Consider the following 55,771-nt stretch of genomic DNA (forward strand, 5'->3'; position numbering starts at 1 on the left):
AGAGCTAAAGGAAGACATAAATTGACTGTTTCTTGCGAACCAAGACACAAAAAATAATGTTTCTATAAACATAAATAAGGCGTTACTTTTTTTAGTATCGCCTTTTTTTATACCTATTCGTTAAAAAAAGTTAAAGATTTACAGGTAAAAGGTTTGAGTTCAGTAACTTTAATCTTTTGATAATAACAACTACACAACACAATACTACTATAAAATGCCAAAAGATACATCTATAAAATCAGTTTTAATAATAGGCTCAGGTCCTATTGTTATTGGTCAAGCGTGCGAATTTGATTATGCGGGATCACAATCTGCCCGTTCTATTCGTGAAGAAGGAATTGAAGTTATTCTGATAAATTCGAATCCGGCAACAATTATGACGGATCCTTCTATGGCCGATCATATTTATCTGAAACCTTTGACGACCAAATCGATTATCGAAATCCTAAAAGCGCATCCCCAAATTGATGCTGTTTTACCTACAATGGGAGGACAAACCGCTTTAAACTTGTGTCTGGAAGCCGATGAAAAAGGTATTTGGGCTGATTTTGGAGTGAAATTAATTGGGGTTGATGTAAACGCCATCAATATTACCGAAGACAGAGAGCAGTTCAAACAATTGCTTAAAAAAATAGGTGTTCCATCTGCTCCTGCTGAAATATGTACGTCTTACCTTAGAGGTAAAGAAATTGCCCAAGAATTTGGTTTTCCGTTAGTAATCCGTCCTTCATTTACTTTAGGGGGAACCGGAGCTGCTATTGTTTATAAAAAAGAAGATTTCAACGAGCTTTTGACTCGTGGACTAGAGGCTTCACCCATTCACGAAGTCCTAATTGATAAGGCCTTAATGGGTTGGAAAGAATATGAATTGGAACTTTTGAGAGATAAAAATGACAATGTTGTTATTATTTGTTCGATCGAAAATATGGATCCAATGGGAATTCACACCGGAGATTCCATTACGGTTGCACCAGCAATGACTTTGTCTGATACGACTTTCCAAAAAATGCGTGATTACGCTATCTTGATGATGAGAAGCATCGGAAACTTTGCCGGAGGTTGTAATGTTCAGTTTGCCGTTTCACCTGACGATAAAGAAGACATTGTAGCCATTGAAATCAATCCTCGTGTATCTCGTTCTTCAGCTTTGGCATCAAAAGCAACGGGGTATCCTATTGCAAAAATTGCTTCTAAACTGGCTTTGGGGTACAACTTAGATGAATTGCAAAATCAAATTACCAAATCGACTTCGGCATTATTCGAACCGACTTTGGATTACGTGATTGTGAAAATACCACGTTGGAACTTCGATAAATTCGAAGGCGCTGACAGAACTTTGGGACTTCAAATGAAATCAGTAGGTGAAGTGATGGGAATTGGACGCTCGTTCCAAGAAGCCCTGCATAAAGCAACTCAATCATTGGAAATCAAAAGAAATGGTCTGGGTGCTGACGGAAAAGGATATACTAACTACGAACAAATTATCGAGAAACTGACTTTTGCGAGTTGGGATCGTGTATTTGTGATTTATGATGCAATCGCAATGGGAATTCCATTGAGTCGTATTCATGAAATCACTAAAATTGATATGTGGTTTTTGAAACAATACGAGGAATTGTATAGTTTGGAGAAGGAAATATCCAAATTTAATTTGGAAACTTTGCCAAGAGAATTGCTCTTAGAAGCCAAGCAAAAAGGTTTTGCTGACAGACAAATTGCCCACATGTTAGGTTGTTTGGAAAGCCAAATCCACAATTTGCGTTCCGAAAAGAACATCAATCGCGTGTTCAAATTGGTTGATACGTGCGCTGCTGAATTCAAGGCAATGACTCCCTTTTATTACTCGACTTTTGAGGCAGAAATCGAAAAAGCAAACGGAGAACGCTACGTTCACAACGAAAGTATTGTAACCGATAAAAAGAAAATAATTGTTCTTGGGTCAGGCCCAAATAGAATTGGACAGGGAATAGAGTTTGATTATTCATGTGTTCACGGTGTTTTGGCTGCTAAAGAATGTGGCTACGAAACCATCATGATCAACTGTAATCCGGAAACGGTTTCGACTGATTTTGACACAGCCGATAAATTGTATTTCGAACCGGTTTTCTGGGAACATATTTACGACATTATCCAACACGAAAAACCAGAAGGCGTAATTGTCCAATTAGGCGGACAAACGGCTTTGAAAATAGCTGAAAAGCTCGCTAAATACGGAATAAAAATTATTGGAACCAGCTTTGATGCTTTGGATTTAGCCGAAGATAGAGGACGTTTCTCAGAACTTTTAACCGATTTGAAAATTCCTTTTCCACAATTTGGAATTGCAGAAACGGCTGACGAAGCATCGGCTTTAGCGGATGTTTTAGATTTTCCGTTATTGATTCGTCCTTCATATGTGCTGGGTGGTCAGGGAATGAAAATTGTAATTAACAAACAAGAACTGGAAGAACACGTGATCAATTTATTGAAAACGATTCCAGGAAATAAATTGCTTTTAGACCATTATTTAGATGGTGCGATAGAAGCAGAAGCTGATGCGATTTGTGACGGAGAAAATGTGTACATCATAGGAATTATGGAGCACATCGAACCTTGCGGAGTGCATTCAGGCGATAGTAACGCCACTTTGCCACCGTTTAACTTAGGCGAATTTGTAATGCAACAGATTAAAGATCATACCAAAAATATTGCGTTGGCTTTGAGAACAGTTGGTTTAATCAACATTCAGTTTGCGATAAAAGATGATATTGTTTACATCATTGAAGCGAATCCTAGAGCGTCTCGTACCGTTCCATTTATTGCAAAAGCATACGGAGAACCATATGTGAACTATGCGACTAAAGTTATGTTAGGACACAATAAAGTTACCGATTTCACTTTCAACCCACAGTTGAAAGGATTTGCGATCAAGCAACCCGTTTTCTCTTTCAGCAAATTCCATAATGTGAACAAAGCATTAGGACCGGAAATGAAATCAACAGGAGAAAGCATCTTGTTTATTGATGATTTGAAAGACGATCAGTTCTACGAATTGTACTCCAGAAGAAAAATGTATTTGAGTAAATAAAAACTTGAATTTTTATATTGAAAAAGCCCCATTTTGAACATGCCCCAAATAGTGTCTAACTTTTTGGGGCATGTTCAAAGGGACTTTATAAATATCAAAACACTAAACTTATCTCTACTTTAATTTCTCCTTGAAAAAATCAATCGTTCGTGTCCAAGATAAAGTCGCGGCTTTTTCATCGTATCTGGGCGTAGTATTGTTATGAAAACCATGATTCACGCCTTCATAGAAGTAAGCAATATGTTCTACTTTGTTCTTTTTGAGTATAGCTTCAAAAGCGGGCCAGCCTTCATTTACTCGGGTGTCTAAACTGGCATAATGCGCCATGATTGGCGTTTTAATTTTGTCGGCCTCTTCAGCAGTGGGCTGTCCTCCATAATACGGGACCGCGGCACATAATTTTGGGATTTTGACCGCCATCATATTGGCAATCCAACCGCCAAAACAAAATCCTACCACACCAATATGACCATTGCAATCTTTGTGCGATTTTAGGTATTTGTAAGCTGCAATAAAGTCTTCTAGCATTTCTTCACGGGTACGTTTTTTTTGTAATTCCCTTCCCGCATCATCATTTCCGGGATAACCGCCCAAGGGAGATAAGGCATCGGGTGCCAATGTGATGAATCCTTCCACAGCGGCTCTTCGTCCTACATCTTCAATATATGGATTTAGTCCGCGGTTTTCATGTACCACTATGATTCCCGGCAGTTTCTTTTTGGCTACTGTTGGTTGTGATAAAAGTCCTTTGATTGTTCCGCCGCCTTTTGGAGAATCGTAGGTTATAAATTCTGATTTTAACCTTGGATCACCGGGTTTTATCAAAATGGAATCCACGTAATTAGGAGTCATAAAACTCAAAAGTGACGGCAGCGTGAGCGTTCCTACCGCAAATAACGATAGTTTTTCTACGAATCGTCTTCTGTCAATTTTGTTGTGGGCGTAATCATCGTATAAGTCAAATACTTCCTGACTGATATCTTCTTTGGTTAGTTGTTTCATAGCATTTTTTTTGATGCAACTAATTTAGGAAAAAAAGCCAGTTCTAATTTTAATTTGCTTCAAATTATTCCTCTTTTAAAAATTCAAATAATTCATCATCCTGAAGAATAGTTACTTTACTGCAGTGGGAAAGATGCGAAAAGAAATATGGCCTTTTAGAATTGAAGCAACCAATGTTCACTACTCGGAATTTTCCGGTACACTCTTGGCTACCTTCTGATGAATATCGGTTTATCAGATATCCTTGATTCATTGGTTGCAACCAAAACCAACTTCCTGCCACTTCACCACTTAACCATTGGCTGTCTTGCGGGATATTTTCCGGTCTTGTTGGTGCCGGCAGCGTGTTTTTTACGTTTTCTTTGGAATATGAAGTAGAATGATACTGCTGTTTTTCTGTACTATTAGTTACACTATTTTTGGGGATGGTGATTTTACCCGAAAGAAAGTCAACATTAGTTATCGGCATTGGTTTTAAAGGCCATAAATAGCGAAGTTTAAAACGGTATTTTAGTGCTGGTGTTCCCGCTAAAATTCCGTTTCTCACAAACCGGCAACAATTAATACCATTAAGGACAAATGGACCAAAAGGTATTGCGTCTTTGCTTTGCAGTTGTTTTATTTTGGATCTGGAAGAATCAATATTTACAGCACAATAAGAAGCATACAAGGGCCCTGCACCATAAGTGGTTTTGTTATTCTGTACTTCGTTCAATATTTCTTTAATATTCGCTATTTTATTATCGGCGAAATTTGCCTTTGTACGAATTTCAAGATTTGAATCGGTGGCAACGTCCCGAATCCGACCATGCTGAAAAGGAGCATGATATCTTCCACAATCAAAATAGGAGCAGTGTCCGGAAACAGCATCGACCAAAATCAATGAAGCATGGCCCACTTTGTATTGGAAGTTTTTATTATGACCTATCCATCGCATCGGTGTGTCATACCATGATCCAGGCTGTTTCCCGTTAAATTCAGGCCAGGCAATAGCAATTGCCATTCCGTTGAAGTTGCTCATTTTGAAAGATTTATTAAGGTTGTTTATTCCTTCTGGGACTTGGCATTGTCCTGAAAACAATATCCCAAATCGGCGTTGTAACACCAAAGGCCTGGTTGTCATTCTTATGATGGTGGACATGGTGATGTTTCCATAAATACCGGAATACATTCCTCGGAGGACGTCTGGTATGAATTAAATAATGTACCAAAAGATAGGAAGCATATCCAAACAAAAAACCGGGAAAAAAAAAGAAAGAATATTGTCCCATTACAATCCAATATATGAAAAAAAAGAAACCCGATAGTACTACAGCCAATGGCAGCGGTAACGCCAAACGCTCTTTATCTTGCGGTGTTGCGTGATGAATTCCGTGAATCTTGAATTGCCATTTTTCTGTGTTGGTGTATTCTCCTGAATGAAAAACGAATCGATGAATGAGATATTCTGCAAGGGTGAAAAATAGAAATCCTAAAATGAATATAATTAGTTCATTCATGATATTTAAGGGCACTTTGATCGAACTCACTGTAAACAATACTAACGCTGTAAAAGCTAATATGGCGATCACAATCAGTGCATTCGTGCGAGAGTATTTTTCTAATAAAGGATTATGAAAAAGCGGAATAGTTTTGTTTTTAGGTATCATATTTCTTTGTTTTTTTTGCTTCTAACACTGCAAATTAAGAATAGGGAATGTTTTGATTTTTGCTGACCACTGTTCTACAAAAGAATTTTTAATTCACTTGTTTTTCTTCAAAGTTCACCATCCAGTTCACCCCAAATTTATCAGTAAATGTGCCAAAATAGGCACCCCAAAATGTGTCTTCCATTGGCATTTCTACTTTTCCACCGGCAGAAAGCGCATGGAATAATTTATCGGCTTCCTCTTTGTTATCAGGATTCACCAGCAGCGAAAAATTATTTCCGAAAATAGTTTTTGTTCCAAATGATTCGAAGCTGTCACTTCCCATTATGGCTGTTTCTTTACTTATGGGAAGGGAAACATGCATTATTTTTTCTGCATCAGCAGGAGGACAGGTTTTGCCTTCCTGCATTGGCATTGCCTTGAATCTTTCAAAATAAGAAAATTGACCGCCAAAAACTGATTTGTAGAATAGAAATGCTTCTTCACAGTTCCCATTATAAGTGATATACGAATTTACTGTTACCATAACAATTGTATTTAAATAATTGTTTCCTTTATTTTTTCAAAATTTAGAATCGGAGTTATTCATTTTTTGTTATCAAATACCTTTTGTACCAGTCAATTGCCAAATCCGCGACTTCGATCAATTTCCCGGGCTCTTCAAATAGATGCGTGGCTCCCGAAACTATTTTCATCTCTTTTACAGATTCTAAACGTTCTAAAGCCATTTTATTCATTCCAATTACCGGGACATCGAGACCACCCACGATCAGAAGGGTAGGAGCGGTTACTTGCTGCAATTCGTTCATTGCTAAATCTGGGCGTCCGCCGCGGGAAACTACAGCTTTTATTTTTTCTTTAAAATGTGCAGCGGCCCGCAATGCCGATGCGGCGCCCGTACTTGCTCCGAAATAACCAATAGGAAGATCTTTACTGCTTTCGTATTCCGTGAGCCACTGCGTGGTTTCTATCAATCGTTCGCTCAGTAGATCAATACTGAATCTGTTCTCGTAGATTTCATCTTCCGCTTCAGTGAGTAGGTCAAGCAGAAGAGTTCCAATGTTTTTTTTCTGAATCATTTCCGCAACCATTCTGTTTCGCGAGCTAAATCTGCTACTGCCGCTTCCGTGCGAAAAAACAACTATTCCGGCAGCATTTTCCGGGATTACTAAATCTCCTTTCAGCGTAACTGCCGATAAAGCAATATCCATATCTAATTTTTCCATTATTTTTTATTTTTAAAAGTCATTTAAATTTTTCATTCGGTTATGGTTGGAACCGTTAATAACTCGATTACCTCTTCATCTTCCACTTGATTAAAATCCTCATAGAATCCTCCGACTCCGCTAAAATATTTAGAGGCAATCAGGTAAATAAATTCATCTGCTTTTTTTTCAAATACTGATACCGTTTCAAAAGGTAAAACAGGAACGGCAACGATTATTTTTACAGGATTTCTTTTTCTTAACATCTCTATACTGGCCAAAAGGGTATTTCCGGTTGCAATGCCGTCATCTACCAAGATTACATTTTTCCCCTTAATATCCACTGGCTTCTTATGGCCCATATACAATGCATACTTATCCTGCATCAATTTTCGCAACCGCACAGTTTCAGCTTTAATATATTCTGTAGGTATATTAGGATGCTCATCCAGTATCATCGAATCCATTGATAAGGCACCGATAGCAAATTCCTTATTATAAGGATGTCCAATTTTTTTGGAGATTGCAATATCTAATGGGAGATGTAAACTTTTTGCTATTACAAATCCAACAGGCACTCCACCGCGTGGAACAGCAAGAACGACACTGTTGCTGTCCTGATATTTTTTTAATTTTTCTGAAAGTAACAGACCGGCTTCAATTCTATCTTTTAGCATCTTGTTGTACATACCGTTTTGATTATAGAATATATAAAAATACAACATAAAGATACTGATTTTCAGTTAGTTTGCGTTTTAATAATTTTATTTTCTTTCTTTTTTAATTGAAGATTTGGCATTGAAAGTTCTTCGGTTTAATTAATAAAAATGCTTACTTGGATTATCGGTTTATCCACAATTTTAATCGATCTGATGAAATTGGCTTTGTGGCCAAGATGATTAGAAACTGCCCTTTATAGAAAATTAGTGTAGCGACTCTAAAGCGTAAAGCATGTTAGCAAGTGTGATCAGCTGAAAATAGTACGATTACAATAATTTATTGGACAATGTTGATGGTAAATTAAATGGATCTGGCAGCGTCAATTTAAAATAATACTGTAGTTTTTCAAATTATTTTTTATAATGTTAAATTAAAATTTTACATTTGTTTATTAAATTAGAGTAAATGATAAACAATGTCAAAAGTGTATTCAGTATAAAAGATCTGGAAAACATTTCAGGAATAAAAGCGCATACCATACGGATTTGGGAGAAAAGATACGATATACTTCAACCTATGCGTACCGAAACTAATATCAGGTTATACGATTTGGCAAGTTTGCAAAAACTGCTGAATATTACTTTGTTACATGACTACGGGTATAAAATTTCTAAAATTGCAACCTATCCTCAAGAAAAAATACCTGCACTTGTCAGAGAAATAATTTCCAATAAAACTGCTAAAAGCCATGCTATTAGCGAGTTTAAGATGGCGATGATGAACTTTGACCAAGAATTATTTTTCAATACTTATAATTGGTTAATTGCTGAAAAATCATTTAAAGAAGTGTTTCACGAGGTCTTCCTGCCGCTGCTGAATGAAATTGGATTATTATGGCAAGCGGAAACCATAACACCGGCGCATGAACATTTTATCAGTTATTTAATCAAACAAAAATTACTTACAAATACAGAAAAACTGCAGGTTTTAAAGCAAACGAAAACCGATAAAGTTTTTGTGCTTTCTCTTCCAATGAACGAAATCCACGAGTTGGGTCTAATGTATTTGCATTATGAAATTTTACTGAATGGTTACAAGGGAATCTATTTGGGCGAAAGCATGCCCATTGAAAATTTGAAGGATTTAAAAAATCATTTTGATTCCATTACTTATGTTACCTATCTTACAGTTCAACCGGAACGGTCAGTCATCAACGAATATGTTGAGAAAATGGCTCTGGAGCTGCTTGATGAAAATACCGAATTATGGTATTTAGGCAGATTAACAGAATTTATTAATACAGACGTTCTGTCGGATAAAGTTTCTATTTTTAATTCTATTGCAGAATTAGTAGATAAATTATAGGTTTCGTTTAAACATTTTGTATATTTGCTAAACAAATGAAAAAGAAAATTACAGTTATAGGTTCAGGTTTCTCCTCTTTGGCCGCCGCATGTTATTTGGCGAAAAGTGGCCATCAGGTCGAAGTTTATGAAAAAAATGCAACAATAGGCGGAAGAGCTCGACAATTAAAAAAAGACGGCTTCGTCTTTGATATGGGACCAAGCTGGTATTGGATGCCAGACGTCTTTGATCGTTTTTTTGCTGATTTTGATAAGAAAACAACCGATTATTACGAGCTCATTAAATTATCACCAGCCTATCGGGTGTATTACGGAATCGATGATTTCATAACAATTGCAGACAATTTACCTGATATTATATTCGCTTTTGAAGCTATCGAAAAGGGAAGCGGTAAAATTCTGAATGATTTTATGGCTGAGGCCAAAAGTAATTACGATATTGCCATCAAAGATTTGGTTTACCGTCCGGGAGTTTCTCCACTCGAATTGATAACTGTGGAAACAGCCATGAAAGTTGGACAATTTTTTAGCAATATCAGTAAAGATGTTCGCAAAAAATTTAAAAATGAAAGGCTAATCCAAATATTGGAATTTCCAGTATTGTTTCTTGGCGCAAAGCCATCAGACACGCCTTCGTTTTATAGTTTTATGAACTATGCTGATTTTGGTCTTGGAACCTGGCATCCTAAAACAGGAATGTTTGATGTGGTTCGTGGAATGGAAAGTTTAGCGCGAGAGCTGGGAGTGAAATTTCAAACTAATTCAAACATCGAGAAAATAATCGTCGAAAATAAAACTGCGGTAGCCCTCCAGGTCAACGGCGAAATTATTGCTTCAGATTTAATTTTGAGTGGTGCTGATTACCATCACACTGAAACTTTGTTGGATCAGGAACATAGAGCGTATTCAGAAAAATACTGGGACAGCAGAGTTTTTGCACCATCATCATTATTGTTTTATGTAGGTTTCAATAAAAAAATAGAAAATATTTCGCATCATGCATTATTTTTTGATGTCGATTTTTATCAGCATGCAAAAGATATTTACGATGAACCGCAATGGCCGAAAGAACCATTGTTTTACGCTAATTTTCCATCGTTAACTGACAAAACAGCCGCTCCGGAAGGAATGGAATCTGGCTTTTTCCTTGTGCCTTTAGCGCCAGGAATAAATGATACTGAAGCGCTGCGAGAAGAATATTTTGATAAAATAATGGATCGTTTTGAAACATTAACAAAGCAAAGTGTAAAAAATAATATTATATTTAAGCAATCATTCTGTAAAAATGATTTTGTGTCGGAGTACAATTCATACAAAGGCAATGCGTACGGTATGGCAAATACGTTGTTGCAAACAGCATTTTTGAGACCAAAGTTAAAAAGTAAAAAAGTTAAGAATTTATATTTCACCGGTCAATTGACTGTTCCGGGACCAGGAGTTCCGCCAGCATTAATTTCTGGAAAATTAGTGTCGGAATTAATTAATAAGCAATTTTCAGAACAATAGTATGAAGCAATTATTTGATGATGTATCTTTTAAATGTAGCAAGTTAGTTACAAAAAATTATAGCACCTCTTTCTCGCTGGCGGTTTACATGCTGTCGCCAAGTATAAGAGATGCCATATATAGTATTTATGGTTTTGTCCGTTTTGCAGATGAAATTGTAGATTCCTTTCATGGTTATGACAAGGAAAGTTTAATCGCTGAATTCGAGGATGACTACTATAAAGCGATTGACAGAGGAATAAGTTTAAATCCTATCCTGAATTCATTCCAGCAAATTGTCAAGGAATACAATATATCGGATGACCTCATTCAGGCGTTCTTAAGAAGCATGAAATTAGACCTAATCAAGTCCGATTATCATAGTAAAGCTGAATATGATGCGTATATCTATGGTTCTGCTGATGTGGTGGGATTGATGTGTCTCAAGGTTTTTGTTGCCGGAGATAACAAGAGATACGAGCAACTCAAAGACGAGGCCATGCGTTTAGGCTCTGCGTTTCAAAAAGTCAATTTCCTTCGTGATTTGAAGGATGATAATCTGGTCTTGAACCGTAATTATTTCCCTGGAGTCGATTTAAATTCCTTTGATGAAAATGCTAAAACGGCTATCATCAGTGAAATCGAAGAGGATTTCAAAATTGCTTATCAAGGGATTCTTAAACTGCCTATTGAAGCAAAATTTGGAGTTTACACAGCATTCGTGTACTATAAAAAGCTATTGAAAAAGCTTGAAAATACACCTTGCCATGAAATTGGAAATGCACGAATTCGGGTTTCCAATTATACAAAAGCGGGACTTTTGGCGCAATCTTTTGTGACTTATAAATTAAAACTGGTGTAAAACAGCAGCTATTTTAAAAGTATATTTAAATTTAATATAAAAAATAATGATTTTCTTTTTAATCTTTTTAGGTGTTTTCCTTTTAATGGAATGTGTGACCTGGCTTACACACAAGTATGTAATGCACGGGTCGATGTGGTATTTTCACGCCGATCATCACCAACCAAAATATGCGAACGTTTTCGAACGAAATGATATCTTTTTTGTCATTTTTGCGATCCCAAGCATTGTACTTTTTTATTTTGGTGTCGAAGGCGGTTTGAACTACAAATTCTTCATCGGACTTGGAATTATGTTTTACGGTCTTTGTTATTTCATGATCCACGATGTCCTGATTCACCAGCGATTTAAGTGGTTCAAACACACTAATAATAAGTATTTAGTAGGTTTGCGTAAAGCTCATAAAATACATCACAAACATTTGGGTAAGGAGCACGGAGAGTGTTTCGGAATGTTATTTGTGCCGTTCAAATACTACAAAATGTAAAGTTTAATTGGGGCGTGACCACGCTTTCACTAGCGTTACAGCGGGGTCGGGCTATCCGTTCCCGCTTTTTTTTGACTACCCTGTCAGGGTTCAAAACCCTGACAGGGTAGTCAAAAAAAGAGCTCCACTTTTATCCCTCACGCGAACCCAGTGTTCCATGACGGTATTTATCTTTAAAATACAAACATGAAAATTTACAAACAAGAAACCGTTCAACACGTAAATGCAACTGTTGAAGAATGTTGGGCTTTTTTTTCCAATCCGAAAAATCTTCAGAAAATCACACCAGAAGGAATGGGTTTTCAAATCACGGATTTCGATAATAAGTCCATGTATCCCGGGCAAATTATTCAATATAAGGTGACGCCACTTTTCGGGATTACTTTGTCCTGGATGACTGTAATTACTCAGGTAAAGGAAAATAGTTACTTCATAGACGAACAGCGTTTTGGTCCTTACAGTTTTTGGCACCACAAACATTTCTTTGAAGCGACACCAAACGGTACCAAAATGACGGATGTGGTTCACTACGGATTGCCGCTTGGCTTTTTGGGCCAGATCATGAATACACTCGTTGTTAAAAATAAATTGAAATCCATTTTCGAATATCGTGTTACTAAAGTGGACGAAATGTTTAATTCAAAGTAATGAGTAAACAAGAAGTTTCTGTTTTTTGGTTCCGACGCGACTTGCGTCTCGAAGATAATACTGGTTTATTTTGCGCTTTACAGTCTAAATATTCGGTAATACCATTGTTTATTTTTGATGATTCTATTTTAGACAGTTTACCAAAAAATGACGCCCGAGTAGGTTTCATTCATGAATCACTTTCGAAAATAAATACGGAACTTCAAGAAATAGGAAGTTCACTTTTAATCAAAAAAGGAAAAACTTCAGATGTTTGGCAATCTCTTTTACAAGAATTTGACGTTAAAGAAGTTTTCTTCAACAAAGATTACGAACCGTACGCGTTACAACGCGACACAACCCTTTGTGAAATTTTAGAAACAAATAAAACCCTTTCTTATTCTTTCAAAGACCAAGTTATTTTTGAAGAAAGAGAAATTACAAAAGCGGATGGATTGCCGTATACGGTTTATACTCCTTTTAAGAATAAATGGTTAGAAAAATACAAGTCATTGGCTCCGGTTCAGGAGTACGATACCGAATCACATTTTTCTAATTTCTATAAAAACAGTTTCGATTTTCCTACTTTAGAACAAATTGGTTTCGAAGAAAGTCCTATAAAAGTAAAGCCGCACAACTTAAAATTCATTGCAAATTATCAGGATATAAGAGATTTTCCAGCTATGGACAAAACTTCTTATCTGTCGCCTCATTTGCGTTTCGGAACCGTAAGCGTTCGGAAATTAGTCAATTGGGCATTTCATAAAAACGATGTCTTTTTGAGTGAATTGATCTGGAGAGAGTTCTTTATGCAAATCTTATTCAGTTTTCCAAAAGTAGTTACCCAAAACTTCAAATCGGCCTATGATGGGATCCAGTGGCGCAATAATGAAGAAGATTTCAAGCGTTGGTGTTCTGGTACAACCGGATACCCCATGGTTGATGCGGGAATGCGTCAACTCAATGAAACTGGCTATATGCACAATAGGGTTCGCATGGTGGTTGCCAGTTTTCTAATTAAACATTTAATGATTCAGTGGCAATGGGGTGAAGCCTATTTTGCTGAAAAATTATTAGACTATGATATGTCTGCCAATGTTGGCAACTGGCAGTGGGCAGCGGGAACCGGTTGTGATGCCGCACCTTATTTCCGTGTTTTCAATCCGGAAATACAGCAAAAGAAATTTGACGAAAAAGGAATTTACATTCGAAAATGGATCAAAGAATTTGATTTGGGATACGGTAAACCTATTGTAGATCATGCCATGGCGAGAGACAGGGCAATTGCGACTTACAAAGCCGGAATTTTGAAATGATTTATTTTAACATATAAGTCATTTAAGTTTTTATGTAGTTTAAAGAAAGACTTATATGACTTATATGTTTGTAAAATATTATTTTATCAGTTTTTTCAGCATTCCATTAAAGATAAATCCATGAAACGGCAAAACAGAATACCAGTATAATTTCCCCCAAATTCCTCTGGGTCTGAAAGTAGCTGCTTGATATAACGTATTTCCTATAATTTTGAATTCGAGCCAAGCTTCTCCTGGTAATTTCATTTCAGCAAATAAAATCAATTTCCCTTCTTCTTTATTGGCATACAAAACGCGCCAAAAATCTAAAGCATCGCCGGAATGAATGTCGTGACGGTTTGTCCTTCCTCTTCGGGAACCTACACCGCCATACAATTTGTCAATAAACCCCCGTAAACCCCACAGCCAATCGCCATAATACCAACCCGTATCACCACCGATGGACCAAATCCTGTTGACTGTATAATCACGGTCGATGATTTCCATTTTTCTGCGATCAATGAAGCAATCTTTTTTTGGAACCTTTAAATAGTCCGACATGTTGCTGCTAAAACGTCCGCTGATTAGAGAATCTTTCCAGCTCGAAGCTACTTTGTCTTCGTCTACTTTTATCAAAGCACGAGATAATGCTTGTTTGTAGGTCATTGGCGTTACATGCAATAAATCATTAATTCTGTTATCACTGCAAACGACTTCAACTTTCATACTGCTGACCAGTGCTGACGCGAGCCTGTAGGATGTTGAGGTGACAAAATACAACCAATAGGAGGATAATTTTGGTGTCATTATAGGAACCGTGAAAATCCATCGCTTTAGTTTTTTGGCTTCCGCAAAACCCAATAGCATTTCTTTATACGTTAAAATATCTGGTCCTCCAATATCAAAACTCTGATTATAAGTAATGGGATTTAACAATGATTTGGATAAAAATTCGAGAACATCCGGAATGGCAATCGGCTGGCATTTGGTGTTCAGCCATTTTGGGGCAATCATTATGGGAAGTTTATTCACTAAATCCCGAATGATCTCAAACGATGCGCTTCCAGAACCAACTATAATACCGGCTCGCAAGGTGGTTGTGGCAAAAGTTCCTGTATTTAAAATTTCTTCTACTTTTTTTCTCGACTTTAAATGTTTCGATAGCGATTTGTCATTAACAATTCCACTTAAATAAATAACCTGTTTGACATTAGTTTCATTCAGACGTTGCACAAAATTTAATGCCGACAGACTTTCTAATTCATCAAAATTTGAGGCTGATCCCGACATAGAATGAATCAGATAATAAGCAGCATCAATATCTACAGGAATAGCGGCCAGTGTTTCTCGATTGAGAAAGTCAACTTCAATTACGGCAACATTTTTTTGATATTCAACAGGACAATAAAACCTGTTTTTGTCTCTCACACAACAGATGATATCGTGTCCTTGATCTACCAAAAGTGGTAAAAGTCGCTTCCCGATATAACCTGTTGCACCTGTTAAGAGAATTTTCATGGAAATGTGTTTAGGGAATTAAAATTAACTTAATTTATTGGAAACTAAGCTAATAAATTCTTTTCTGGTTTTGTCTTTCTCGAAAGCTCCTGTAAAAGAAGAAGTCGTTGTAACCGAGTTTTGTTTTTGAATCCCACGCATTTGCATACACATGTGTTGCGCTTCAATCACAACTGCAACACCAAGTGGATTTAAAGCATCCTGAATGCAATTTTTGATCTGATCCGTCAATCGTTCCTGCACTTGCATTCTTCTGGCAAAAGCATCTACGACTCTTGGAATTTTACTCAGTCCTACAATTTTACCATTTGGAATATAAGCCACGTGTGCTTTTCCAAAAAACGGTAACATGTGGTGTTCACACATAGAATATACTTCGATGTCTTTTACTACAATCATTTGTTGGTGATCTTCGGTAAACATAGCCGATTTTAGGATTTCTAACGGATCCAATCCGTAACCGTGTGTTAAATATTGCATTGCCTTTGCTACACGTTCCGGTGTTTTTTCAAGACCTTCGCGAGTAACATCTTCTCCTAAATTTTCAATAATTACTTTATAATTATCCGCTAATGCTTCTGTTATTTCAGTATCGTATTGTTCGATTTTCTCGTAGCTTTTCATTTTGCTAAGTATCATATTCGGTATTTTTAAAGTTATGAATTTGTTTTTATATTTTGAAAGTTACTATTCCGTAATCCATTTCGAATACCTGACCTGAAATCGATTTGGCATTTTCTGAAATTAGGAAGTTGGCCATGTTAGCTACTTCTTCCGGTTTCAGATAGCCTTTCATTGGGTGGCGCTCTACCATGTTTTCTTTCATTCGGTCATTTCTCAAGATACCTGCGGAAAGTGACGTTTCGGTAATCGTGGGAGCAATGGCATTGATGCGTACTACCGATGCCAATTCTGCTCCCAACGATTTAACTAATCCTTCAACACCAGCTTTTGACGTAGCAATACTGGCATGGAATGGCATTCCTAGCTTCGCTGCTACCGTGCTGAACAAAACGATCGATGGATTAGTTCCCTTTTTTAAAACAGGTAAATATTTCTGAATGGCTTTTACAGCGCCAATAACATTAATTTCAAAGTCATTTCTAAAATCTTCAATACTTAGACTTCCGATGGGTTTCAAGTTGATGGAGCCCGGGGAATAAATCAACGTGTCAATATTTTCTATTTCCGGGAGCGTGTCTTTTAAAACATCTATTGAAAAATGTTTAAGGTTAGGATGTGTGATATCTGGCGCGTTTCTGCTGATGTTGTAAACCAAGTTCGTCTCTAATTGTTGCAACAAAATTGCGTTGCCAATACCTTTACTTCCACCAATGATTACTATGTTTTTCATTTTATATATATTATTATTTTAACGGACTACTGCTCACTGAACATTAATTTTATCGTTTGGAAATCTTGTTATTGTTAATTTGTCTTTGCATGGTACATTTAAAACGACCCTCTTGAAAATTTCTTAATTTTTCGTGTTTTGTTTTACGTCCCTGCACTCTTTCACGCCACATTCTAAAACTGGATGCTTTCATTTCGGTGCGCATCAAATCGATTACTTCTTGTTCTTTTAATCCAAATTGGAGTAAAATGGCATCAAAAGTAGTGCGGTCTTCCCAAGCCATTTCTATGATTCGGTCTTTCTCTAAATCAGTAAGTTCTTTTTTTAAAGTCACGGTATTTTATTTATTTGATTTTGCTATTCATTTTTTAAAATTATTCACTGTCGCCAATATCAGCCATGGTGTGTAACTTTAGGATGCGTGAACTTTCTTCTTTTACCAGTGGATTTTTCTTCATTTTCCATAAAAAATCACTGGCAAATTTCCTTGTTCTTTCTATATTTACAATTGGCTTCGGATAATTGATACCCACTTCAAATTCATTAAATTTCTGATCTAGGTAGGTCATTTTATAGGGTTCGTGTACAAATGCACGTGGTAAATCCCGCAATTCCGGCACCCATTTTTTAATAAATTCACCATCAGGATCATGTTCGTAGCTGTTCTTTATTGGATTATAGATACGCAACATATTGATTCCGGTTTCACCAGCCTGCATTTGTAACTGCGGAAAATGTATTCCTGGTTCAAAATCCAAGAACATCTGTGATAAATGCTGAGTTGCTTCTTGCCAAGGTTGCCATAAATTATGCGTGAAAAAAGAAACTAACATAGCGCGCATTCTAAAGTTCAAATAGCCAGTTTCATTCAAACAGCGCATGCAAGCATCAATCAATGGAAATCCGGTTTGTCCCGTTTTCCAAGCTTGAATATAATTTTCGTTGACCTTCTTTTTCAATGAGTGGAAACCTTTGTTGACACTTTCAAACTCCATGACTTCCTCCATTTCAAATTTTTGGATGAAATGTGCTTGCCAGGTAAGTCTTGAAACAAAAGAATCAATTTGCTTTTTATGGGTACACGTCAATCTGAAGGTTGCCGCTTTTTGCAAAACTTGTCTGGTAGATAAATTTCCCCAAGCAATGTATGGTGATAGTCTGCTGCAACTTTTTCGAGCCAATAAAGGTTTCGAAATATGGGAACTGTAATTGTGATAGCGTTCCTCAAAGAAGTTTTGCAAGTATTTGCCAGCCATAATACTTCCTCCTTTTTGGAAAATAGTATCCGCAATAGTTTCTAAATTTGTCTTTTCTAAAGTCTTTTCCAGTTCAACTATTGCCTGTGAACTGATGAAATTTTCTGCTTTGGAATCAAAAATAAATTGTGGTTCATTCATGTAATTTTCCCACATGGAAACCCAGTTTGTTCTGTTTCTCAGTGCTCTGAAAATACCGTTATTGGTGTTTTCAACCCAATTGATTTGATTGTTTTTACAAAAACGTTTAAAAGTTTTATCTCTTTCGTAGGTGATTTTCAAGCCGGTTTCCTGATGCGAATAAACGGTTTCAATTTTGTATGTTTCTTCAAGAATATTGAAAACTTGAAGCACCTCTGAATATACCGCTAACACTTGCGTGTTAGATTGTTCCAGTTGTTTGTTAATGTCTACAAGTGATTGCTTAATGAAATTCCAGTGTCTCTCACTGTAATGCGAATCATTTTCTAAAGATTTTTCGAAAACGTAAAGCAACAAAGTGGGAATTTCTGTTCTTGTTGCGTTAAAAATCGCTTCGTTATCCTCTAAACGAAGGTCTCTTTTTAGCCAAACCACATTAATATGTTTCTTATTTGTATTCATTTACTTTTTAAAATAATTGTTGTTGCAACCATAATTTCTGAAATTTTGATTCTCCATCGTAATTATTGGCTTGCAATTTAATATTGAATTTTCGGTCTCTTGGGTCATTACCAACTCCTGAAACATACATCCAATTCCCGTAATTGCTGTGAACATCGTAATCAATCAGCATCGCCTCAAAATAGGCAGCTCCTACACGCCAGTCTAACAACAGATTTTTTGCAAAATAAGAACCTACATTTTGTCTGCCGCGATTGCTCATCCAGCCTGTTTGTTGCAATTCAATCATGTTAGCATTTACAAAAGGCTCATGAGTTGTGCCATTTATCCAACTATTGATGGCAGATGAATTGGTTTTCCAATCGTAATCTTTATCTAAAATGCCTCCAATTTTAAAAATCGAATTCCCATTTTTCAATGAAACGTATTTAAAATAATCCCTCCAAATCAGTTCAAAAATCAGCCAGTATGTAGAATCGTTTTTTCCAATTTGTTGTTCATATTTAATAATCTCCCAATAAATAGTTTTGGCCGAAATAGAGCCATTGGCTAACCACGGAGAAAATTTCGAACTAAAATCGGTTCCAATTAATCCGTTTCGGGTCAATTTATAAACGCTTAGTTTTTTGGTTTCCCAAAAATAGTTTTGCATGCGTTTCACCGCTTCATCTTCACCGCCACCAAAAGGGAAGGCGGTTCTGGCATCTGTTTCAAAATCAGTAAATCCTAATGTTTTCATTGTAGGAATTACAGTTTCGTTTGTGTTCCAATTTTCTTTATAAAGTGGTTGGACTTTAAATTCAGGTCTGACTTTCGTCGATTTTTCACATTGATTCCTGAATTGTGTAAAAACATTTGGAATCTTTTCAATCGAAAACGGAATCGCATCTGGATGAAACAAGAACTGATTGTAAATGCTCTTAAATGATACTGAATCTGGAACTTTGGATTTCAGATTCTCTAAAACTTCCATTTCTTCACTTGTCCATTCTTCTTGAAAATAGACAGAATCGATTTCATTTTCAGCAACAATTTCCGGAATATTAATTTCGGGTTTTTGGTGATACACCAAAAGCGAAATATTCAAATTTTCCAGATTGCGTTTCAAAGCAGTTACCGATTCAATCAGGAATTTAGCCCGAAACTTTTCTGTTTTTTTAAATCCAAAACGTGTCTTTTCAAAATGTCTTGGATCAAAACAATACACCGCTAATACGCTGTCATTTTCTTGAATAGCATTTGTCAAAGATTCATTATCATGAACTCTCAAATCATTTCTAAACCAAACTAACCCTTTTTGTTTCTTTTGCATTTTTCGCTACAATATTTGACTTCGTCCCAAACTTTTTCCCATTTTTTCCGCCAGCTAAAAGGACGGTTGCAAACCAGACACATTTTTGAAGGCAGATGCTCCTTTTTCACTATTTGTATTTTTGATATTCATTGACAACAATTTTCGCTTTTAAATCAAACATTAAATTGTATAATCCAAAGAATGTTCTGTTCATATAAATGAAATGCTTCGAACCTCGATTACCATTCATTTTTCTGAGATTGGTATCTTTTGAAAAACGTTCTCCTAATGCAGCGATACTTTCAAAAAAAGTTTCATCCGAAAAATCGAATGTTTCTGCCTGAAAAGGTTTTGTAAACAATGACAATAGATCATAGAATAATTCGGTGAAATAGGCGACTTCTTCTTTCGAATCATCGACACGTAAAATTTCCAATTCAAACAACTTTGCATTGAACAGTTTAGGACTATTTATTACTTTTTTGTCAATCAATTCAAAATAAGGAGTGTAAAAGTCATTTGGAATTTGTTTCATACAACCAAAATCTAATGCCACTAATTGATTTTGTTCATTTATCAAAAAATTTCCCGGATGCGGATCAGCGTGTACTTTTTTCAAAACATGAATTTGGTACATATAGAAATCCCATAGAGCCTGACCAATATTATCGGCTACTTCCTGATTGGTATTTATTTTTGTAAATTCTGAAAGGTGCTTGCCGCTCATCCAATCCATTGTAATAATTTTCTCTGAAGAAAATTCAGGATAGTAATTTGGAAAAATTAAATTTTCAATCTTTTTACAGGCAGCAACTACTTCCTGGCTTTGCTTTAACTCTAACAGATAATTGGTTTCTTCTACTAGTTTATCTTCAACTTCCTTGAAATACTTATCGGAGTCTTTACCTTGAAGGTTGAACATTCTCACTGCGATGGGTTTTACCATCGCTAAGTCAGATGAAATACTGTTGGCAACTCCGGGATATTGAATTTTTACGGCTAGTTTTTTACCGTCTTTCATCGCGATATGAACTTGCCCGATGCTTGCGGCATTCTTAGAGTCAGCATTGAACTCATCAAAAATTTCATACGGTGTTTTCCCAAAATTTGTTTTGAACGTTTTTAACACTAACGGTGCTGATAGTGGCGGAACTGAAAACTGCGAAAGTGAAAATTTCTCCACATAAGCCTGAGGCAAAAAACTTTTGTCCATGCTTAACATTTGGGCAACTTTGAGCGCGCTTCCTTTTAAGCTCTTTAAACCGTCATAAATATCTTCAGCATTGTCTTCATTTAATTTATCACGGGTCAAATCAGAGTTAACCATTTTTTCACCGTAATATTTTAGGTAGTTTACACCTACTTTTGCACCGGTTTGTACCAGTTTTGTAGCCCTTTCAATTTTTGAAGTGGGTATATAGTCTATGGTTTTCATTATTTGTTGTATATTTTTTCTTTGAAAATAAATTTTCCAAAATCTATTAAGCTGTCTATAGGAGCAATGTTCATTAATTCAAAAGTAACTTTTACTGATTTTTCAATATAAATGTCTGTTTTCTCGAAAGAAGGAGAAGAATCATCCAGCCAAAATTTCAGTGTCAATAAAAGTTGAATCCATGAAGTTTCCTGAAATGTTTTTTCTTGAAAATTTTGAAGTCGTTCTTGTTGTGTTCTAAATTCATCTGAAATGATCTCTGTCAGATAGTTTTTAAAACTGTTTCTGAGTCCGGATAATTGCATTAGTTTTTTCAACGGATTGTTGTGTTCTTTAAGCACGAGAACAACGTAGCTTCTGTTAGCCGTTAATATTTCGAAAAAGGTGAAATAAAAACTTAGCATTTTACTCTTCATGTCATACATCTCGTATTCCTTATTCTTATGAAGTAACTCCACTGTTTTTTCGATAAACATTTTGAAAATTTCTTTCTCGATACTTTCAATAGTTCCAAAAAACGCGTAGAATTCTGTTTCAGTAAAATTATTCAATTTTGTAAAATGATAAACTGATTTAGGTTTTTCGCTGTGATCGAGTACATAATTCATGTACATTGAAACTATCTTGTCCTTTGTTATTGTTGTTTTTTTAGTTGCCATTTTTAGTGTTTTTCAAATTAAAGTATAAAGGTATGAAATGTTTAACTATATATTAATAAAGTTAAACAAAATTTAATATAAATTTATCTCATTAGAAATCATTAGATTTACACAATCATGAAAAAAAATGTTTTAATAAGCGGCGGTTCGGGATTTATTGGAAGACATCTGACTGCATTATTGATAGCCAAAGGATACTCGGTTTCCATATTAAGTAGGAGTGAAAAACAAAACAAAGGGGATATTTCCTATTACAAATGGGATGTTGAACATCAGACTATAGATGAAAATGCAGTTTTAAAAGCGGACTATATCATTCACTTGGCGGGGGAAAATATTGCCGAGAAAAGATGGACCGCAAAACGTAAAAAAGCTTTAATCGACAGTAGAGAAAAATCAGCCCAATTGTTGTACTCGGTCTTAAAAAAGAACAGTAAAAAACTAGATGCATTTATTTCAGCATCAGCAGTAGGAATTTACGGTGCAGTAAACGGAGAGGAAATTTGTTCTGAAGACATGACGCCTGCAAATGATTTCTTGGGCTATACTTGTCAGAAATGGGAAGGTGCTTTGGATCTGATTGAAAACATGAATATTCGTACGGTAAAAATCCGTACTGGATTAGTTTTAGGTAAAAACGGAGGATTTTTGACGAAACTGGTTCCTTTATTTAAGATGAAATTAGGTTCTGCATTAGGGACAGGAAAGCAATATATGCCGTGGATTCACCTGGATGATTTGTCTGCGATTTATGTCCATGCCATTACAAATTCAAATATAGAGGGACCATATAACGCGGCAGTCAGCGACAATACCAGTAATACAATTTTTTCAAAAACTTTGGCTCGTATTTTTGGCTATTCTATCTGGTTGCCTAATGTTCCTGCTTTTGTATTAAAAATGGTTATGGGCGAAATGGCCGCAATTGTATTGACCGGAAGAAGAGTTTCATCTGATAAGATTGAACAAACTGGTTTTCAATTTAAATTTCGAAATCTTGAAGAGGCTTTAAAAGACTGTTTGAAAAAATAAAATTATTGTAAAAGACAAATAATTTGCGTGTTTACATTTTTAGAAATCTTGCTACGCACAACAGATGGGATTTCAATTTTTAGATCATCGGTGTTTAACGGAAATGCGCAATAAAATTCAATTCCGTTACTTACCTTTTTTAAAGTTCCGGTGATCAACATTTTTTTAGTAAGTCCGCGAATTGTAATTTTTCCATTAATTTGGTGTAGTTTGGCATCGTTGGTAATATTTTTCAGATCGAATTTCTCAATTCTGCCTTTAAAATAAGCTCGGGGAAACCGGTGACTTTCCATATAATTTTTGTTGAAATGCTCTTCCATCAGGCTTCTTTCAAACTTAAAGTCCTTAATGTTTGTCCAACAAAAAAACTGGCCCGTTTTGGTAATTAAAATACAGGTTGTTTTTTCATTTCTAGCTTTTACTTCTTCAAATAAAGGTATTGATGCCTCAAAATTTATAATTCCTCCATAAGACAACATTTTTTCTTGAGCGGTAGTAGCAGAAGCAATGAAGAGTAGTAATATTAAGGTAATTTTTTTCATAATGATTTATGAAATTAAATTACCGAAAGTTACGAAAAAAAAACATGAATTATTTAATTTTTACGGCTTTGAAATTCATTTCTAAGGTTAGTTTTCATAGATGCTTTAAAGCAGAAATTGCTTTTGAAACCTGTTTTTTTTAGGGTGTGCTTTACGCTATTTTCAACTTTACATTATAATTCTTTAAGCTTTCCAGAGCAGCTTCAGAATTATAATCAAATTCTTCTTCATGGAGGTCTTTCTCTTTTTTTAGCGCTATCTGTTTGATGCAATTTAAAAATCGTCGAACTTCATTGGAATTGGATAAAATTAAACCCGGAACAAGCGTACTTTTGCCTTCAGTATCTTTAGCAACCATTGTAAAATAGGACGAATTACAATGTTTATTTATTCCGGTCTGAATATTTTCGGATTCTACCCGAATCCCTATAATCATGGAGCTGTTCCCGACATAATTGACACTGGCTTTCATGGTTACGAGTTCACCTACTTCAATTGGTTTCAGGAAATTCACCGTATCTACAGACGCGGTAACACAATAATTTCCTGAAAATTTAGAAGCGCATGCAAACGCAATCTGATCCAACAATGATAAAATATAACCGCCATGAATCTTGCCGCTGAAATTGGTGTGAGAAGGCAACATTAATTCTGAAATTCTGATATTAGAGGAAGCAACAGTTTTAAAAGTTTTATTCATTTATTTGATTTTAAATGGAGAATTTACCTTTTTCACTGCAGTTATAAAATAGCGTGTATCGCCCCACCATGGGAATGTTCGGTACCGTTCCACATAATTTACCTGAACATATTGCCCTTCCAATTCCTGTAGATCAGCGATTACTTCTTTCTCACTATCCATTACTGAAAAAGCAAAAATTTGGGCGCCTGCAATACCCTGACTTATTTCCCCTTCCCACGTTTTAAATGCCACACCTTTATGGCTCACTTTTATCAATTCGCCTGATCGTACTCCTTCGCTGTAATTGGCGCTGTATAAAAAAGTAAAATAGCCTACTATTGAAAGCAAAATTATTCCGGTAATAATCATTAAAATTTTTCTCATTTTTTTAATTTAAAAGTTGATTTTCGTCTTTTTCTGCGCGATTTAATATGCTTTCCGGAAGTGCTTTTTTGGCTTTTGCTCCCATTTTTTTTAATTTTTCGACACTTACAATCAGGTTCCCTTTCCCTTCTACAAGTTTATTCATAGCGCCGCTATATTCTATTTTACTCTCGTCTATTTTTTTGCCAATTTTGATTAAATCCGCCACAAAACCTTCAAATTTGTCGTACAGAGCACCAGCCTGGCGTGCAATTTCCACGGCGTTTTCCTGTTGTTTTTGATTGGCCCACATGCTGTCAATAGTCCGTAAAGTGGCTAATAAAGTCGCAGGTGTAACTATAACAATATTTTTCTCGAATGCTTTGTTATACAAACTGGTATCTTCATTTAGTGCCAATGCAAAGGCGGGTTCAATAGGTATAAAAAGCAATACAAAATCGGGACTTTCCATTTGGTACAGATCATGATAGTTTTTATTGCCCAATTGTTCAACATGCCTTTTGATGGAATTAACGTGTTCTTTTAAATGACTGATTTTAAATATATCATCCTCTTCATTAATGTATTTTTCATAAGCTGTCAAAGAAACTTTGGAATCGACAATCATCTTTTTACCGTCAGGTAAGTTGATTACCACGTCAGGAAACACCCGATTTCCATCTTCGGTGGTGAACGCTTGCTGCACTTCGTATTCTCGGCCTTTTTCCAATCCTGATTTTTCAAGAACGCGTTCCAGAACCAATTCACCCCAGTTACCCTGCATCTTGCTGTCACCTTTTAAGGCTTTGGTCAGGTTTATGGTTTCCTTGCTCATCTGAATATTCATTTCCCGTAACCCCAAAATTTGTTGACGCAACGCCGCATGATAATCAATGCTTTCTTTGTGAGTATCTTCGACTTTCTTTTCGAACAACTGAATTTTATCTTGTAATGGGGTTAAGATATTCTTCATGTTTTCCTTGTTCTGTTCCGTAAATTTATTGGACTTTTCGTCTAATATTTTATTGGCTAGATTTTCGAATTCTTTGGTGAATTTTTCCTGTAGTTTCTCAACTTCTTCTTTTTGTTCTTTGTTTCGTTCCCAAAGGTTTTCAAAATCTACTTCCTTTTTAGAAAGCTGGATTGCCAGACTGTCTTTTTCGCTTCGAATGCTTTCTTTTTCCGCAGAGCTAAGGTGCAAATGCTTTTCGAAAGCTGTTTTGTCTGCATTGAACTGCTCTTTCTGCTGATGGAATTGGGAGGTTAAGGCGATGAGTTTTTCTTCTAAACTTACTTTTTCAGACTGAAAACGAGCAGAGAAAATGAGTTTACCGATGAAAACACCAAGGGAGAGCGCAACAATGAAAATTATTAAAAACAGAAGCATATTTGACATAGAAGTATTTTTGTAAAAAGTAAAAGTAAGGAATAATACTAGTTGCTCATTTAAAATTTATTTTTTATTCACTCGTTGTAATATAAGGTTGGGTCGTTAAATTTCCGGATTAGGGAAAGATATATAGATATTTACTTGAAGCCGTAAAGGAGATTTATAATTTTGATTAAATCGTAAATTCACAAAAAAAGCCAATAAGAATTTATATCGTATTGGCTTTTGATAAATAAAATAAACAGTTATTCGTCCAGTTTTATATTTCCTCTGTCTTCCTTATTGTCAGGGTGTGAATTTGGATACCGATTTGCAGTTAGATCCGAGTTGTGATCTTTATTTTCGACCATTTTTTTAGCCAGCTCTTCAGATACATTGGCAGTATCAGAACTTAAATTCACCGGAGTGGTATCTTCATTCTGTTCTAAATTGCCTTCTATATTACGTGCTCTTTGTACAATTTTTTTATTTCCATGTGTATCAGTTTCCACTTCTGATTTTAAATGAGAGACATCAGGATTTGTATTTTTGGTCACGTTATCACCGTTAGATCCTTCGTTACTATTTTGCTTGTTGTTAGTCTTTTTTGAACTTAAATCGTTGCTTTCCATAATCTTTAATTTTAGGTATTGGGGTAATAATTGGTATAATATTACGTATTATAAACGATCTAATTTAATTATTTAACAAAGCTTTTAGTTTGAGAGTAAATGTATGAAGACACAATTTTAAACCCAGCAAAAACAAAACTATCTTTGCACGCATCAAAAATAATATAAAATGACTCATTCTCACTTTATCATTCATAAGCCCTACGGTTATCTAAGCCAGTTTATTTATGAACTGAAACGTAAAAAAAAGCTATTGGGTGAACTGTATGATTTTCCGAAAGGAACAATGGCAATTGGCCGCCTTGACGAAGATTCCGAAGGACTTTTACTGCTAACTACAGATGGGATGATGAGCGAAATCATTAGAAGCAGAAAAGTCGACAAAGAATATTACGTACAAGTCGACGGAATTATCCATCAGGAAGCCATTGATGAATTACAAAAAGGGGTAGAAATTGGTTTTAATGGAACCAAGTATATTACTAAACCCTGTAAAGCTTCTATGATAAATGAAGTTCCTGCTTTTGGAGCAAGAGGAAAAAAAATACGTGATGAGCGCCACGGTCCAACTTCTTGGGCATCAATAACAGTAAATGAAGGCAAGTTTCGTCAAGTTCGTAAAATGACGGCCGCTGTTGGTTTTCCTACGTTGCGTCTGGTTCGTGTCCGGATAGGAAATGTCCACCTCCATGATTTACAGGCAGGAGAAGTTAAGGAAGTAGAAAATTTTCAAACAGAATTTTAAGGATTGGTACGAATTCTTCAATCTTTTAATTTTCAATATTTTAATAAAGAATAATATGTTAAACATCGTTTTAGTAGAACCCGAAATACCGAACAATACTGGAAATATAGGCCGATTGTGCGTAGGAACCGAAAGCCGTTTGCACCTGATACATCCTTTTGGCTTTGTAATTAATGACAAAAATTTGAAACGTTCCGGGTTGGATTATTGGGTACACCTTGATGTAACAGAATATGAAAATGTAGCCGAATGGAGTTCTCAAATTCAAGATAAATCAAGAGTCTTCCTAATGAGTTCGCACGCCCAAAAATCGTATTTAGAAACTGATTTTCAGGACGGAGACTGGTTGGTTTTTGGAAAAGAAAGTAAAGGTTTAAGTGAAGTTGTTTTAAACGAATTCCCTAATCACCTTACGATTCCTATGTCTTCATTGATAAGAAGTTTCAATATTGCTAATTCCGTTGCTTTCGTTATTGGTGAAGCCAAAAGACAAATTAACATTAAACGTTAATTTGAAAAGTTAGAGGTGGCTAAAGCATTTTTCTTTGAAGTAAATTTTATATATTTGAGTAGAACATAAACTGGCTTAACCCTGTTTTTCTGCCTTTAAATTTACTTTTATGATAGACAAAGTTCTTCTTAGAAATACCATTTTTAGACATTTAGATGGCTTGGTTATTGCGCCGGTCGCTTTTTCTTTGCATAAAAACGGAATTCTTTCTTATATACTTGATAAGAGAGAAGTGACTCTGGAAGAACTAATTTTATATTTTAAAGCCAACGAAGGATACCTGAATGTGGGTTTACGCGCTTTGTGTTCTCAAGGATTCCTGGATTATGATATCAATAATAGTACTGATGTGATTAAATTTAGTACTAACGATAAAAGCGAACTCGCTTTTTCGATGTTTCATTTATACGAAGATGTGATCAATTTATTGCATTTTTCAATGCAATTTCACCCTCGATTATTCGAAGATGCACCTTTTGAAATGCTGCGCGTTATTTTCGAAAAATATAAAAAAAATTATGCAATTCCTTTTGCGAATGATCTACTGACGAATAGTATCCAACATCAGATTTTGATGCATATCGAAGGATGTTTGGTAGGGCCAACATTAGTTCGTCTTGGAATGAGTGGTATGTTCCACAAATATTTTATGGAGATTTCCTTCCGTCCCGAAGAATTTCATAAGTCCCCCGAAAATTTTAAAATAATACTCAATTTCTTTGCTCATTTAGGTTGGTTTACTGAAAAAAAAGGAAATTATCAATTTACGGAAACGGGATTATTTTTTGCAAAAAGAGCCTCTGCGTATGGAGTGACAGTTTCCTATTTGCCTACTTTCAGTAAAATGGATGAACTGCTTTTTGGTAATCCAAATGTACTGCGAACGATTGCTGAAGGGGAAGAAGAGATTCATGTAGACAGAGAAATGAATGTGTGGGGAAGCGGAGGCGCACACGATACTTACTTTAAAGTGGTAGATGAAATTATCATAAAATTATTTAATCTGCCTATTGAAGACCAGCCCAAAGGTATCTTGGATATGGGTTGTGGCAATGGTGCATTTATAGAGCATATTTATAATCTAATAGAAAGACAAACTCTACGCGGAAAAATGCTGGATGACTATCCTTTATTTCTTGTTGGCGCCGATTATAATCAAGCGGCTTTGAAAGTAACGCGAGCCAATTTAACTAAAGCCGATATTTGGGCCAAAGTAATTTGGGGAGATATTGGTCGCCCCGATTTATTAGCCAATGATTTATTAGAAAATTATAACATTGATTTGAAAGATTTATTGAATGTGAGAACCTTTCTAGATCACAATCGTATTTGGGAAATACCAAAAGCGTGTAACAAAGACAGAGTGAGTCAGTCAACAGGAGCTTTTGCGCATAGAGGAGAGCGAATCAGAAATAATCTGGTTGAAGATAATTTGTTAGAACATTTCAATAAATGGTCGCCATATGTTCGCAAATTTGGGTTGCTAATGATTGAATTGCATACGATTGCTCCCACTTTGACTGCCGCTAATTTAGGAAAAACCGCCGCTACTGCGTATGACGCCACGCATGGTTTTTCAGACCAATATATAGTAGAAATTCCGGTTTTGCACAAAATAGCTGCTGAAGCGGGATTGTTTCCGGATGCTAATTTCTTCAGGAGATTCCCAGACGCGGATATTGCTACGGTAAGTATTAATTTGTTGAAAGGAATTTGATGAGTATTCGGTATTAAGTCGCAGTTTTTGTAAATTAGTATTTAAAAATGTGCGTCTCAGCACCTTCTTGGCAAAAAATTAAACAATCATAAATTTTCCTTTTTCAGCGTCAAAAATAATATGTTCATCTTTGAATAAAGTATTAAAACTGCCTTTTGAAATAAAATTACAGGGTTGGTCTTGTTGAACAGTTTCAGGCGTCATAATGATCATTTCGTCACTCAATTGAATCGCCATTTCAATATCGTGAGTGGAAAATAAAATGCATTTTCCGGTTTCGTGCGTCAGCGTTTTTAGTAATTTGAAAAGTCCCACTTTGTGCAGTAAATCTAAGTGGGTTGTGGGTTCATCAAGAATAATAAGTGGCGTATCTTGTGCCAGAGCGCGCGCAACCAAAACTTTTTGTAATTGTCCGTCGCTGATTTCGTAATGTTTTTTGGCAGCTAAATGACTGATTTGAGTCAGTTGCATCGCTTCATTTACTTTTACAATGTCAACATCAGTTAATTTTCCAATCCAATTGGTGTAAGGCTGTCTTCCTAAAGCAATGAGTTCAAAAACAGTCAAGTTGCTTGGAGGTAATTTTTCGGTGAGAACCACACTTAGGTTTTGTGCCAAGGTCAAAGCGTTTATTTCATGAATGTTTTGGCCATTGAGTAAAACACTTCCTGAAATTGTTTTTTGAATACCCGTTATCGTTCGTAAAAGCGTCGATTTTCCAATTCCGTTGGCGCCAATTAAAGCAATGAGTTTTCCTTTTTCTAAACACAAATCAATGTTCGAAGCAACAATGGTATTTTCTTTTTTATGAGAATAACCAATGCTGATTTGTGAAGCCTGTAAGATGATTTTATTTTCCATTATCCCATCATTTTGCGTTTCCTAATTAGTAACCAAATGACAATCGGTGCGCCAAAAATAGAGGTCACAGCATTGATTGGTAAGGTAATGTCGCTACCCGGCATTTGCGAAATACTGTCGCAAATGAGCATGATAATAGCCCCAAAAAGTATCGTACTCCAGAATAAAATAGTGTGATTACTCGTCTGAAAAACCAGTTTTGCAATATGAGGAACTGCTAATCCAATAAAAGCAATTGGACCCGCAAAAGCGGTAATGCTTCCGGCTAAAATACTGGTAGCAAAAATGATAATCAGTCTTGATTTTTTATAATTTAAACCCAAACTTTTGGCATAATTTTCTCCCAGAAGTAATGAATTCAAGGGCTTGATACTGAACAAACTGAGCAGTAATCCAATCGCTACGCAGATGGACAAAAGTGAAATGGAGCTCCAGGATAAATTGCCAAGATTTCCGAGTGACCAGAATGTGAATTTCTGTAACTGTTCGGCAGTGCTGAAATACGTTAGCGTTCCAACAATGGCGCTGGTTAAACTCCCAAACATAAGACCTACAATTAAGATGGCCATAGTATCCCGTAATCGATGAGATACTGCCAATACAGCCAGTAAAACAGTGAAACTTCCTAAACTGGAGGCCAAAATAATTCCATAAGAAGAAAGTAAAAGTGTCGCTAGGAATTGCGGTAACAGCGTTGCGCCTAAAATGACTGTGGCAACGCCTAAACTCGCACCGGAACTTAATCCCAGAACGTAAGGTCCTGCCAGCGGATTTCGAAACAGTGTTTGCATTAATAAGCCGCTTATGGATAATCCCATTCCAACAAGAATAGCAGCAATAGCTTTGGGTAAGCGATAATTGAGAATGATATATTCCCAGGTTTCTTTGCTGGCACTTTGCCCAGTTAAGCTATTAAAAACTTCTTTCACAGGAATGGAAACAGAACCTAAACTGATATTTATGACAAACAAAAACAGCATCCCGATGGTCAGGATGATGAAAAGAACTGTATTTCGGTTAGTTTTAGTCAATTTATTCTAATTTCTGAAAGAAAAAAAGTTTATGATTTGGCAACAATTCAGGATGAAAAATTGTAATCAAATCTTTCAATACCCAATCGGGTCGGGTAGGAGACCATTCAAAATATAGAATACCACCTTTAGCTCCTTTATTGATGCCGTACGAATATACTTTTTTATTTTTAAAAGAGGCAAATTCACTGTAATGCGGATTGCTCTCACTCATTTGTTTTAACGAAGAAAAATCCCCTGGAGCAATCCAATATTCGGCATCTTGCGCTATTTCTAGAATTTTTTCAAAAGGCAATGGCAAACTGCCGGTTCCCTTCGTGTCAGCCCATAAATAATTTGAATGAGCGTCTTTTAGAAATAATGCTGCCCAACTGTCGCCTTGCGGAACGTACCATTGATCCTGAAACATGGCACCGCTCAAAACGTTAGGTTTTGATGTTGCTTTTTTAGCTAAAGCCAAAGTGTTTGTGTATTCTTTTTCGATTTCAGAAAAAATAGTATTTGCCTTGGAATCCAATCCGTACAATGCTCCAAAAAACTTAATCCATTCTGCTTTTCCAAGCGGGGATTGTTCCGTCCAGTCGCCGTTTATCATCACTTTTAATCCGCTTTTTTGAAGATTATCAAGCGTTGGATTGCTGTTGTTCAAACCAAAACTTACGATCACATCGGGAGCCATTTCGATTAAAACCTCGGTATTTAGAGTTTCATTCGTTCCTACTTCTCTAACTTTTCCGGAATCAATGCGTTTTCTGGTTTTTTCGGAGGAAATATAATCGGTGTTTGGGAAACCAACTAAAGTATTTTCGACGCCTAACATTTCAAGTGCCGGAATATGCGTGGTTGAGGTTACAACAATCGATTTTATAGGAATTGGAATAATGGAAAATTGCTTTAAACTGTCTGGAATGATTCCGTTTTTTTCTTGTAAAACGTAAGTGAAATTTTCTTTGGCTTCAGGCCAAGGGCTTGTTATTGTAACGATTGAATAACCTTCGTATTTGTAAATTTTCAATCCTTTAGCATATTGAACTTGGTTTTTTTGTGAAGCAATTTGCGTAACAGAAGTTTCATTATTTTGCTTGCATCCGGTGAAAAAAATGACAAATAAAAAGGATATGAATTTAAAAAAAATGGTTTTCATAAAATGGTTTTCAAGAAGTGCAAAGGTATATTTAATCCTTTTTAAAAATCAAATTTTATTTTTTATTCCAATCATAAAGCTATATTTGCACCAGTATTGAGGTTGCTGTTTTGTTTTTTCAAACCGGCATTAAAAGGGAAGAGAGTGATTGAAGATTGTTGATTAACGATTTTTGATTTCAGATTTAAAATCTGCAATCAATTTTCATAAATCCAGATTCAAAAATCTCACGCTGTACCCGCAACTGTAAGCTATTAAGCTTGTTGTTATCTACAAAACCACTGTTCGTCAAGGCGAATGGGAAGGTAAACAACAAGACGCAAGCCAGGAGACCTGCCTATTACATCGAGTATCAAACTTTCGGGAAAAAAGGTTTGGGTATGGGTAATTCTATGCTTTTCTCCCCATTTTTAGTCATGTAACAGAAAATTGCTGTTACAAAATGTTTAATTAAAATGAACAAAAAAATCGTTCGTATTAGTGCGTTATGCGTACTAATGACAAGCTGTGCTTTTGCGCAACAAAATCAAACTTTCTCTTCTGAAGATGAATTGAAAGAAGTGGTAGTTTCCGACTCTAAATTTGCTTTGGCAAAAGAAAAATCAGGAAAAGTAATCACTAAAATTACTGCTGAGGATTTGAAAAACAAAGCCGGACAAACCCTTGCAAATGTCTTAAGTTCCGTTGCAGGTTTAGAAATCAACGGAAACCAAAGCGCCGCCGGAAAAAATTTAGGGTACTACATTCGGGGTGGAAAAAACAATCAAGTGTTGATTCTTATTGATGGAATTCCGGTAAATGATGCTTCGGGAATTAGTTTTGAGTATGATTTGCGTTTGCTTCCGGTGGAGCAGGTGGAAAGCGTTGAAATCATGAAAGGCGCTGCGAGTACTTTGTATGGTTCAGGTGCTGCAACCGGCGTAATTAGCATTACTTTAAAAAAATCAGGCAAGAAAGCTATTGAAGGTAATGCGTATGTAAATGTGGGAACCAATAATACTGCAAATACAAACAAAACCAGCGCGCAAAATTTTAATCAAGGCTTTTCGGTGAACGGAAATGCAAATAAAGTAAATTATTTTGCTTCTTTAAACAGCACTGAAATTAGCGGAATGTCACAGATTGCTCCCGTAAATCCAGCAGACAATTATGAAGAAGATCGTTTTTCCAGAATTAATTATTTGGCAAAGTTAGGGTATAAAGCAACGGATAAATTGACATTGGATTTCTTTGGAAATTATGACAAAATCAACAACGATTACGATGCTTCGTTTGATAATACCGGGACAAATGACACCGATTTAAATTCAACTGAATCAGAACAATTTCGTTTTGGCTTTTTACCAAAATACAAATATTCTAAAGGTGAATTTGTTTTGAATTCCAGCTTTAACAAAATTGTACGAACGTATGATGATTTCGATTTCTATTCGAATAAACCCGGATTTTCGCAATATGAATCTCGAAGTGTCAACGTTGATGCTTTTAATAAATATGAATTTTCAGAATCTTTCTTTCTTGTTGCCGGAGCACAATATCAGTTTCATGATATGAATAGTGTCACTCCTTTTGGCGGAAATTTGAAAGAAGCGACTAAATTTAATATGATTGATCCATATATTACCGGTATTTTTACTACGGATTTTGGGTTTAATTTGAATGTTGGTACGCGATTAAATATCCACAGTCAGTATGGAAATCAATTGGTGTACAATGTGAATCCTTCGTTTGATTTTAAATCGGTTCCATTGAAGATTTTAGCATCCTACAGCACTGCTTTTGTAACGCCAAGTTTGTACCAATTGTATTCTGAATATGGAAATGAGGATTTGACACCGGAAAAAAACAGGACTGTAGAAGCAGGTTTTGAAACACATTTTTTAGAAAAAAAAATCAAACTGAATGCAGTTGCTTTTTACCGTGAGCAAACTAATTTCATCGGATTTTATTTCAATCCGGTAACTTTCGATTCGAACTACATTAATATAGATGGAATGAATAAAGCAAAAGGAGTAGAAACCGAATTCTCTTTTGCCTTGAGCGAAAAAATTAACTGGAATTCAAACTATACTTTTACGCAAGTGGATAAAGCGCTGGATCGATTGATTCCAAAACATAAAGTGAATTCAGCTTTGGATTTTCAAATCAATGACAGATTGTTTTTTAATGTAGATTATCAATATGTGGACAGCAGGAATGATGCTTTTTTTGACGGAGCTACTTTTGCGACGCAGAATATTGTTTTAGACTCCTATCAATTAGTAAACTCGTCAGTTCGTTATGAATTGATGAAAAATAGGTTGTCGATTTTTGGAGCAGTCAGCAATATTTTGAACGCTGATTTTGTTGAAAATGTGGGCTATAATACCTTGGGAAGAAATTTTAAATTGGGTATGAATATCAAGTTGTAATTCGGAATTTTTGTAAACAGAAAAAGGCTTTCAGTGATGAAAGCCTTTTTTTATTTGTAACTGTATTTTTAATCCAAAGCTTTCAAAAGTCCTTCCGGTGCTTTCTCAATGTACATTTGATTTTGCAGTCCTTTTATAGATTTTGCATCTTTGAAATAGTCAAATTCTTTTCCAGGACTTTGTTTTAGCATTCTCGTTGTGCCTGTAATTTTACCAATCGCTGCACTCAATAAAGGTTCAGATGTGTCACCAAGAACTCCGAAAGTACTCAACGTTTCTTTCAGCATAAAATCCGGTTGTAATCCGTTAAAGTAATCACCAAACCCAACTGAATTGACAATTTTTAAAACAATAGGCTGCATTGCATATTTATGATTTGGATTGCGGTTGTCTTTACCAAAATTTGGGGAATCATAAAGTGTAACGGATCCAACATTTTTTCCGGTGGTAACGTCTCCAATTTGAACCACATTGATGTGTGGCTCTAATCCATTGATCACTAATTCACTTGCCGATGCAGAACTTTTGGTAGTCAGGATATATACTTTGGTCAGGTTTAAACTGTTGATCGCAACTGTTCCAATTTTATCTGTAAAACTGTTTACCAGAGCTGCTGGATTTTCCTTTTCATAGTAATCGTTGATCTTTTTATTCCATTGTTGTTTAGCAAAAACCTGACCCGTAAACTGGCCGGTAATCATACTCGCCAAACGAGTGGCAGACTGAACAGAACCACCGCTGTTATAACGTAAATCTAAAACTAAATCCGTAATTCCCTGTGCCTTTAAGGATGCGAAAGCGTCGTTTAATTCGGTGTCATAATTAGCGTAAAATCCGTTGTACATCAAATAACCTATTTTCTTCGCACCAGAGGTTATTACTTTATTAATTAAAATAGGATTTTCGGATAAAACTGTTTTTGTTAACACTACTGATTTTCCGTTAGAATCAATTGTACTGCCGTTATAATCAGCTAAATTTAATGTATAATTGTCCGCCGCTAATAATGTCTGGTAATTGCTAAGAGTGAGCTGAGTTCCATTCACGGCAGTGAAGAAATCCCCGCGTTTTATTGCTTTGGTCGAAGCATCTGAATTTGGGAGTATATAACGGACATAACCAAATAATTCGGTCGAGCTCCCCGGCTTATAACTCAAGCCAAAATCGACACCATCATTTTTAGTAGTTCCCTGAAGTGTTCCTTCCAGGTCTAAATAATTGCTGACAATCCAACTGAATCTGTCGATCGTGGGGCTAACCCTCAATGCGTTAAATAATTCTTCAGGGACTGGATATCCTTTTAGAAAAGTGTTTAGTTCTGCTTGCGTAGCGAAGCGGTCATCTGCTAAATTAGGGACATCATCCTGCCATAAATAATATTGGTTCATACCTTTCCAGATAAAATCCTGAATCTCTAAATTGACAGGAGTTAACTGATCTACCATAATTTCATCATCATTGTCTTGACAAGATTGAAAAGTAAATGCAGCTATAAATAATAAAAGTGTAAATTTGAATCTTGTTTTCATAGTCTAGTTTAATATAATTATATCTTTAATAAACGTAAAAATAACAACTTTAGTTTTACTTTCTATTTTTTGTTGCAAAAATAAATTTGAATCGTCTTTACAAATAGTACCTTTTTAATAACTTTTTTTTATGAACCAAAATGAGTTTATTCTTCTTGTAACGCCTTTTAAAGATAAAGTCTTTAGGCTGGCTAAGCGATTGTTAGTAAGTACGGAAGAAGCGGAAGACGCTACTCAGGAAGTTTTGGGGAAATTATGGAGTAAAAAGAGTGATTTATCGCACTATAATAGTTTGGAAGCATTTGCAATGACGACGACAAAAAATTATTGTCTGGATCAGTTGAAGTCTAAAAGAAATTCTAATCTCAAAATTGTCCATTCCGATTATGTAGATCCCGAACCACGTTTAGACAAGAAAATGGAAGACCTCGACAGTTTGCATTGGGTTGAAAAAATAATGAATGATTTGCCGATTCAACAACGATTAATAATTCAAATGCGCGATATTGAACAATATGAGTTTGAGGAAATAGCCAAGATACTTGATATGAAGGAAAGTGCGATTCGGGTGGCACTTTCCAGATCAAGGAAAACGATACGGGATTATATGACAAAAACACACAATTATGGAATCAGATAGAATAGAAATAATATTAGAAAAATACTTTCATGGAGAAACCAGTATTGCCGAAGAGCGGGAATTGAAAAATTATTTTTCGTCGATGGATGTTGCGCAGCATTTGGAACAATACAGAACCATTTTCGGGTATTTCTCGCAAGCAAAAGAACAGCAGTTTGCACAAGAAATTCCACAACAAACTAAAAAACGTAATGTTGCGTGGCTATCAATTGCAGCTTCAGTTGTAGTTTTGCTGGGAATAGGAACCTATGCTTATTTTAGTAGAGATAATGCAATTGAAAAGAAAGATTTGGGAACATATAATGATCCAGAAGAAGCGTTCAGAGCAACTCAGCAGGCGCTGTTGCTATTATCAGATAATGTAAAAGTTGGCATAGAAAGTGCACAGTACATTCAGGAATATCAAATCGCCAAAGATAAAATATTTGTCAACCCTAAAAAACACTCAGGTGGTTTGTAATGGCTTTGAGTGTTCAATTAAAAAGTGAACTAACAAAAAAATAATTTTAAACGTTAATAATAAAAATATGAAATCAACAATCAATAATAACAAAATGAACAATAATTTCAAAAGGAGTAAAAAATTAATCCTCACATTAGTATTTGCATTGGTTTCAACTACATTTTTTGCACAATCCCCATTCGATAGCTTCGACGGGCAGGCAGGGGTAACGTCAATCATTGTAAATAAAAAAATGTTTGAGTTGATGAGTAAAGTAAAAATGGATGCTTCTGATAAAGAAACGCAACAATACTTGAGCTTAATTAAAAAACTGGATAATTTGAAAGTTTTTACCACCAAAAACAGCAGTATCGAGGGTCAAATGAAAGTTGCTGCTGATAAGTACATAAAAACAGCCGGTTTGGAAGAGTTGATGCGCGTAAATGAAAATGGAAGAAACATAAAAATTCTGGTAAAATCCGGTTCTACAGATTCTCAGATCAGAGAACTGCTGATGTTTATTGAAGGCGCAAAAAATGACGACACCGTTTTGATGTCCTTGACGGGAAATTTTGATTTGGCTGAACTTTCCGTCCTGACTAATAAGATGAAAATTCCAGGAGGGGAAGATTTGAAGAAAGCAACAAATAGATAAGATGAAAGCTACTTATGCTGTTATAGTTTTTATGAGTTTTTTTCTCATTAGTTGTAATACGGAACCTAGCTTGCAAAGGTATTTTGTTGAAAATACAGAGAACAAAAATTTTGTTGCACTCGATGTGTCACCCAGTATTTTGAAAGTTGACCCAACTAAATTATCAGTAGCCCAAAGTGATGCACTGAAGGCATTTGACAAAATGAATGTTTTGGCTTTTAAAGTAAATGATTCAAACAAGGCTCAGTTTGAAATAGAGCGAGCCAAAGTTGAACTAATTTTAAAAGACAAGAAATATCAGCAGCTGATGAAATTTGGTTCTGGAAACGAAAATGCAACGGTCAATTTCGTAGGAACGGATGAGCATATTGAAGAGTTCATTATTTATGCAAATAAAAAAGAAGATGGATTTGCAGTAGTTCGAATTTTAGGAAAAGACATGAATCCTACAACTGTAATGACTTTGATGACCGTACTGCAACAATCTAATATTGATTTGGATCAGTTAAAGCCTTTGCAGCAATTAATGAAATAAATGTATTTTTTAGAATAAAAAAATGCGCCTTGATAGTAAATCGAGACGCATTTTTTTTTTGTATTATTCAGTGACTAACAAAATTGAATTATTTACAAAATGTTTTTTTGTTTTGAATCGCGCTTTGACTGCCCAATTGGATCGCTTTTGTAAAATCGGCGCAAGCATTCTTTTTGTTTTTTAAATGAAAGTTAGAAAGACCTCTGAGGTTGTACGCAATGTAATCTTTTGCGTTCAAACGAATAGATATTGTACAGTCGTCTATAGTACCTTTGTAATTCTTAGCTTTGTAGTTGATATCAGCTCTGGTTGTATACGCATCGCCTTTCTTTGGATCTAAAATAATAGTTTTGTTCACATCGTCCATAGCACTTTCAATTTCTCCTAATTTTTGTCTCAGAAGAGCTCTGTTCAAGTACGCTTCAGCAAACAATGGGTCAATATGAATCGCTTTCGTGTAATCAGCAATTGATCCTTTGATATTTCCGGATTCTGCTTTTCTTAATGCTTTATCAAAATGCTCATAAGCAATTGGGTTCTGACTCCATCCGGCAAAAGAACTGATTAAAAATGCGACGAGGATAAGTTTTTTCATAAATTTTTTGAGGTTTGAATTGGAGCTGAGTTTTTCCGAAATTAAAATAAACAGCTTTATAAAGGTACAATTATTTTAAACAGTTACCCCTTTAACGATAAGAATTACAATTTATTTTACAGAGGGATATTTTTATTTTTAGAATGTGTTTTTCAGTTGACTGTAATTCAATAATTTAAAATTAACAGCTATGACTGCCATAGAGATAAGAGATGGCTTATTTTATCATTTTGGATGCAGCTAAAATTGTCTTTTTGTTGAAAGACCTCATTTATTCTAATAAAAATAAATGATTATTTGATTGCATTTTTCTAGGAATGGGTTTTTGGCACGATCTTGTGTTTGAATTCTTCTTTTTTTTAAAAAGAGAAAAGCTTCAGAAATAATTTCAAGTACACCTGATTATTTTTGAAGCTTTCCTTTTTAGTTGTGACCACGGTGGGGACATTACCCGTGTATTTTGATTATTTGTAAAACCCCTCAAACGTACTGAATATAAAGGGATTGTTTAATTTGTTGGTTTGTTCATTTCCGTAATAATTCGTAATAATACATGTTTGGTTAACTAACGGTTAACTAAGTTCTTTTTTTGCTTATCTTTGATTTGTTCAAAAAAGGCAAAAATTATGGCAAGTGTAAAATGTTTACTTCAAAGCAAAAGCGATAACGCAAATATCTATGTTCAATTTTCAATCAGTAGAACACAAGTTTTCAAAAGAAAAACGGGTTTTATAATCGATGCTAAAGATTGGAACGGCAAAGCACCAATACAAAAAAGTCAAGAACTAAAAAACCTAAAATCTAAGCTGGACAAATTAGCCACATTTATAAATGATGCTCACAATGACACGGTAAGCACAGGAATAGAATTTACAGGCGATTGGTTACAGCTTCAAATTGATTTGTTTAATAAAAAAACGCCCGTTTTAGAATTGGACGTTATGACTACCTACATACAAAAGTATATTGACGAAGCACCCTATAAACAAAATGCAAAAAAAGAACTTGGATTAAGTAAAGGACGTATTCAAAACTTGAAGCTATTCAAAAGCACCATTCTAAAATATGAAGTTGAGGTTTTGAAAGGTAAGAGTATATTGATAAGAAACATAAATTTAAAGTTTGTTGAACAATATAAAAACTGGATGTTTGGCAAAGGATATTCCACAAATTATGTAGGCAAAAATATTGCGAACATTAGAACAATTTGCCTCGATGCTTCAAAAAATGATATTGAAACCTCAACACAGATTAAAAATATTAAAGGTATTTCAGAAAGCCGTGAACCTGAAGACATTGTTTTTTTAAGTGAAGACGAGCAAGAAGCAATAAAAAATGCACCACTTATAAGAGAGGCACTTATAAACGCCCGTAAATGGTTGTTGTTAGGTTGTTTGATTGGTCAGCGTGGAGGCGATTTACTGAACATTACCGACAAAAACATAAAAGAGTTAAACGGTATGAAAATAATCGAACTGAAGCAACAGAAAACAGGCAAACTGGTTGCAATTCCTTTATTACCTGAAGCCGTTGAAATAATCGAAAGCGGTTTACCTTATAAAATATCATTGGTGCATTTTAACGAACATATTAAAGACGTTTGTTTAGAAGCTGGACTTATAGCACCAACTAAAGGACGTAAAAAAACAAAGTTTAACAAGCCAACTACTAAAGGCGTGTACCCTAAACACGAAGTTATTAGCAGTCACATTTGCAGACGTTCGTTTGCTACTAATTTTTACGGGCGTATTCCAACACCCGTACTAATGAATATAACGGCTCACGGAACTGAAAGAATGTTTTTATCTTATATTGGTAAAACCACGTACGATAATGCTTATCAAATGTTAGATTATTTTAGTAAGTTAGCACCTAAAGAAAAAACAGCACCACAAATGGAGGTTGTACATAACACAGGCACTAAGTAATTATGGTAAGTAAAAAGATTCAATTTGCGGTTGATAAAGTAATTGAAGGAGAATGGACATTGTTTGATTTTTTGTCCAATTTCAAAGATGTAAATACAAAAGACTTATTAATAAGTTTTTTTTGGGAATTAAGAATTATTTACAAAGATTTTGAACAATATCATAATTTCAATCCATTTTATAGCAACGAGGGTGAATTACTTCACTATGAAAAAGATAATTTTAATCCAAAGTATTTTGATGAATTAGAAATTATTTATAATTATTACAAAAAATTAGCAATAGCTGATAATCAAAATATTCCCGAAGCAATAGATTTAAGTGATACAAAAGCAATCGACAAAATCCTTTATTTGCACAAACTTGGAGTTATTGATTTTTTAAGAGGTCAACAACCTTTTAATACTTCAGTTAATAGTTTGGCTTCTGTTTTGAGTGCAATTACAGGAGAAAAATCGGGAACTTTGCAACCGATGTTAAACCCAATGTTGAGTAAAAAAGTTGACGACACAAACAATCCTTTAAATTCAAAAAAGGCAGTTGAACGTGTTGAAAAACAGTTAATAAATATTGGTTTCAATCTTAATGAAACGAATTAGGGAAACCCTAAATAAACCCTAATATCTATTTGTACTTCACTAACACAGTAAGTACAAATGAACACACAAATTTTCTTAAACGGCATTACATTAGAACAATTAGCCGAAGCGGTTTTTAAACTTCAACAACAACCCGTTGAATTACCTCAACCCGAAAACGAATTTATTACACGGGATGAGGTTTGCAAATTATTAAACTTCAACAAAACAAGTTTATGGAAACATACCAAAAGCGGTAAACTTAAAAGTTACGGCATTGGTAACCGTGTTTTATATAAAAAATGCGAAGTATTAGAAGCGGTTAAACCTATTAATCATTAATATTATGAGTAATAGTAACCAACCACAGGCGAAAGGTTTAAAAGTACTAAGCACCGCTATTGATACCGCTATGCAAAGCGATAAAACACCCCACGAACTAAACCGCATTAAATATAAAATTGATGTTAACGAGGTTATTCCAAAGCCTCAAATAGCGTGGAGTTTGACCAATACTAAAAGCGAGGGCGAAGCAATTTTAGGAACATTGGGCGATTTTGGTTTAATCATTGGTAAAGCTAAAAGCCGAAAATCGTTTTTTATAAGTATTGCTGTTTCAACTGCATTGGGTAACGATGCTATTTTAAACCGATTTAAAAGCTATTTACCGCCTGATAAAAATGAGGTTATATACTTTGATACTGAACAAAGTAAATACTATGTACAGAAAGCCGTTAAGCGTATTTGTACACAGATTGACCAACCCGAACCAAAGAACCTACACGCATTTCATTTAAGAAGTTTAAACCCAGCAGAACGTTTGCAATTTATTGAAACTGAAATATACAGTAATGATAAAATTGGCTTTGTTGTTATTGATGGAATCAAAGATTTGGTAACGTCAATTAATGATGAGAGTGAAGCCACAATGATAGCAAGTAAATTGCTTAAATGGACTGAAGAACGGAACATTTATTTAGTTACTGTATTGCACCAAAACAAAAGTGATAATAACGCCCGTGGACACATTGGAACGGAACTAATAAACAAAGCACAAACAGTATTAAGTGTTACAAAAGCCGAAAACGATACTAATATATCAATAGTTGAACCTTTGCAATGTAGAGACATTGAACCCGAAATTTTCGCTTTTGAAATTAATGAATTTGGTATTCCTGTAATAGCTGAAAACTTTGAAATTAGAACAGAAACCAATAAAAATAAATTTGATGTTACCAATATGGAAGACTTCAAAAAATACCAACTATTAACCGAGGTTTTTAGTAAGGGCGAAAGTTTCAGTTATGGTAAATTAGTGGAGCAACTTCAAATTGCTTATAAAAATCAATTCAAGAATAGTATAGGGATTAATAGAACAAAATTACTTATAACCGATTGTTCAAATAACGATTGGTTAAAGCAAGAAAAGGACAAAGCACCTTACACACTTGGAGCATTTCAGGTAGTTGAAAACGATGTGATTTTTTAATTTTATCGGTTTAACTATTCCTTTTCTTTTCAGTTTATCGGTTTAGGTTTAGTGTATATATACACACTTAAACCGTTAAACCTTTGATTTGAGGTTTAGTAAACTGGTTTAAACCTTTAAACCTATGAAACAATATAAATACAAATTAGATAAGAGTAGTAAGAAGTTTATTTGTCCTAAATGCAATAAAAAAACCTTTGTTAAATTTTTAGAAACTGAAACAGGAAACTATTTAGCTGAAGAGTTCGGACGATGTGACCGTGAAACAAATTGCGGTTATTATAGCACGCCTACAGGCGAATTTAAAAACACTTTTGACGTTGTTAATATTCCTACACCCGAACCCAGTTTTCACAGTTACGAGTTAGTAAGTCAAAGCGGGCGTAATTTTAAACAAAATACGTTTGTTCAATTCTTAAGAACGATCTTTTCAGATGCTCAAGTAAAAGAAGTGATATTAAAATATTTAATAGGAACGTCTAAACTTTGGGATGGTGCAACAGTATTTTGGCAAATTGATAATAATGAAAAAGTAAGGCACGGTAAAATAATGCTCTTAAATCCTTATACTGGAAAACGTGTAAAAAATAGCGAGGGCAAAGGATTTATAAATAGTGTACGTAGTGTTTTAAAATTAAAAGAGTTTAATCTTAACCAATGTTTATTTGGTTTACACCTGATAAATGAAACCAATAATAAGACTATTGCATTAGTAGAAAGTGAGAAAACGGCCGTTCTAATGAGTGTTTTTAAGCCAGAGTATACTTGGTTATCCACGGGAAGTAAAGGAGGCTTAAAACACGAATTTTTAAGACCTATTAAGCAATATAAAATTGTTGCGTTCCCTGATAAAAGTGAGTACAATGACTGGTTAAACAAAGCTACCGAGTTAAACGGATTTGGTTTTAATATAGTGGTTAATGATTGGTTGGAGCAACAAAGTAACTATGTAGCTGGAACAGATTTAGCAGACGTTTACATAAACGAATTAAAAGAAGCTGAACTGTTTAAACCCGATGAGGTTCACTATTTAGAAACCGAACTAATTGTTCACGAAATAGAACAATGCATGCCTGAAATTTGGGAACTGATAAAAACCTTTGATTTAGTAGATTACAATCATAATGAGATTAGAAAGGTAAAATAAAAATATATTACTGGTTTACGGGAAACCGTAAGGAATGTGATTTTTAATAATTTACATTTGAGTTTTATTAATATAAAATTTACAAAAATGAAAAAAATTATTTATTTTTTAGTAGTAGCTTTTCTTGTAAGCTGTTCGCCAAGTAAGAAAGAATTATACGGTATAACTGATTCCTTTGTAGAATCGTTACAAACTACTTATGACAGTTATGGTATTTTAGGTGGCGAAGAACACATTAAAACAACGAGTGACGGAGAATACCAAGTTATGCCAGTTGGACGATTACTTAACGTTAAAATTTTAAAAGTTGTAACTGATGACGTCTATAAAGATTTAGAAGAAGATTTAAAAAGTCATTACAAAGACGACAAGAGAGTAAATGATGTGTATAGAAATAATGTCGGAACAATAATGATTGATTGCAGAAATTAAAAACCCTTTTACTAAAATCAATTAAACAAGTGAATAAGTTTTAAGTATTTGTTATTTATAACTTTATTTAGTTTTAATAATTTAAAATAATTGAAATGAAAAAATTAATTCTTGTTTTATTAATGGTTATTTTACCTTCATTTTATGGGTTTAAAACCTTGTCAGATAATGATGTTTATATTTGTATAAGTAAAACAGCATCAAAGTATCATTATTCACAAAACTGCAAAGGATTAAGCAGATGTACGCATACAATTTCTAAAGTAAGTGTAAAAGATGCTAAAAATAGGGGTTATAGTTTATGTGGCTGGGAAGATTAAACCAAATTTAATTATTTAAATACAAAATTAATTAACTCGTTTACGGAAAACCGTAAAGTAAATGATTTTTAACAGATTACATTTGAAATTAATTAATCTAAATCTTTAAAATATGAAAAAAGTATTTTTTATCTGTTTACTAATTAGCCTCGTTTCTTGTAAAAATGTTTCAGAAAATAGTGATACTGCAATAGCATTAGATACAGCTGCAATTGTGATTGACACAATGTCTAATTATGTACCTACAATTGCAAAAAATAATGAATGGAAATATGACACAAGTGAAGATAAGATGACTTCAAATATTACAAAATTTGCATCCATTACGTCTAACGAAAGTTTGTCTTTAGATTTTCCATATGATGGAATCAATATGGGTACTCTACAATTAAGAAAGAAAAACGGTGCTTTAAATATTATGGTTCTAATCGACAAAGGACAAATAAGTAGTGATTATGATGACCAAAATGTTAAGGTAAGATTTGATGATGACAAAGCAATTACATTTAGCTATTCAAAATCTGCAGACAATAGTAGCGATTTAATTTTCATTGACAACGTAACGAAATTTTTATCTAAACTAAAAAAATCTAAAAAAACCTTAATTGGATTACCTTTATATCAAAATGGAACTCAAATATTGGAGTTTAAAACTGAAAATTTAAAATGGTAATTCAACAATAATACATTAAATAATTTGGTTTTGATAAAGCAAATAACAACAACATATCGTTTACAAACAAAAAAGGCGAACCATAACGGAACGCCTTTTTTTTGTTCAAATAGTCAACCACAGGCAAGCGGTAAACCTTAACAAATATACACTATAATTAAATACTATTAAAATAATTTATTACATTTGTTTTATCTATAATAGACAAAAATAGGTTTAATGTTCCTTAATAATTTAGGTTTTAAATTCAGACAATATGCCACGATATGCAAATTATAATACGACCGTTGAAGACTGTTTAAAATACAGGCTAAAGAGTTTAACCGAAAATAATAATACTTACTTAAAATCGTACGGGATACGCACAGGAGTTACAAGCTGGACTATAAACGGACAACCACACGCTAAAATTGATTTTAAAGTAACGCATACAGAAAATGGCACGTTTATAACATTTGATTATAGATGCAACGGCGAACCAATAAATTATAACGTTAATCTTATTAGTAGAGTTTCAAATTTAGGCAAGGGCGAAATGTGGTTTTTTGTTTGCCCCGTAACGGGTAAATGTTGCCGTAAATTATATTTAAACGGCACACACTTTTTGCATAGAGAAGCGTATAAGGGTTTAATGTACGAAAGTCAATTAAAATCAGAAAGGACGCGGAATATGTTGAAAGTCTTTGAAGCCGTTTATATTGCAGATGAGGTTTATGATGAATTGTATAAAAAGTATTTTAAAACCCATTACAACGGCAAAGAAACAAAACGCTATAAAAAACTAAAAAATATAATTGAAGCGTCAAAAAGATATCCAGCAGACACACTCGAAAGTTTGTTAATGATGTAAGACAATATCTAAAGTAGAGCAAAGTAGATAAAACTAATATATTAACGTAACTTTAAAAATGAAAACAAGATGTTTATAAAGCATAAAAAAACACCCAAAAAATGAGTGTTTTTAAAATGGTTAACTAAATGTTAACTAAAACCTTTGTCAAGTCCTATAAACAGACAATAAAAGTGACCACGGTGGGATTTGAACCCACACGCCCTTGCGAGCACCAGCCCCTCAAGCTGGCAAGTCTACCGTTTCTCCACGTGGCCTTAAAAAAGAAAAGGTCAAGTAATAAATTACTCGACCTTTTGTGACCCGACTGGGGCTCGAACCCAGGACCCCATCATTAAAAGTGATGTGCTCTACCAACTGAGCTATCGAGTCAATCATTCAAGAAACGTATGCTTTGATCACAATTTAGTGACCCGACTGGGGCTCGAACCCAGGACCCCATCATTAAAAGTGATGTGCTCTACCAACTGAGCTATCGAGTCATTTCGTTTCTTGAATGCGGGTGCAAATATAAGGACTTTTATTTCAATTTTCAAAGCAATTTTATTATAAATTTGTCTTTTTTAAACAAAAATACTCAACACCTTAACATGTAAGGTTTTATTACAATGAGAAAAATAATATTATTAGGTTATATGGGTTGCGGCAAGTCTACAATTGCTGATAAACTTTCAAAAACCATCTCAATCCGTTTTGTGGATTTAGATAAAAAGATCGAAGAGAAAACGAATTTATCTATCAATGATATTTTTAAAAAGTATGGTGAAATTTATTTTAGAAAAGTAGAACGTGAAGTTTTCATTGAATTATTGCATTCGCCACAACAGTTAATAATAGGATTGGGTGGCGGAACTCCATGTTACGCCAATAACCATGAGCTGCTAAAAAACGAAAATGTTGTATCCATTTATTTAAAAGCTTCAATAGAAACTTTATTCAGCAGATTGATTTCTAATAGAAGTAAACGTCCTCTTATTGCCAGTAAAAGTGATGAAGAGATGAAAGAATTTATCGCCAAACATCTTTTTGACCGCAGTTTCTATTACAATCAGGCGCAATACAAGGTGAGTGTGGACGATAAAACAGTAGACCAGACTGTGCTTGATATTGTTGCAATCTTAGCTTAAATACGCATAGCTGTCGTTATTTTCGTCAAAAACAACTTGGACGTGTTCTAGTAAAGAAGTGGAAAGTGATATTCCTTTAAAATCCGCTTTTACCGGGTATTTTTTGTGGTTTCGATCTACAAGAACTGCTGTTTTGAATTTTTTCAAAGGAACATCAATAAAATGCCGTACTGCATAGATCAACGTTGTGCCGGAATTCAGCACATCATCAACCAGAATTAGCCCTTTATCAGTATATTGGTCCTTAGATAACGAAGTGCGAATGGGTAATTCTGGATTTTGTTTATCGATTTGCACTTCGCAGAGCGAAACCTTAATAGGGGAAATACTTTCTAATGCCATCGCAATTTTTTTGGCAAAAACAAAACCATTGGTAGCAATCCCAGCAATGACAATTTCATCTTCGTCTACAAAAGTTTCGTAAATCTGATACGCAATTCGTTTTATTTTGTGCTCGATTTCCTGATTAGTTAAAATGATGTTTTTGCTCATTGTTTAAAGGTTTTTTCCCCTCCCCAGCCCTCCCCGAAGGGGAGGGAGCCAGGTCTGGCAAAGGTTATTCGATGTTTTACTTAATTTTTATTTGTCAACACTTGCCTTCCCATCATACCTTCAGGGCGGGAACTGGGTTTTGCAAGGGTTATTAGATATTTTACTTAATTTATGAAAGGCTCGTCTCCCTCCCCTTCGGGGAGGGTCGGGGAGGGGAGAAATTCATCGATATCTCTCCTGTCTTTTTTAGTCGGTCTGCCCGTACCATTTTTGCGATAATGCTCTTTGGATAATTTTAAAAGTTCCAAATGCTGATAGGCTTCTGCCGGAGTATCGTTTCTGCGATATATATCGACTAGTTTAGCCCCAACACGGTTTTCGGGAATATCCAAAACAGTGATGATTTGGGTAATTTGGTCTTTTCTAAACGTAATTTTATCGGTAGGGAAAACCTCTTTTGACGGCTTGGCAACAAGACCATTTACGGTCACATGATTCTTTTTACAGGCTTCAGTAACCATATTTCTGGTTTTGTAATACCGCATGCACCATAAATATTTATCTATTCTCATAAAATTTCTAAAATCGGAGTTAAATAGTTTACAAAAATCAATCAATATTGTATCTTGCGCACTTAAAAAATTAGCTATAATGAACAAATTTAAGTATTATTTTATTCTATTAATTACAACAATCTCATTATTTTCATGTTCAAAGGATGATGTAGCTGAAATTGAACCACCTAGGGAATACGCAGTGCAATATGCCACTGATTTAATTGATATTGAAGAATATTTAAAAACATATTATATAGAGGACGTTTCAGCTGATGTTGATACGAAAATCACTAAAATCCCCACAGGCGGAAACCAGCCTGCTATCTGGTCTTATTTGAACAGTGCCACTTTTCCAAAACTTTTAAGTCGAGATGTACAACTTCATGACATTACTTATAAATTATATTATTTAGTGCTAAGAGAAGGAGTAGGACAGTCGCCTTCAAATGTTGATGGGGTCTTGACGGCTTATAACGGCGTTTATTTATCGCGCCAAACAGTTGCTGATGTAAAAACTTTTTTTGTAACACCGTTCGAAGAAGTCAAATATCCGCAGCAGTTTTTTAATTTGTTTAGTACCATACGAGGATGGGGAGAAACCTTCCCACAATTTAAAACAGGGACTTATTCATCAAATGCAGATGGAACTGTCACGTATAGCGACTTTGGGGCAGGTGTAATGTTTATTCCTTCAGGACTAGGTTACTTTAGCACAGGGAGTAGCAATATTCCTAGTTATGCTCCGCTAGTTTTTAGTTTTAAATTGTATGAGATCAGCAGACTTGACTCTGATGGAGATGGAATTTTAAATTTCCAAGAGGATTTGGATGGAGATGGGTATATGCGTGTTCTTCCTAAAGGAGTAGTTAATCCTGATGATACCGATGGAGATGGAATTCCAAATTTTCTAGATGTGGATGATGATGGCGATAACTTAAGTACAAGATTAGAAATTACGGGAGCTAATGGTGTTTTGCTTCCTTTTGCAGATATTCCGAGTTGTGATGGAAATACCACTGATCCGGCCAGAATCAAAAGACATTTAGTGAAGTGTAATTAACGAAAATAGAGATCAAAAAAAAACCAGTTCAAATTAAATTGAACTGGTTTTTTTTTGGTATAAAATATTATTTTCTCTTCATTACTCTTTCTACAGCTTCAACAATCGCTTCGTTGTTTAATTTGTATTTATCCATTAATTGTTCTGGTGTTCCTGATTCTCCAAAACTGTCATTAACAGCAACAAACTCCTGTGGTGCCGGACTTTTCAAAGCCAATACTCTGGAAACGCTTTCACCAAGACCGCCAAAAATATTGTGCTCTTCGGCAGTGACAATACATTTTGTTTTTGCCAATGAAGCCAAAATCGCTTCTTCATCCAACGGTTTAATCGTATGGATATTGATAACTTCGGCTGAGATTCCCTGAGCTTCTAATGTTTCGGCAGCAATTAAAGCCTCCCAAACTAAATGTCCTGTAGCAATAATAGTTACATCAGAACCCTCGGTTAAAACAATCGCTTTACCAATTTCGAAAGGTTCATCAGCAGGCATAAAATTAGGAACTACCGGACGACCAAAACGTAAATAAACCGGACCATGATGATCCGCAATTGCCAATGTAGCCGCTTTAGTCTGGTTGTAATCGCAGGTGTTAATTACCGTCATTCCCGGTAACATTTTCATTAATCCAATATCTTCAAGAATTTGGTGAGTTGCACCATCTTCGCCAAGAGTTAAACCAGCATGCGAAGCACAGATTTTCACGTTTTTTTCAGAATAAGCCACTGACTGACGAATTTGATCGTAAACTCTTCCCGTAGAAAAGTTAGCGAAAGTTCCTGTGAAAGGAATTTTTCCCCCGATGGTTAATCCAGCAGCAATTCCGATCATATTCGCTTCAGCGATTCCAATTTGGAAAAAACGTTCCGGATGATTTTTCTTGAAATCGTCAAATTTTAAGGAACCGATTAAATCCGCACAAAGTGCTACCACATTTTCATTCTTTTGACCCAATTCGGTCATTCCCGCTCCAAAACCTGAACGAGTATCTTTACTTCCTGTGTTTGTATATTTTTTCATTTTTCAATTTAAAGATTGAAATGATTTAAGAATTAAAAAATTATTATTTTGATTACGGATAATTTATAATTCAAATTTCATAATTATTTTTAATAATCGCTTTCTCCTCCAGTATTATAGTTTTGAGCTAAAGCAATTTCAAGTTGTGTGTCATTGGGTGCTTTACCATGCCAAGCATGAGTGTTCATCATAAAATCTACCCCATTACCCATTTCAGTATGCAATAAAACACAAACTGGTTTACCTTTTCCGGTTCTCGATTTTGCATCGTTCATTCCAGTAATAATTGCCTCAATGTCATTTCCTTGCTCGATTTCCAAGACTTCCCAGTCAAATGCTTCAAATTTAGCTCGGATGCTTCCCATTGGTAAAACTTCATCAGTGGCACCGTCAATTTGTTTTCCGTTAAGGTCGATAGTAGCGATTATGTTGTCTACTTTTTTGGCAGATGCATACATGATTGCTTCCCAGTTTTGTCCTTCTTGCAGTTCACCATCACCGTGAAGTGAATAAATTAAATGATTGCAGTGATTTAGTTTTTTAGCCTGTGCAGCACCAATTGCTACTGATAATCCTTGTCCTAAAGAACCGGATGCAATCCTAACTCCTGGCAATCCATCGTGCGTTGTAGGGTGTCCTTGCAAACGCGAGTTGATAAGTCGGAAAGTTGCTAGTTCCGAAACCGGAAAATAACCGCTTCGGGCTAATACGCTATAAAAAACCGGTGAAATATGTCCGTTAGAGAGGAAGAAAAGATCTTCTCCCAGACCGTCCATGTCAAAACCTTCTTTGCGGTCCATCAAATTCTGGTAAAGTGTTACCAGAAATTCAGTACAACCAAGTGATCCTCCGGGATGACCGGAATTGACAGCGTGTACCATTCGAAGAATATCTCTTCTGACTTGGATAGTTAAGTCGTTTAATTGTTGTGTGTTAGGCTTCATTTTGTGTGTAATAGTTAAACTGCTGCAAATGTAATTTTTATTTGTGTTAAGGCAAAGGTTTTTAGAACTATTTAATATTGGAATACGATGTGATTTTAGCTGTATTTCAAAGTGCATTTAGGGTTGTATTTTTACCAAAAAAACCCGCGTACAGCGGGTTTAATACTTTGGAAAAAATAATAAACAATTCCTTTTTTTCGATGAAAATTACATTTTAATATTAGTATTCGCAGCGGCTTTGAACGCTTGTCTATTGATGGAAGATAAAGCGATACCCGTTAATGCCGAATCTGTTTTTTTCTCTTCATCAAGAGTCATGGCTAATAGATTAGCAGCTTTATTTTCACCTAATGTTTTTGCAAAGGCATGTAAAGTCCCGTAGGTTGCAATTTCATAATGTTTCACTTTTTGGTCTGCTGCAATAATACCTGCATCGCGAACCATGCCTAAATCGGTTTCTTTTATCAAACCATTAGTCTCTTTTAAAATTCCCTGCATGGCATCACATTTTTTAGCAATTGGTTTAATACCGGTGACTTCAAATATCTTTTCTAAACGGGAAACGTGTTCATGTGATTCACTCAATTGGGCTTTTAAGGAGCTTACCAGTTCTGGTGACGAAGCATTTTTCACCATTTTTGGTAAGGTTTTAGTCAGCACTTTTTCGGACCAGTAAATGTCCTTTAATCCAACTTCAAATAAATCTCTCAATCCATGTGCTACTTTTTTATTAGCTGGCGCAGTTCCCATAATCTCTTCGTTTTTTTTAATTGCAGTTTTCATAACCGTAGTTTTTAAGATTAATTTTTATGGCGACCATTGGATCTCATTCCCCGCCATATTAACTTAAAAAGTCAATTTTAAGCAGCATAAAATTAAGTAAATTATCATGCAATACATTGTTAATTAACTAATTGTAAATACGAAATATATTATTTTAGGAGAAATTAAATCGCATTGTTTTTATCTTTTTCCTGCTGTTATCATTTTATTTGAATTAACTGATTTTGTTTTTAAGACTGTTCCATCCTCCACCATTATACACTTTTGTAAAACCACTAGATTTGAGAATACTTTTTGCCGAAGCACTTCTCATCCCTGATGCACAACAGGTAATAATAGGTTGGTTTTTATCTTTCAGTTTGAATAGATTATTGCGCAAGGTATCCACAGGAATATTAATGGAATCTTTGATGTGTCCTGCTAAATATTCTGCTTTGCTTCGTACATCGACAATTACGGCACCGTTTTGTAGTAACTCAGGGTAGTCTACCGTGGTACCAATTCCGAATAATTTTTTGAGTCTGTTTATCATTTTATTCAATTTTAGATTGATGATAATTTACATCTAACCACGATCCGCCGTTGTACGATTCGATTCCATGTTCGGTCAGAAACAGCTGAGCTTGTCCACTTCGGTTTCCCGATGCACAACAAAGCACTAATGGCCCTTTAAGAGTTCTTAATTCGTCAATTCTTTTAGGGATTTCATTCAATGGAATATTGATCGAGCCCACAACATGGCCGCCCGAAAATTCATCATAGGAACGTACATCGACGATGGTTCCCAGTTTTTCTTTTATTATTTTTGCTACTTCCATTTTTTTTATTTTTTAAAGATTATAAAGCCTTTTATGTAAAATTAAGCATTACAAAATTACGACTAAGCAATTTATGCATCATTTTTAATCAGCAAAAAATCAGGAAAGTATTAGAGGAATGGTATTCCTATTTTTGGTGCTCGCAAAAACAATTAAACGAAACTAATTACCCCGATACGTTGCATATCCATAGCTGGAAAGCGTTATAGGAACGTGATAATGATTGGTATCTTTTATTTGAAAAACAACTTCAATAAATGGATAAAAACTATCTGTCTTTTTGTTTTTAAAATAGTCTGCTACCAGAAACCGAAGTTTGTAAATTCCTTTTTTAGCGTCTTTGTAATTCAGGAAATCAGTAATCCTGCCATTTTTATCGGTTGTTTTTTCTTCCACAAAAGACCATATTTTTGAAGTTTCATCAAATTTTTCTAACGTAACCGGAACACCACATGCGGCCGTTCCGCTCGATATGTCTAAAATATGACTGGACAATTGATGCGTATTGTTCTGCGAAAACGATGCTGTTGCTATAGCTGTAAGAAGTAAACTAAAAAGTAAATTTTTCATTTTGTTTGTTTTTAAAATTAATGAGTTTTGATCTGTGCGGCTGAAATTGCTGCTGATTTAGCGATTGCGTCATCGTTTTCGGGACTTCCACCACCGGCAATGCCAATACTGCCAATTACTTTTCCGTGGTACCAAAGCGGATGACCGCCGCCTAATAATAAGAGTTCCGGCAGTGTGGCTAAATTTTGCGTATCCGGATTGGATCTGGCATTTTTGGACAAGAGCAGTGTAGGCGTTTTAGTGGATAATGCGGTATAGGCTTTTCTTCTCGCCGCTTCCGTATTGTGAGGACCAACCTCTTCCCCACGAGTGAGAATTATAATTTGTCCCGAAGCATCTAATACTGCGACCGTCACATTTTTGCCTAACGCTGCTGCAGTTGCTCTGGCTTGTTCCGTTATTTGAAATGCAGTTTTGAGGGTTAGCTGTGTGGATTGTGTAGTGTAATTTTCCGTTGCATTTATATTCAATTGGTTAGCAACAATGCTTTTTTTGGTGCTGATTTGTGCCAAGGAAAATAAAGGAATGAGTAATACTAATAGACAAGAATTGATTTTCATGATTAATTTTTTTACAAAATTAAAAATGAGTCGCGTGAAATAGCTTGTCCTATGTCAACGTTTTTAGAGTTTGGATTTTATTCTGCTTAAGGTTGAAGGAGAAATTCCCAAATAGGACGCAGCCATTTTATTGGAAACCCGCAATAAAAAATGAGGTTGGTTGGCAATAATCCATTGGACTTTCTCCAAAGCATCAAATCCCTGAAAACCGTAAATGCGTTTTTGAGCCGTTATAAAACCTAATTCCAGAATCGCTCTGTAAATCAGTCCAAATTCCGGTATTGTTGTTACAAGATTGTAAAAATTAGTTCTGGAAATCACCAATAATTCTGATTTCTCTATAGTTTGCACGTATTCGTAAGCAGGCTGTTGATCAATAAAACTTGGTAAAGCTGTTCCAAAACCGCCTTCAAAAGCAAAAAATCGTGATGTTTCAATTCCTTCTTTATTAATGGTAAAAATTCTGATACAACCTTTGTTTACAAAATAATACTGTTGGCAAGTCTCTTCGTAACGCACTAAAATTTCATTGCGCTTGGTTTGCAATGGTTTAAAAAAGGAGCAGATGAAATCCATTTGTTCATCATTGATTTGTGTTCTGTTGCTGATATACTTTTTTAGTAATTCGTACATCTTATTGTGATTTAGGTATTTGTTTTTTGAAAGTAAAGATACGAACTATGCATTTCCTGTAAAGTAATTTTATAAAATACGTACTTAATGCATAACTTGTCAGTAACAATAGACGCATTTTTTCCATTATATTGTTTAATGGCAGTTCGTATTAAAAAAATACAGCGCTGACAAATTTGTATTTTCTGACCCAAGTATATTTAATTAACGTTCTGTGATTCAATGTTATTTATTTATAAAAAAACCTCAAATAACTGCCATTATTTTAAAAAAAAATCCTATTTTTAAAAGAAAAAGTATTTGAGCTGTCGCGGCATGCTTTTTGACAATTTTTTAAACTTGAAATAGTAATAAAATAAAATAAACAATAATGTCAGAGAAAAGTAAAAAACAATTCGGAGTGTGGATGGATACACATCATGCAACTATCGTAGGTAGAGAAAATGTTGATTCAGGAGATTTCGTAGTATTAGGACACGAAAAAGAAGAAGGTCAAGGTGGTAATTCAAATGAAAATGCAGCAAATAATGC

Annotated in this window: 64 protein-coding genes, 3 tRNA genes and 1 riboswitch (2 of these 68 cut by a window edge); of the genes, 29 read left to right on the top strand and 38 right to left on the bottom strand. The window is 35.0% G+C overall.

Annotation, left to right across the window (positions count from 1 at the left end):
• Positions 1–57, top strand: the 3' portion of a protein-coding gene (gene rpmH / locus E0F89_RS12645; RefSeq protein ID WP_007136275.1) for a 50S ribosomal protein L34. The gene continues 105 nt to the left of window position 1, outside the view; the window shows 57 of its 162 coding nt (coding positions 106–162); its start codon lies off the left edge, out of view; its stop codon occupies positions 55–57.
• Positions 58–214: 157 nt separating this feature from the next.
• The gene (gene carB / locus E0F89_RS12650; RefSeq protein WP_131910143.1) at positions 215–3,067 is read left to right on the top strand and encodes a carbamoyl-phosphate synthase large subunit; all 2,853 of its coding nucleotides are present in this window, start codon (positions 215–217) and stop codon (positions 3,065–3,067) included.
• Between the two features lie 114 nt (positions 3,068–3,181).
• Here carB and E0F89_RS12655 read toward each other — a convergent pair whose 3' ends face one another.
• The 6 genes from E0F89_RS12655 to E0F89_RS12680 all read right to left on the bottom strand — a co-directional run bounded on the left by E0F89_RS12655 (position 3,182) and on the right by E0F89_RS12680 (position 7,612).
• Positions 3,182–4,069 (bottom strand): dienelactone hydrolase family protein, encoded by an 888-nt coding sequence (locus E0F89_RS12655; protein WP_131910144.1) that lies wholly within the window; start codon positions 4,067–4,069, stop codon positions 3,182–3,184.
• A 64-nt stretch (positions 4,070–4,133) separates the two neighbouring features.
• Positions 4,134–5,090, bottom strand: a complete 957-nt coding sequence (locus tag E0F89_RS12660) for a DUF6695 family protein (RefSeq protein ID WP_131910145.1) — start codon at positions 5,088–5,090, stop codon at positions 4,134–4,136.
• Positions 5,091–5,103: 13 nt separating this feature from the next.
• Positions 5,104–5,718 carry a sterol desaturase family protein gene (locus E0F89_RS12665; RefSeq protein ID WP_131910146.1) on the bottom strand — a complete coding sequence of 205 codons (615 nt, stop codon included), beginning with the start codon at positions 5,716–5,718 and terminating at the stop codon, positions 5,104–5,106.
• An 88-nt stretch (positions 5,719–5,806) separates the two neighbouring features.
• A complete protein-coding gene (locus tag E0F89_RS12670) occupies positions 5,807–6,244 on the bottom strand; it encodes a VOC family protein (protein ID WP_131910147.1) in 438 nt (145 codons plus the stop codon).
• 55 nt (positions 6,245–6,299) lie between these two features.
• On the bottom strand, positions 6,300–6,944 hold the full coding sequence (locus E0F89_RS12675) for a dienelactone hydrolase family protein (protein WP_131910148.1): 645 nt from the start codon (positions 6,942–6,944) through the stop codon (positions 6,300–6,302).
• A gap of 32 nt (positions 6,945–6,976) precedes the next feature.
• Positions 6,977–7,612 (bottom strand): phosphoribosyltransferase, encoded by a 636-nt coding sequence (locus E0F89_RS12680; protein ID WP_131910149.1) that lies wholly within the window; start codon positions 7,610–7,612, stop codon positions 6,977–6,979.
• Between the two features lie 436 nt (positions 7,613–8,048).
• Between E0F89_RS12680 and E0F89_RS12685 the strand changes: the two genes are divergently transcribed.
• The 6 genes from E0F89_RS12685 (at position 8,049) to E0F89_RS12710 (ending at position 13,724) form a co-directional block, all read left to right on the top strand.
• Positions 8,049–8,948 (top strand): MerR family transcriptional regulator, encoded by a 900-nt coding sequence (locus E0F89_RS12685; protein ID WP_165930029.1) that lies wholly within the window; start codon positions 8,049–8,051, stop codon positions 8,946–8,948.
• 35 nt (positions 8,949–8,983) lie between these two features.
• A complete protein-coding gene (locus tag E0F89_RS12690; protein ID WP_131910150.1) occupies positions 8,984–10,453 on the top strand; it encodes a phytoene desaturase family protein in 1,470 nt (489 codons plus the stop codon).
• Between the two features lies 1 nt (position 10,454).
• On the top strand, positions 10,455–11,294 hold the full coding sequence (locus tag E0F89_RS12695) for a phytoene/squalene synthase family protein (RefSeq protein ID WP_131910151.1): 840 nt from the start codon (positions 10,455–10,457) through the stop codon (positions 11,292–11,294).
• 46 nt (positions 11,295–11,340) lie between these two features.
• Positions 11,341–11,781 (top strand): sterol desaturase family protein, encoded by a 441-nt coding sequence (locus tag E0F89_RS12700; protein WP_131910152.1) that lies wholly within the window; start codon positions 11,341–11,343, stop codon positions 11,779–11,781.
• 186 nt (positions 11,782–11,967) lie between these two features.
• Entirely contained in the window at positions 11,968–12,429 is a 462-nt protein-coding gene (locus tag E0F89_RS12705; protein ID WP_131910153.1) for an SRPBCC family protein, read from the top strand.
• Positions 12,429–13,724 (top strand): cryptochrome/photolyase family protein, encoded by a 1,296-nt coding sequence (locus tag E0F89_RS12710; RefSeq protein WP_131910154.1) that lies wholly within the window; start codon positions 12,429–12,431, stop codon positions 13,722–13,724. Before E0F89_RS12705 ends, E0F89_RS12710 begins: the two co-directional genes overlap by 1 nt.
• Before the next feature lie 78 nt (positions 13,725–13,802).
• Here E0F89_RS12710 and E0F89_RS12715 read toward each other — a convergent pair whose 3' ends face one another.
• The 9 genes from E0F89_RS12715 to E0F89_RS12755 are packed head-to-tail and all read right to left on the bottom strand — an operon-like array spanning position 13,803 to position 21,822.
• Complete coding sequence (locus E0F89_RS12715) at positions 13,803–15,221, bottom strand: SDR family oxidoreductase (protein ID WP_131910155.1); 1,419 nt, start codon at positions 15,219–15,221, stop codon at positions 13,803–13,805.
• Positions 15,222–15,245: 24 nt separating this feature from the next.
• Positions 15,246–15,860 carry a GTP cyclohydrolase I FolE gene (folE, locus tag E0F89_RS12720; RefSeq protein WP_131910156.1) on the bottom strand — a complete coding sequence of 205 codons (615 nt, stop codon included), beginning with the start codon at positions 15,858–15,860 and terminating at the stop codon, positions 15,246–15,248.
• Between the two features lie 31 nt (positions 15,861–15,891).
• A complete protein-coding gene (locus E0F89_RS12725) occupies positions 15,892–16,575 on the bottom strand; it encodes an SDR family NAD(P)-dependent oxidoreductase (protein WP_131910157.1) in 684 nt (227 codons plus the stop codon).
• Positions 16,576–16,624: 49 nt separating this feature from the next.
• On the bottom strand, positions 16,625–16,909 hold the full coding sequence (locus E0F89_RS12730; RefSeq protein WP_262709543.1) for a TIGR03643 family protein: 285 nt from the start codon (positions 16,907–16,909) through the stop codon (positions 16,625–16,627).
• 40 nt (positions 16,910–16,949) lie between these two features.
• Positions 16,950–18,434 (bottom strand): cryptochrome/deoxyribodipyrimidine photo-lyase family protein, encoded by a 1,485-nt coding sequence (locus E0F89_RS12735; protein ID WP_131910158.1) that lies wholly within the window; start codon positions 18,432–18,434, stop codon positions 16,950–16,952.
• A gap of 7 nt (positions 18,435–18,441) precedes the next feature.
• On the bottom strand, positions 18,442–19,746 hold the full coding sequence (locus E0F89_RS12740; protein ID WP_131910159.1) for a DASH family cryptochrome: 1,305 nt from the start codon (positions 19,744–19,746) through the stop codon (positions 18,442–18,444).
• Positions 19,722–19,856, bottom strand: a complete 135-nt coding sequence (locus E0F89_RS12745; RefSeq protein ID WP_131910160.1) for a DUF2256 domain-containing protein — start codon at positions 19,854–19,856, stop codon at positions 19,722–19,724. The genes E0F89_RS12740 and E0F89_RS12745 overlap by 25 nt, the downstream gene beginning before the upstream one ends.
• Positions 19,856–21,163: an ABC1 kinase family protein gene (locus tag E0F89_RS12750; protein WP_131910161.1), complete on the bottom strand. Its 1,308-nt coding sequence runs from the start codon at positions 21,161–21,163 to the stop codon at positions 19,856–19,858. The genes E0F89_RS12745 and E0F89_RS12750 overlap by 1 nt, the downstream gene beginning before the upstream one ends.
• Entirely contained in the window at positions 21,163–21,822 is a 660-nt protein-coding gene (locus E0F89_RS12755) for a TetR family transcriptional regulator C-terminal domain-containing protein (protein ID WP_131910162.1), read from the bottom strand. The genes E0F89_RS12750 and E0F89_RS12755 overlap by 1 nt, the downstream gene beginning before the upstream one ends.
• A gap of 117 nt (positions 21,823–21,939) precedes the next feature.
• Between E0F89_RS12755 and E0F89_RS12760 the strand changes: the two genes are divergently transcribed.
• Positions 21,940–22,854, top strand: coding sequence for a TIGR01777 family oxidoreductase (locus E0F89_RS12760; RefSeq protein ID WP_131910163.1), 915 nt, complete (start codon positions 21,940–21,942; stop codon positions 22,852–22,854).
• A gap of 2 nt (positions 22,855–22,856) precedes the next feature.
• Here E0F89_RS12760 and E0F89_RS12765 read toward each other — a convergent pair whose 3' ends face one another.
• The 5 genes from E0F89_RS12765 to E0F89_RS12785 all read right to left on the bottom strand — a co-directional run bounded on the left by E0F89_RS12765 (position 22,857) and on the right by E0F89_RS12785 (position 26,442).
• A complete protein-coding gene (locus E0F89_RS12765; protein WP_131910164.1) occupies positions 22,857–23,396 on the bottom strand; it encodes a YceI family protein in 540 nt (179 codons plus the stop codon).
• 151 nt (positions 23,397–23,547) lie between these two features.
• Positions 23,548–24,096, bottom strand: a complete 549-nt coding sequence (locus E0F89_RS12770) for an acyl-CoA thioesterase (RefSeq protein ID WP_131910165.1) — start codon at positions 24,094–24,096, stop codon at positions 23,548–23,550.
• Entirely contained in the window at positions 24,097–24,462 is a 366-nt protein-coding gene (locus E0F89_RS12775) for a 6-phosphogluconate dehydrogenase (RefSeq protein WP_131910166.1), read from the bottom strand. It abuts the gene before it with no gap.
• Between the two features lie 4 nt (positions 24,463–24,466).
• Positions 24,467–25,837, bottom strand: coding sequence for a DNA recombination protein RmuC (gene rmuC / locus E0F89_RS12780; protein WP_131910167.1), 1,371 nt, complete (start codon positions 25,835–25,837; stop codon positions 24,467–24,469).
• A gap of 239 nt (positions 25,838–26,076) precedes the next feature.
• Complete coding sequence (locus tag E0F89_RS12785) at positions 26,077–26,442, bottom strand: hypothetical protein (RefSeq protein WP_131910168.1); 366 nt, start codon at positions 26,440–26,442, stop codon at positions 26,077–26,079.
• 169 nt (positions 26,443–26,611) lie between these two features.
• On the opposite strand from E0F89_RS12785, the gene E0F89_RS12790 reads away from it, so the two are divergent.
• From E0F89_RS12790 to E0F89_RS12800, 3 genes are all read left to right on the top strand, one after another.
• The gene (locus E0F89_RS12790) at positions 26,612–27,187 is read left to right on the top strand and encodes a pseudouridine synthase (protein ID WP_131910169.1); all 576 of its coding nucleotides are present in this window, start codon (positions 26,612–26,614) and stop codon (positions 27,185–27,187) included.
• 55 nt (positions 27,188–27,242) lie between these two features.
• The gene (locus E0F89_RS12795) at positions 27,243–27,698 is read left to right on the top strand and encodes a tRNA (cytidine(34)-2'-O)-methyltransferase (RefSeq protein WP_131910170.1); all 456 of its coding nucleotides are present in this window, start codon (positions 27,243–27,245) and stop codon (positions 27,696–27,698) included.
• A 109-nt stretch (positions 27,699–27,807) separates the two neighbouring features.
• Entirely contained in the window at positions 27,808–29,415 is a 1,608-nt protein-coding gene (locus E0F89_RS12800) for a class I SAM-dependent methyltransferase (RefSeq protein ID WP_131910171.1), read from the top strand.
• A 78-nt stretch (positions 29,416–29,493) separates the two neighbouring features.
• Here E0F89_RS12800 and E0F89_RS12805 read toward each other — a convergent pair whose 3' ends face one another.
• Genes E0F89_RS12805 through E0F89_RS12815 form a run of 3 tightly spaced genes read right to left on the bottom strand, consistent with a single transcriptional unit; the run spans position 29,494 to position 32,451 of the window.
• Complete coding sequence (locus E0F89_RS12805; RefSeq protein WP_131910172.1) at positions 29,494–30,276, bottom strand: ABC transporter ATP-binding protein; 783 nt, start codon at positions 30,274–30,276, stop codon at positions 29,494–29,496.
• Complete coding sequence (locus E0F89_RS12810) at positions 30,276–31,307, bottom strand: iron ABC transporter permease (protein ID WP_243699519.1); 1,032 nt, start codon at positions 31,305–31,307, stop codon at positions 30,276–30,278. The genes E0F89_RS12805 and E0F89_RS12810 overlap by 1 nt, the downstream gene beginning before the upstream one ends.
• Before the next feature lies 1 nt (position 31,308).
• Entirely contained in the window at positions 31,309–32,451 is a 1,143-nt protein-coding gene (locus tag E0F89_RS12815) for an ABC transporter substrate-binding protein (RefSeq protein WP_131910173.1), read from the bottom strand.
• Positions 32,452–32,533: 82 nt separating this feature from the next.
• Positions 32,534–32,806, top strand: a riboswitch (cobalamin riboswitch).
• Between the two features lie 100 nt (positions 32,807–32,906).
• On the opposite strand from E0F89_RS12815, the gene E0F89_RS12820 reads away from it, so the two are divergent.
• Entirely contained in the window at positions 32,907–34,862 is a 1,956-nt protein-coding gene (locus tag E0F89_RS12820) for a TonB-dependent receptor plug domain-containing protein (RefSeq protein ID WP_243699520.1), read from the top strand.
• Positions 34,863–34,930: 68 nt separating this feature from the next.
• Here E0F89_RS12820 and E0F89_RS12825 read toward each other — a convergent pair whose 3' ends face one another.
• The gene (locus tag E0F89_RS12825; RefSeq protein ID WP_131910174.1) at positions 34,931–36,391 is read right to left on the bottom strand and encodes a S41 family peptidase; all 1,461 of its coding nucleotides are present in this window, start codon (positions 36,389–36,391) and stop codon (positions 34,931–34,933) included.
• Positions 36,392–36,521: 130 nt separating this feature from the next.
• Here E0F89_RS12825 and E0F89_RS12830 point away from each other — a divergent pair, with 130 nt between their 5' ends.
• The 4 genes from E0F89_RS12830 (at position 36,522) to E0F89_RS12845 (ending at position 38,663) form a co-directional block, all read left to right on the top strand.
• The gene (locus E0F89_RS12830; protein ID WP_131910175.1) at positions 36,522–37,031 is read left to right on the top strand and encodes an RNA polymerase sigma factor; all 510 of its coding nucleotides are present in this window, start codon (positions 36,522–36,524) and stop codon (positions 37,029–37,031) included.
• Complete coding sequence (locus E0F89_RS12835; RefSeq protein ID WP_131910176.1) at positions 37,018–37,491, top strand: hypothetical protein; 474 nt, start codon at positions 37,018–37,020, stop codon at positions 37,489–37,491. Before E0F89_RS12830 ends, E0F89_RS12835 begins: the two co-directional genes overlap by 14 nt.
• Before the next feature lie 67 nt (positions 37,492–37,558).
• A complete protein-coding gene (locus E0F89_RS12840) occupies positions 37,559–38,128 on the top strand; it encodes a DUF4252 domain-containing protein (RefSeq protein ID WP_243699521.1) in 570 nt (189 codons plus the stop codon).
• 1 nt (position 38,129) lies between these two features.
• Positions 38,130–38,663 (top strand): DUF4252 domain-containing protein, encoded by a 534-nt coding sequence (locus tag E0F89_RS12845; protein ID WP_131910177.1) that lies wholly within the window; start codon positions 38,130–38,132, stop codon positions 38,661–38,663.
• Positions 38,664–38,751: 88 nt separating this feature from the next.
• Here the strand turns inward: E0F89_RS12845 and E0F89_RS12850 are convergent, their stop codons facing one another.
• Positions 38,752–39,258 (bottom strand): tetratricopeptide repeat protein, encoded by a 507-nt coding sequence (locus tag E0F89_RS12850; protein WP_165930030.1) that lies wholly within the window; start codon positions 39,256–39,258, stop codon positions 38,752–38,754.
• Between the two features lie 626 nt (positions 39,259–39,884).
• Here E0F89_RS12850 and E0F89_RS12855 point away from each other — a divergent pair.
• The 9 genes from E0F89_RS12855 to E0F89_RS12895 all read left to right on the top strand — a co-directional run bounded on the left by E0F89_RS12855 (position 39,885) and on the right by E0F89_RS12895 (position 46,675).
• Positions 39,885–41,186, top strand: a complete 1,302-nt coding sequence (locus E0F89_RS12855) for a phage integrase SAM-like domain-containing protein (RefSeq protein WP_131910178.1) — start codon at positions 39,885–39,887, stop codon at positions 41,184–41,186.
• A 2-nt stretch (positions 41,187–41,188) separates the two neighbouring features.
• Positions 41,189–41,785 carry a hypothetical protein gene (locus tag E0F89_RS12860; RefSeq protein ID WP_131910179.1) on the top strand — a complete coding sequence of 199 codons (597 nt, stop codon included), beginning with the start codon at positions 41,189–41,191 and terminating at the stop codon, positions 41,783–41,785.
• A gap of 57 nt (positions 41,786–41,842) precedes the next feature.
• Entirely contained in the window at positions 41,843–42,106 is a 264-nt protein-coding gene (locus E0F89_RS12865) for a helix-turn-helix domain-containing protein (RefSeq protein ID WP_131910180.1), read from the top strand.
• 4 nt (positions 42,107–42,110) lie between these two features.
• Positions 42,111–43,253 (top strand): AAA family ATPase, encoded by a 1,143-nt coding sequence (locus tag E0F89_RS12870; RefSeq protein WP_131910181.1) that lies wholly within the window; start codon positions 42,111–42,113, stop codon positions 43,251–43,253.
• 124 nt (positions 43,254–43,377) lie between these two features.
• Complete coding sequence (locus E0F89_RS12875) at positions 43,378–44,400, top strand: DUF6371 domain-containing protein (protein ID WP_131910182.1); 1,023 nt, start codon at positions 43,378–43,380, stop codon at positions 44,398–44,400.
• Positions 44,401–44,487: 87 nt separating this feature from the next.
• On the top strand, positions 44,488–44,832 hold the full coding sequence (locus E0F89_RS12880; RefSeq protein WP_131910183.1) for an ABC transporter: 345 nt from the start codon (positions 44,488–44,490) through the stop codon (positions 44,830–44,832).
• A gap of 95 nt (positions 44,833–44,927) precedes the next feature.
• Positions 44,928–45,152 carry a hypothetical protein gene (locus tag E0F89_RS12885; protein ID WP_131910184.1) on the top strand — a complete coding sequence of 75 codons (225 nt, stop codon included), beginning with the start codon at positions 44,928–44,930 and terminating at the stop codon, positions 45,150–45,152.
• Between the two features lie 112 nt (positions 45,153–45,264).
• Positions 45,265–45,825, top strand: a complete 561-nt coding sequence (locus E0F89_RS12890; protein WP_131910185.1) for a hypothetical protein — start codon at positions 45,265–45,267, stop codon at positions 45,823–45,825.
• Between the two features lie 256 nt (positions 45,826–46,081).
• Positions 46,082–46,675, top strand: coding sequence for a hypothetical protein (locus E0F89_RS12895; RefSeq protein ID WP_131910186.1), 594 nt, complete (start codon positions 46,082–46,084; stop codon positions 46,673–46,675).
• A gap of 174 nt (positions 46,676–46,849) precedes the next feature.
• Here the strand turns inward: E0F89_RS12895 and E0F89_RS12900 are convergent.
• From E0F89_RS12900 to E0F89_RS12910, 3 genes are all read right to left on the bottom strand, one after another.
• A tRNA-Leu gene (locus tag E0F89_RS12900) sits at positions 46,850–46,932 on the bottom strand.
• 42 nt (positions 46,933–46,974) lie between these two features.
• A tRNA-Lys gene (locus tag E0F89_RS12905) sits at positions 46,975–47,047 on the bottom strand.
• 37 nt (positions 47,048–47,084) lie between these two features.
• Positions 47,085–47,157, bottom strand: a tRNA-Lys gene (locus E0F89_RS12910).
• 126 nt (positions 47,158–47,283) lie between these two features.
• Between E0F89_RS12910 and E0F89_RS12915 the strand changes: the two genes are divergently transcribed.
• Entirely contained in the window at positions 47,284–47,802 is a 519-nt protein-coding gene (locus E0F89_RS12915; RefSeq protein WP_131910187.1) for a shikimate kinase, read from the top strand.
• On the opposite strand, the gene E0F89_RS12920 is transcribed toward E0F89_RS12915, so the two are convergent.
• Both E0F89_RS12920 and E0F89_RS12925 read right to left on the bottom strand, forming a co-directional pair.
• Positions 47,794–48,294 (bottom strand): phosphoribosyltransferase family protein, encoded by a 501-nt coding sequence (locus E0F89_RS12920; RefSeq protein ID WP_131910188.1) that lies wholly within the window; start codon positions 48,292–48,294, stop codon positions 47,794–47,796. The two genes, E0F89_RS12915 and E0F89_RS12920, sit on opposite strands and share 9 nt — an antisense overlap.
• A 164-nt stretch (positions 48,295–48,458) precedes the next feature.
• Complete coding sequence (locus E0F89_RS12925) at positions 48,459–48,866, bottom strand: RNA-binding S4 domain-containing protein (protein WP_131910189.1); 408 nt, start codon at positions 48,864–48,866, stop codon at positions 48,459–48,461.
• Positions 48,867–48,945: 79 nt separating this feature from the next.
• Between E0F89_RS12925 and E0F89_RS12930 the strand changes: the two genes are divergently transcribed.
• On the top strand, positions 48,946–49,911 hold the full coding sequence (locus E0F89_RS12930) for an FKBP-type peptidyl-prolyl cis-trans isomerase (protein ID WP_131910190.1): 966 nt from the start codon (positions 48,946–48,948) through the stop codon (positions 49,909–49,911).
• 67 nt (positions 49,912–49,978) lie between these two features.
• On the opposite strand, the gene E0F89_RS12935 is transcribed toward E0F89_RS12930, so the two are convergent.
• From E0F89_RS12935 to E0F89_RS12970, 8 genes are all read right to left on the bottom strand, one after another.
• Positions 49,979–50,932, bottom strand: a complete 954-nt coding sequence (locus E0F89_RS12935) for a transketolase family protein (protein ID WP_131910191.1) — start codon at positions 50,930–50,932, stop codon at positions 49,979–49,981.
• 89 nt (positions 50,933–51,021) lie between these two features.
• Entirely contained in the window at positions 51,022–51,876 is an 855-nt protein-coding gene (locus E0F89_RS12940) for a transketolase (RefSeq protein ID WP_131910192.1), read from the bottom strand.
• A 207-nt stretch (positions 51,877–52,083) separates the two neighbouring features.
• Complete coding sequence (locus E0F89_RS12945) at positions 52,084–52,659, bottom strand: YciE/YciF ferroxidase family protein (protein WP_131910193.1); 576 nt, start codon at positions 52,657–52,659, stop codon at positions 52,084–52,086.
• A 214-nt stretch (positions 52,660–52,873) separates the two neighbouring features.
• Complete coding sequence (locus E0F89_RS12950; protein ID WP_131910194.1) at positions 52,874–53,191, bottom strand: rhodanese-like domain-containing protein; 318 nt, start codon at positions 53,189–53,191, stop codon at positions 52,874–52,876.
• Between the two features lies 1 nt (position 53,192).
• Positions 53,193–53,477, bottom strand: a complete 285-nt coding sequence (locus E0F89_RS12955; RefSeq protein ID WP_131910195.1) for a rhodanese-like domain-containing protein — start codon at positions 53,475–53,477, stop codon at positions 53,193–53,195.
• A gap of 162 nt (positions 53,478–53,639) precedes the next feature.
• Complete coding sequence (gene uraH / locus E0F89_RS12960; protein ID WP_131910196.1) at positions 53,640–54,047, bottom strand: hydroxyisourate hydrolase; 408 nt, start codon at positions 54,045–54,047, stop codon at positions 53,640–53,642.
• A gap of 17 nt (positions 54,048–54,064) precedes the next feature.
• Positions 54,065–54,607 carry a heme-binding protein gene (locus tag E0F89_RS12965; RefSeq protein ID WP_131910197.1) on the bottom strand — a complete coding sequence of 181 codons (543 nt, stop codon included), beginning with the start codon at positions 54,605–54,607 and terminating at the stop codon, positions 54,065–54,067.
• Between the two features lie 63 nt (positions 54,608–54,670).
• Positions 54,671–55,240 carry a Crp/Fnr family transcriptional regulator gene (locus E0F89_RS12970; RefSeq protein ID WP_131910198.1) on the bottom strand — a complete coding sequence of 190 codons (570 nt, stop codon included), beginning with the start codon at positions 55,238–55,240 and terminating at the stop codon, positions 54,671–54,673.
• A gap of 370 nt (positions 55,241–55,610) precedes the next feature.
• Here E0F89_RS12970 and E0F89_RS12975 point away from each other — a divergent pair, with 370 nt between their 5' ends.
• A protein-coding gene (locus E0F89_RS12975; RefSeq protein ID WP_131910199.1) for a hypothetical protein crosses the window boundary here: on the top strand, positions 55,611–55,771 show its 5' portion. The gene runs 217 nt beyond the window's last position; only the first 161 of its 378 coding nucleotides appear in the window; its start codon is at positions 55,611–55,613; its stop codon lies off the right edge, out of view.

The sequence above is a fragment of the Flavobacterium caseinilyticum genome (assembly GCF_004349085.1).
GTDB classification, from domain to species: Bacteria; Bacteroidota; Bacteroidia; order Flavobacteriales; family Flavobacteriaceae; genus Flavobacterium; species Flavobacterium caseinilyticum.

Bases quoted from the DNA above. Each gene is read 5' to 3' on its own strand.
- E0F89_RS12750 (WP_131910161.1), bottom strand. From the start codon at position 21,163: ATGAAAACCATAGACTATATACCCACTTCAAAAATTGAAAGGGCTACA.
- E0F89_RS12855 (WP_131910178.1), top strand. From the start codon at position 39,885: ATGGCAAGTGTAAAATGTTTACTTCAAAGCAAAAGCGATAACGCAAAT.
- E0F89_RS12890 (WP_131910185.1), top strand. From the start codon at position 45,265: ATGAAAAAAGTATTTTTTATCTGTTTACTAATTAGCCTCGTTTCTTGT.
- E0F89_RS12870 (WP_131910181.1), top strand. From the start codon at position 42,111: ATGAGTAATAGTAACCAACCACAGGCGAAAGGTTTAAAAGTACTAAGC.
- E0F89_RS12920 (WP_131910188.1), bottom strand. From the start codon at position 48,294: ATGAGCAAAAACATCATTTTAACTAATCAGGAAATCGAGCACAAAATA.
- E0F89_RS12675 (WP_131910148.1), bottom strand. From the start codon at position 6,944: ATGGAAAAATTAGATATGGATATTGCTTTATCGGCAGTTACGCTGAAA.
- E0F89_RS12825 (WP_131910174.1), bottom strand. From the start codon at position 36,391: ATGAAAACAAGATTCAAATTTACACTTTTATTATTTATAGCTGCATTT.
- E0F89_RS12865 (WP_131910180.1), top strand. From the start codon at position 41,843: ATGAACACACAAATTTTCTTAAACGGCATTACATTAGAACAATTAGCC.
- uraH (WP_131910196.1), bottom strand. From the start codon at position 54,047: ATGAAAAATTTACTTTTTAGTTTACTTCTTACAGCTATAGCAACAGCA.
- E0F89_RS12765 (WP_131910164.1), bottom strand. From the start codon at position 23,396: ATGAAAAAAATTACCTTAATATTACTACTCTTCATTGCTTCTGCTACT.
- carB (WP_131910143.1), top strand. From the start codon at position 215: ATGCCAAAAGATACATCTATAAAATCAGTTTTAATAATAGGCTCAGGT.
- E0F89_RS12830 (WP_131910175.1), top strand. From the start codon at position 36,522: ATGAACCAAAATGAGTTTATTCTTCTTGTAACGCCTTTTAAAGATAAA.
- E0F89_RS12815 (WP_131910173.1), bottom strand. From the start codon at position 32,451: ATGAAAACCATTTTTTTTAAATTCATATCCTTTTTATTTGTCATTTTT.
- E0F89_RS12735 (WP_131910158.1), bottom strand. From the start codon at position 18,434: ATGAATACAAATAAGAAACATATTAATGTGGTTTGGCTAAAAAGAGAC.
- E0F89_RS12695 (WP_131910151.1), top strand. From the start codon at position 10,455: ATGAAGCAATTATTTGATGATGTATCTTTTAAATGTAGCAAGTTAGTT.
- E0F89_RS12965 (WP_131910197.1), bottom strand. From the start codon at position 54,607: ATGAAAATCAATTCTTGTCTATTAGTATTACTCATTCCTTTATTTTCC.
- E0F89_RS12805 (WP_131910172.1), bottom strand. From the start codon at position 30,276: ATGGAAAATAAAATCATCTTACAGGCTTCACAAATCAGCATTGGTTAT.
- E0F89_RS12740 (WP_131910159.1), bottom strand. From the start codon at position 19,746: ATGCAAAAGAAACAAAAAGGGTTAGTTTGGTTTAGAAATGATTTGAGA.
- E0F89_RS12940 (WP_131910192.1), bottom strand. From the start codon at position 51,876: ATGAAGCCTAACACACAACAATTAAACGACTTAACTATCCAAGTCAGA.
- E0F89_RS12770 (WP_131910165.1), bottom strand. From the start codon at position 24,096: ATGAATAAAACTTTTAAAACTGTTGCTTCCTCTAATATCAGAATTTCA.
- E0F89_RS12935 (WP_131910191.1), bottom strand. From the start codon at position 50,932: ATGAAAAAATATACAAACACAGGAAGTAAAGATACTCGTTCAGGTTTT.
- E0F89_RS12800 (WP_131910171.1), top strand. From the start codon at position 27,808: ATGATAGACAAAGTTCTTCTTAGAAATACCATTTTTAGACATTTAGAT.
- E0F89_RS12710 (WP_131910154.1), top strand. From the start codon at position 12,429: ATGAGTAAACAAGAAGTTTCTGTTTTTTGGTTCCGACGCGACTTGCGT.
- E0F89_RS12925 (WP_131910189.1), bottom strand. From the start codon at position 48,866: ATGAGAATAGATAAATATTTATGGTGCATGCGGTATTACAAAACCAGA.
- E0F89_RS12700 (WP_131910152.1), top strand. From the start codon at position 11,341: ATGATTTTCTTTTTAATCTTTTTAGGTGTTTTCCTTTTAATGGAATGT.
- E0F89_RS12970 (WP_131910198.1), bottom strand. From the start codon at position 55,240: ATGTACGAATTACTAAAAAAGTATATCAGCAACAGAACACAAATCAAT.
- E0F89_RS12860 (WP_131910179.1), top strand. From the start codon at position 41,189: ATGGTAAGTAAAAAGATTCAATTTGCGGTTGATAAAGTAATTGAAGGA.
- E0F89_RS12895 (WP_131910186.1), top strand. From the start codon at position 46,082: ATGCCACGATATGCAAATTATAATACGACCGTTGAAGACTGTTTAAAA.
- E0F89_RS12795 (WP_131910170.1), top strand. From the start codon at position 27,243: ATGTTAAACATCGTTTTAGTAGAACCCGAAATACCGAACAATACTGGA.
- E0F89_RS12850 (WP_165930030.1), bottom strand. From the start codon at position 39,258: ATGAAAAAACTTATCCTCGTCGCATTTTTAATCAGTTCTTTTGCCGGA.
- E0F89_RS12915 (WP_131910187.1), top strand. From the start codon at position 47,284: ATGAGAAAAATAATATTATTAGGTTATATGGGTTGCGGCAAGTCTACA.
- E0F89_RS12955 (WP_131910195.1), bottom strand. From the start codon at position 53,477: ATGGAAGTAGCAAAAATAATAAAAGAAAAACTGGGAACCATCGTCGAT.
- E0F89_RS12690 (WP_131910150.1), top strand. From the start codon at position 8,984: ATGAAAAAGAAAATTACAGTTATAGGTTCAGGTTTCTCCTCTTTGGCC.
- E0F89_RS12725 (WP_131910157.1), bottom strand. From the start codon at position 16,575: ATGAAAAACATAGTAATCATTGGTGGAAGTAAAGGTATTGGCAACGCA.
- E0F89_RS12880 (WP_131910183.1), top strand. From the start codon at position 44,488: ATGAAAAAAATTATTTATTTTTTAGTAGTAGCTTTTCTTGTAAGCTGT.
- E0F89_RS12760 (WP_131910163.1), top strand. From the start codon at position 21,940: ATGAAAAAAAATGTTTTAATAAGCGGCGGTTCGGGATTTATTGGAAGA.
- folE (WP_131910156.1), bottom strand. From the start codon at position 15,860: ATGATACTTAGCAAAATGAAAAGCTACGAGAAAATCGAACAATACGAT.
- E0F89_RS12655 (WP_131910144.1), bottom strand. From the start codon at position 4,069: ATGAAACAACTAACCAAAGAAGATATCAGTCAGGAAGTATTTGACTTA.
- E0F89_RS12775 (WP_131910166.1), bottom strand. From the start codon at position 24,462: ATGAGAAAAATTTTAATGATTATTACCGGAATAATTTTGCTTTCAATA.
- E0F89_RS12875 (WP_131910182.1), top strand. From the start codon at position 43,378: ATGAAACAATATAAATACAAATTAGATAAGAGTAGTAAGAAGTTTATT.
- E0F89_RS12835 (WP_131910176.1), top strand. From the start codon at position 37,018: ATGGAATCAGATAGAATAGAAATAATATTAGAAAAATACTTTCATGGA.
- E0F89_RS12665 (WP_131910146.1), bottom strand. From the start codon at position 5,718: ATGATACCTAAAAACAAAACTATTCCGCTTTTTCATAATCCTTTATTA.
- E0F89_RS12845 (WP_131910177.1), top strand. From the start codon at position 38,130: ATGAAAGCTACTTATGCTGTTATAGTTTTTATGAGTTTTTTTCTCATT.
- E0F89_RS12950 (WP_131910194.1), bottom strand. From the start codon at position 53,191: ATGATAAACAGACTCAAAAAATTATTCGGAATTGGTACCACGGTAGAC.
- E0F89_RS12680 (WP_131910149.1), bottom strand. From the start codon at position 7,612: ATGTACAACAAGATGCTAAAAGATAGAATTGAAGCCGGTCTGTTACTT.
- E0F89_RS12790 (WP_131910169.1), top strand. From the start codon at position 26,612: ATGACTCATTCTCACTTTATCATTCATAAGCCCTACGGTTATCTAAGC.
- E0F89_RS12715 (WP_131910155.1), bottom strand. From the start codon at position 15,221: ATGAAAATTCTCTTAACAGGTGCAACAGGTTATATCGGGAAGCGACTT.
- E0F89_RS12660 (WP_131910145.1), bottom strand. From the start codon at position 5,090: ATGAGCAACTTCAACGGAATGGCAATTGCTATTGCCTGGCCTGAATTT.
- E0F89_RS12755 (WP_131910162.1), bottom strand. From the start codon at position 21,822: ATGGCAACTAAAAAAACAACAATAACAAAGGACAAGATAGTTTCAATG.
- E0F89_RS12945 (WP_131910193.1), bottom strand. From the start codon at position 52,659: ATGAAAACTGCAATTAAAAAAAACGAAGAGATTATGGGAACTGCGCCA.
- E0F89_RS12685 (WP_165930029.1), top strand. From the start codon at position 8,049: ATGATAAACAATGTCAAAAGTGTATTCAGTATAAAAGATCTGGAAAAC.
- E0F89_RS12885 (WP_131910184.1), top strand. From the start codon at position 44,928: ATGAAAAAATTAATTCTTGTTTTATTAATGGTTATTTTACCTTCATTT.
- E0F89_RS12930 (WP_131910190.1), top strand. From the start codon at position 48,946: ATGAACAAATTTAAGTATTATTTTATTCTATTAATTACAACAATCTCA.
- E0F89_RS12705 (WP_131910153.1), top strand. From the start codon at position 11,968: ATGAAAATTTACAAACAAGAAACCGTTCAACACGTAAATGCAACTGTT.
- E0F89_RS12785 (WP_131910168.1), bottom strand. From the start codon at position 26,442: ATGGAAAGCAACGATTTAAGTTCAAAAAAGACTAACAACAAGCAAAAT.
- rmuC (WP_131910167.1), bottom strand. From the start codon at position 25,837: ATGTCAAATATGCTTCTGTTTTTAATAATTTTCATTGTTGCGCTCTCC.
- E0F89_RS12670 (WP_131910147.1), bottom strand. From the start codon at position 6,244: ATGGTAACAGTAAATTCGTATATCACTTATAATGGGAACTGTGAAGAA.
- E0F89_RS12820 (WP_243699520.1), top strand. From the start codon at position 32,907: ATGAACAAAAAAATCGTTCGTATTAGTGCGTTATGCGTACTAATGACA.
- E0F89_RS12840 (WP_243699521.1), top strand. From the start codon at position 37,559: ATGAAATCAACAATCAATAATAACAAAATGAACAATAATTTCAAAAGG.